This window comes from Clostridium sp. AF27-2AA (assembly GCF_003478505.1).
Classification (GTDB): domain Bacteria; phylum Bacillota; class Clostridia; order Lachnospirales; family Lachnospiraceae; genus Brotaphodocola.
In genome coordinates this window covers 1-41,110 of the sequence record NZ_QUFI01000027.1, presented here as the reverse complement: position 1 = coordinate 41,110, position 41,110 = coordinate 1, and the positions used below count along the sequence as shown (strand labels likewise).

The 41,110-nt window shown below is 40.2% G+C and carries 37 protein-coding genes and 4 pseudogenes; 1 reads left to right on the top strand and 40 read right to left on the bottom strand.

What is annotated here, in order from left to right; genetic code table 11:
• Positions 1–91: 91 nt before the first annotated feature.
• The 14 genes and pseudogenes from DWY84_RS13430 to DWY84_RS13360 all read right to left on the bottom strand — a co-directional run bounded on the left by DWY84_RS13430 (position 92) and on the right by DWY84_RS13360 (position 9,480).
• A complete protein-coding gene (locus DWY84_RS13430; protein ID WP_118533875.1) occupies positions 92–814 on the bottom strand; it encodes a hypothetical protein in 723 nt (240 codons plus the stop codon).
• Between the two features lie 81 nt (positions 815–895).
• Positions 896–1,777, bottom strand: a complete 882-nt coding sequence (locus DWY84_RS17585; protein ID WP_207665134.1) for a hypothetical protein — start codon at positions 1,775–1,777, stop codon at positions 896–898.
• 126 nt (positions 1,778–1,903) lie between these two features.
• On the bottom strand, positions 1,904–2,095 hold the full coding sequence (locus DWY84_RS13420; RefSeq protein ID WP_118533874.1) for a tyrosine-type recombinase/integrase: 192 nt from the start codon (positions 2,093–2,095) through the stop codon (positions 1,904–1,906).
• 151 nt (positions 2,096–2,246) lie between these two features.
• A complete protein-coding gene (locus tag DWY84_RS13410; protein ID WP_243024862.1) occupies positions 2,247–2,732 on the bottom strand; it encodes a winged helix-turn-helix transcriptional regulator in 486 nt (161 codons plus the stop codon).
• Positions 2,686–2,847, bottom strand: a complete 162-nt coding sequence (locus DWY84_RS17815) for a hypothetical protein (protein ID WP_243024861.1) — start codon at positions 2,845–2,847, stop codon at positions 2,686–2,688. Before DWY84_RS17815 ends, DWY84_RS13410 begins: the two co-directional genes overlap by 47 nt.
• Before the next feature lie 20 nt (positions 2,848–2,867).
• Positions 2,868–3,320, bottom strand: a pseudogene (locus DWY84_RS13405) (Fic family protein); the annotation flags it as partial.
• A gap of 165 nt (positions 3,321–3,485) precedes the next feature.
• Entirely contained in the window at positions 3,486–3,749 is a 264-nt protein-coding gene (locus DWY84_RS13400; protein ID WP_118533873.1) for a Txe/YoeB family addiction module toxin, read from the bottom strand.
• Positions 3,742–4,008, bottom strand: coding sequence for a type II toxin-antitoxin system prevent-host-death family antitoxin (locus DWY84_RS13395; protein WP_347560803.1), 267 nt, complete (start codon positions 4,006–4,008; stop codon positions 3,742–3,744). Before DWY84_RS13395 ends, DWY84_RS13400 begins: the two co-directional genes overlap by 8 nt.
• Before the next feature lie 259 nt (positions 4,009–4,267).
• Positions 4,268–5,815 carry a hypothetical protein gene (locus DWY84_RS13385; RefSeq protein WP_118533870.1) on the bottom strand — a complete coding sequence of 516 codons (1,548 nt, stop codon included), beginning with the start codon at positions 5,813–5,815 and terminating at the stop codon, positions 4,268–4,270.
• Between the two features lie 22 nt (positions 5,816–5,837).
• The gene (locus tag DWY84_RS13380; protein WP_118533869.1) at positions 5,838–6,866 is read right to left on the bottom strand and encodes a hypothetical protein; all 1,029 of its coding nucleotides are present in this window, start codon (positions 6,864–6,866) and stop codon (positions 5,838–5,840) included.
• Positions 6,867–6,924: 58 nt separating this feature from the next.
• Positions 6,925–7,128: pseudogene (locus DWY84_RS17810) on the bottom strand (DUF1016 N-terminal domain-containing protein); the annotation flags it as partial.
• A gap of 146 nt (positions 7,129–7,274) precedes the next feature.
• Positions 7,275–7,799 carry a flavodoxin family protein gene (locus DWY84_RS13370; RefSeq protein WP_055176454.1) on the bottom strand — a complete coding sequence of 175 codons (525 nt, stop codon included), beginning with the start codon at positions 7,797–7,799 and terminating at the stop codon, positions 7,275–7,277.
• A gap of 39 nt (positions 7,800–7,838) precedes the next feature.
• The gene (locus tag DWY84_RS13365) at positions 7,839–8,891 is read right to left on the bottom strand and encodes a restriction endonuclease (protein WP_182434961.1); all 1,053 of its coding nucleotides are present in this window, start codon (positions 8,889–8,891) and stop codon (positions 7,839–7,841) included.
• Complete coding sequence (locus DWY84_RS13360) at positions 8,884–9,480, bottom strand: nitroreductase family protein (protein WP_347560802.1); 597 nt, start codon at positions 9,478–9,480, stop codon at positions 8,884–8,886. Before DWY84_RS13360 ends, DWY84_RS13365 begins: the two co-directional genes overlap by 8 nt.
• A 551-nt stretch (positions 9,481–10,031) precedes the next feature.
• Between DWY84_RS13360 and DWY84_RS13355 the strand changes: the two genes are divergently transcribed.
• Positions 10,032–10,409 (top strand): type II secretion system protein, encoded by a 378-nt coding sequence (locus tag DWY84_RS13355; protein ID WP_118533867.1) that lies wholly within the window; start codon positions 10,032–10,034, stop codon positions 10,407–10,409.
• Positions 10,410–10,584: 175 nt separating this feature from the next.
• Here the strand turns inward: DWY84_RS13355 and DWY84_RS13350 are convergent, their stop codons facing one another.
• The 26 genes and pseudogenes from DWY84_RS13350 to DWY84_RS13215 form a co-directional block, all read right to left on the bottom strand.
• Entirely contained in the window at positions 10,585–12,015 is a 1,431-nt protein-coding gene (locus tag DWY84_RS13350) for a hypothetical protein (RefSeq protein ID WP_118533866.1), read from the bottom strand.
• Between the two features lie 140 nt (positions 12,016–12,155).
• A complete protein-coding gene (locus DWY84_RS13345) occupies positions 12,156–12,581 on the bottom strand; it encodes a GNAT family N-acetyltransferase (protein WP_118533865.1) in 426 nt (141 codons plus the stop codon).
• A 243-nt stretch (positions 12,582–12,824) separates the two neighbouring features.
• A complete protein-coding gene (locus DWY84_RS13335; protein ID WP_118533863.1) occupies positions 12,825–13,334 on the bottom strand; it encodes an isochorismatase family cysteine hydrolase in 510 nt (169 codons plus the stop codon).
• Between the two features lie 90 nt (positions 13,335–13,424).
• A complete protein-coding gene (locus tag DWY84_RS13330; protein WP_118533862.1) occupies positions 13,425–15,551 on the bottom strand; it encodes an ATP-dependent helicase in 2,127 nt (708 codons plus the stop codon).
• Between the two features lie 34 nt (positions 15,552–15,585).
• Positions 15,586–15,888, bottom strand: a complete 303-nt coding sequence (locus tag DWY84_RS13325; protein ID WP_118533861.1) for a hypothetical protein — start codon at positions 15,886–15,888, stop codon at positions 15,586–15,588.
• Between the two features lie 127 nt (positions 15,889–16,015).
• Positions 16,016–18,505, bottom strand: a complete 2,490-nt coding sequence (locus tag DWY84_RS13320; RefSeq protein ID WP_182434959.1) for an RNaseH domain-containing protein — start codon at positions 18,503–18,505, stop codon at positions 16,016–16,018.
• Positions 18,498–19,778: a hypothetical protein gene (locus DWY84_RS13315; RefSeq protein WP_118533859.1), complete on the bottom strand. Its 1,281-nt coding sequence runs from the start codon at positions 19,776–19,778 to the stop codon at positions 18,498–18,500. The genes DWY84_RS13320 and DWY84_RS13315 overlap by 8 nt, the downstream gene beginning before the upstream one ends.
• 8 nt (positions 19,779–19,786) lie before the next feature.
• Positions 19,787–21,511: a GTP-binding protein gene (locus DWY84_RS13310; RefSeq protein ID WP_118533858.1), complete on the bottom strand. Its 1,725-nt coding sequence runs from the start codon at positions 21,509–21,511 to the stop codon at positions 19,787–19,789.
• Complete coding sequence (locus DWY84_RS13305; RefSeq protein WP_118533857.1) at positions 21,511–22,620, bottom strand: hypothetical protein; 1,110 nt, start codon at positions 22,618–22,620, stop codon at positions 21,511–21,513. Before DWY84_RS13305 ends, DWY84_RS13310 begins: the two co-directional genes overlap by 1 nt.
• A 195-nt stretch (positions 22,621–22,815) precedes the next feature.
• Positions 22,816–24,462, bottom strand: a complete 1,647-nt coding sequence (locus DWY84_RS13300) for an FAD-dependent oxidoreductase (protein ID WP_118533856.1) — start codon at positions 24,460–24,462, stop codon at positions 22,816–22,818.
• Positions 24,462–25,025 (bottom strand): alkyl hydroperoxide reductase subunit C, encoded by a 564-nt coding sequence (gene ahpC / locus DWY84_RS13295; RefSeq protein WP_118533855.1) that lies wholly within the window; start codon positions 25,023–25,025, stop codon positions 24,462–24,464. The genes DWY84_RS13300 and ahpC overlap by 1 nt, the downstream gene beginning before the upstream one ends.
• Positions 25,026–25,185: 160 nt before the next feature.
• Complete coding sequence (locus DWY84_RS17805; protein WP_243024864.1) at positions 25,186–25,371, bottom strand: hypothetical protein; 186 nt, start codon at positions 25,369–25,371, stop codon at positions 25,186–25,188.
• 105 nt (positions 25,372–25,476) lie between these two features.
• A pseudogene (locus DWY84_RS13285) lies at positions 25,477–25,752 on the bottom strand (3'-5' exonuclease); the annotation flags it as partial.
• A 175-nt stretch (positions 25,753–25,927) separates the two neighbouring features.
• Positions 25,928–26,935, bottom strand: a pseudogene (locus DWY84_RS13275) (virulence RhuM family protein).
• 24 nt (positions 26,936–26,959) lie between these two features.
• Positions 26,960–29,440, bottom strand: a complete 2,481-nt coding sequence (locus DWY84_RS13270) for a DEAD/DEAH box helicase family protein (protein WP_118533853.1) — start codon at positions 29,438–29,440, stop codon at positions 26,960–26,962.
• The gene (locus DWY84_RS13265; protein ID WP_118533852.1) at positions 29,410–29,997 is read right to left on the bottom strand and encodes a class I SAM-dependent methyltransferase; all 588 of its coding nucleotides are present in this window, start codon (positions 29,995–29,997) and stop codon (positions 29,410–29,412) included. Before DWY84_RS13265 ends, DWY84_RS13270 begins: the two co-directional genes overlap by 31 nt.
• A 30-nt stretch (positions 29,998–30,027) precedes the next feature.
• Positions 30,028–31,338 (bottom strand): reverse transcriptase/maturase family protein, encoded by a 1,311-nt coding sequence (locus DWY84_RS13260; protein WP_118533851.1) that lies wholly within the window; start codon positions 31,336–31,338, stop codon positions 30,028–30,030.
• On the bottom strand, positions 31,339–31,914 hold the full coding sequence (locus DWY84_RS13255) for an SLATT domain-containing protein (protein ID WP_118533850.1): 576 nt from the start codon (positions 31,912–31,914) through the stop codon (positions 31,339–31,341).
• Between the two features lie 171 nt (positions 31,915–32,085).
• Positions 32,086–32,502, bottom strand: coding sequence for a (deoxy)nucleoside triphosphate pyrophosphohydrolase (locus DWY84_RS13250; protein WP_118533849.1), 417 nt, complete (start codon positions 32,500–32,502; stop codon positions 32,086–32,088).
• A gap of 37 nt (positions 32,503–32,539) precedes the next feature.
• Complete coding sequence (locus DWY84_RS13245; RefSeq protein ID WP_118533876.1) at positions 32,540–35,536, bottom strand: DEAD/DEAH box helicase; 2,997 nt, start codon at positions 35,534–35,536, stop codon at positions 32,540–32,542.
• 4 nt (positions 35,537–35,540) lie between these two features.
• Positions 35,541–36,212, bottom strand: coding sequence for a hypothetical protein (locus tag DWY84_RS13240; protein ID WP_118533848.1), 672 nt, complete (start codon positions 36,210–36,212; stop codon positions 35,541–35,543).
• Between the two features lie 21 nt (positions 36,213–36,233).
• Positions 36,234–36,440, bottom strand: coding sequence for a hypothetical protein (locus tag DWY84_RS13235; protein ID WP_118533847.1), 207 nt, complete (start codon positions 36,438–36,440; stop codon positions 36,234–36,236).
• A gap of 238 nt (positions 36,441–36,678) precedes the next feature.
• Positions 36,679–36,936, bottom strand: a complete 258-nt coding sequence (locus DWY84_RS13230) for a hypothetical protein (RefSeq protein WP_118533846.1) — start codon at positions 36,934–36,936, stop codon at positions 36,679–36,681.
• 2 nt (positions 36,937–36,938) lie between these two features.
• Entirely contained in the window at positions 36,939–37,301 is a 363-nt protein-coding gene (locus tag DWY84_RS13225; RefSeq protein ID WP_147354298.1) for a hypothetical protein, read from the bottom strand.
• A gap of 629 nt (positions 37,302–37,930) precedes the next feature.
• Positions 37,931–40,243: a DUF262 domain-containing protein gene (locus DWY84_RS13220; protein ID WP_118533844.1), complete on the bottom strand. Its 2,313-nt coding sequence runs from the start codon at positions 40,241–40,243 to the stop codon at positions 37,931–37,933.
• A gap of 19 nt (positions 40,244–40,262) precedes the next feature.
• Positions 40,263–40,937, bottom strand: coding sequence for a hypothetical protein (locus DWY84_RS13215; protein WP_147354297.1), 675 nt, complete (start codon positions 40,935–40,937; stop codon positions 40,263–40,265).
• Positions 40,938–41,110 lie beyond the last annotated feature (173 nt).

Below are 41,110 nucleotides of genomic sequence, written 5' to 3'. Positions count from 1 at the left end.
GAAGACGATAGCTAGTTACCCAGAATTTAAGCGCTTACGTTATTACTACCTGTTAGTAGTAAAATTAGTAGTAAAACGAAAATTCCTACTACTAAGGATTTTTAATTTCAATTTGTGGCTTACGCTCTTTATCTTGAATTTTTTGATGTGTTCCATCAATTATAATCTCAAATTCTTCCGACTGATTATAATGTGCTCTTTTTTCAACATCCCAATAATCCAATAACACATTAAAAGGAACCGATTTTTCATTACCCAGACTAATGAGCATATAAAGGTTAACTGTTTCATCTTTTGCAATTGTGATTTTTTCAGAAAAACCATTTACATTAACCTGCATATTTACAGCACTACCAGCGCCAATATTTCTGATTATATATTTAAGATATACAAAACTAGGTACTGTTTGTCTCATTTTTATATACTTCTCATCCATTGATGTCAAACCATATCGAACCTTATCCACTATACCATCCTTAATATCAAACACCCTATCATTAAGTCCAAATTCTGCATCTTCATTAAAGAAAATATAACGAGTATCAAGATATGGTTTTACTGCAGCTTTCTTTTCCTCTGCTATGCGTTCTTGCTCATATAATTTTTGTTCTTCTATTTTCTTATTGTTATCTGAAATAGTAATAAAAACTGCTACTAATGTTGCTATTCCACCAAGATAACTTCCCAAAAATCCTGCCCATGCTTGATTATCAATATTACTAGGAAACGCATTGCCAAATATAAACAAATCAATTAGCAATGGTACAACTATTATCAACGCTATAAATCCAATTATTTTCAAAACTTTTCTCAATTTATATCATCCTTCCTAATCATTTTGAAATACGTGAAATATATGTTTTCATTATTATTTTGCTTATATTAAATGCAATAATTACTCTCCGTAATAAATTGCAATCGGATGAATTACACAGAGGTTCTTTTCTTTTATAGGAAGCAATCCTCTTAATGCTTCGTGTGCTGAAAATTGAATTTTTTCAAAAACATAATCGTTATCTGTAGGGTTAAAATCTTCACCAATCAAATTAGTCACCATTCCAATGCATGTGATTGAACCTCCATACTTAAATCCCATACACTTTGAATCAATTCTAAAATATTTATCATCAACAGGTATAATATATCCATCTTTAGACAACAACAACCTTTTGTATGGAATCAGTCTCTTCAGCAAACGTATCATTGAATTGAGCATATCAATTTGCCCAGCACTCTTTTCAATTGTTTCATCCAACAATTGATTAAATTTATCTTTATTATTTCTTCGCTGTTTCCTGTTTGTTGATTCAGAAGCTTTCTTTTCTATTTGTTCTTTTGACAACTCCTTCATTAGTGTAGAATCTTCTCCAATCTGAAAAATATTCTCTAAGTAATCTAAGTCAACAAATGTAAACTCCCTCCATAATTTCAGATAATTGCCTTCTTCATCAAAATCCTGTATTCCTTCTTTAACATCATGAATTTTTATGTATTTGCATGCCTCATCAAATGCTGCGTCATGCAAAACTTTTTCTATTACATCTTTAGATGCATGTCCATTTGACATAACACCTTCAAATTCTCCCGACATTTCTAATTGAGCTTTTGCTTCTACAAATTTCCAGAAACCTCCAGAAGAAGATGCATTTACTTTAGGAGAAAACAATTTTCTTCGATTCTTATTTTTGGTTTCAGACGCCTCGATAGTTCTTTGAGTTATTATCCCCTTTTCCGCTTGAGCAATAATAGAATTTACTATATCTGTGTCTAAATACAAAAACTATTTCATTTGGTTTACCTCCAATACAACATTTCTCCAAAATATATTATATCAGTGGCTTAGTGTTTTTTCCACAAAAATAACGCCCCAGCCATAAAGCCAGAGCGTCACAAATCTTCTATATTATATTGCCTTAAACATTTTCTGCGACATCGGTTTCTCATTTTTCTTTTCAATCTCCGCCTGTGCTTTTCTAAACTCTTCCATCCGTTTCAATTCTTCCTCAGCATCATCGAATCCGATATGTGTGTACACATTCATTGTAACCGATATATCCGAATGCCCCATGAGGTACTGCAGTGTCTTTGGATTCATTCCCGATTTTACTTGCGGCGCTTGTAACACTCAACCGGAAGGTCTTTTGACCACGGCATGAGTGGTTCCAAATCTATTTCATCTATACTTCCATCGGCTCGAACCGCCTGCGTCAGTTCTGTCAGCAAATACTTCATGTAGTAGTAGACATTCAGGCCATTTGCCCGGGCGGTCTCCGTAACACTACGGTGCTAAGAGATCTTCCTGTCTCTGCAGCAAGCTCTTTTTGCTTAATGGACGGATTCTTGTAAATCAATCTCAAAACGGCCAGTTCTTCTAAAGTGCATTCCAAAGTGTCAAATTGAGACTTTGGAACTTTAGGGATGACACTTTGGGAATTATCATGCACACAGTCTATGTGCATATATCTGTTTTTCAGCTCATATTCCGTTCCCAAAATTAAATTGCTGAAGAACATTTCCAAGAACTTTGTTGTAGCATGAATACCATTTTGCAGATCGTTATAATTAGCTCTTACCAAAGCGTTGCGGAAATACCTAGAGTTCTTCTCAAAAGCATCGCTGTTTACTTTGAACCCGAAGGTCTTCATGTATTTGATCATAAAAACAGCCGTTGCTCTGGTGTTTCCTTCACAGAACGGATGAATCTGCCAAATATCCGAAGCAAACCCAACCATCCACCGCCTGCAAGCCGATTGCAGTCTGCCATGCTTCACTCTTTTCAATTTGACCAGGTTCACCCTGTTTGATATATTCTTCCAGTTCAAATTGCCAGTTCTTTTCTTCCGACATAGCTGCACCCCGTTTCCTGCTTAATGTGCAATTCTAAAATAATCTAAATACGCTTTATACTTGTACTGTGCAGTCAGGCAGATATCTGTCAGATATCCTTTTTTGTTGTCCCATTCTTTCAATCCACGGTAATAGAACATTTTCAGATTGTCCTCAATGATGAACGGAACGATATTGTATTTCAGACACTCCTTAAACATAATCAATCTGCCCACACGTCCGTTGCCGTCCTGGAACGGATGGATCCGCTCAAACTTCACATGGAAGTCCAGAATATCCTCAAAGGTCTTTTCTTCTTTGGCGTTATATTCTGTCAGCAAGGCCTTCATTTTATCGCCAACTTCTTCTGGAAGGGCTGTATCACTGCCGCCGACTTCATTCGGGAGTTTCTTATACGCGCCAATAGCAAACCAGTCTTTTCTGGAATCGCTGGTGCCGTTCTTCAAAACCAAGTGAAGTTCTTTGATGAACTTTTATGACGGTATTTGATACTCTGGTACGGCAACCGGCAGTAGGACAAACAAGAAATTATCTGAAAATATCTCACTGCTGAACGCCTATTGTGCTAAAAAGGCAAACAAAAAGCACCAACAGATTTTACTCTGCTGATGCTCTTTCTTCCTTATAAAATGTGCGGTTTAAGTATCTCCATAATGGAATCTGCAACCAATGATATAAACATTGGCATCATCTATTCTATATACCAATCTGTCTTTATCATTTATGCGGCGGCTCCAAAATCCGGCTAAATCACCTCTTAACGGCTCCGGCTTTCCTATGCCCTCATTACCATTACGGCAAATGTCTTCTATGAGCTGATTAATCTTTTTCAGTGTTTTCCTGTCCTCAGTCTGCCAATAAACATAATCTGCCCATCCATTATCAGTAAAAACTTTATTCATCGCCTACCTCAATCAAATCATGCTTTGCAAACTGTCCACGTTCCAACTGTACTTTGGATTCCATCAACCAGTCATAATTAGCCTTAGTCCCAAGGATATGCGCATTTTCCATCAGATTATTGTAGCTTTCCTCTGACAAAATTACCACGTTTCTATTATTCTTTCTGGTGACAATCATAGTTTCATAATCATCCGTTACCTGATCCATATAATTTTTCATGTTGTCCCGAAGATTTGAATAATTAACCGCTAACATCATATCACCTCATTTCGTACAATATTCGGTATCCTTATTATAACGTACAATATTTTGTACGTCAATATAGTGTATGCAATCCGAAGTAAAATATTACTGTTCAAAAATACGAACAACCACAGGCGCTGTTTCTTCGTCAACATCGAATGTATTCTTTTCCTGGTTTCGGATATAGCCATAAGGGATTTCCTTACAGAAAAAGTCCACCAGTACAATGCGCAGCGCATCATGACTGGCGGACTTTTTAGTTATTATCAGGAAGTCAAATAGGTTCATCGCCCGGAAGGTCAAAATCATCTTCCGTACATTTCCCGATAATATGTTTTGTTTTCTCCATCGGCAAAGGCACATTTTCCTCTGCAAAGTATTCTTTCTTTACGACTTCAACTACTGCTTCGTGATTATCTTTGCCAGCAGGAACGATCACGAAATCGCCCACCTGAATAGAATCGTCATCCGAAATATAGTAGTAGCTCTTACACCCATCTTCAAACTCTACGCTGCAATAGATAATATCATTGTCACAGCGCCGCACCTTTCCATACACAGACGGGTTCATAATTTCACCCCACCCGTAGAAAGACATAAATTCAAAGACGGACTCCATAAACTCCGCCCAATCATCCGGAAGCCCCTTTTTATCGTAGCTTCCTTGAATGAGCTTTTCATTGCCCTTTTGAGAAATAACCTTAATGGTGTAGTCTATGGTTTCAAGCGGATCAACCACTACATTCTCCGGATTTCCTTCTATATGGTCAAAGATGCTTTCCGCATCCATATCTTCAAGAAGGCTTTCAACCCCGCCCTCAACCTTGTATTTTCTGCTTACAGAACACCCAGAACCGATATTCTGAATGTGTTCAATACTTTCGCTCTCTCTGTCCATAATTAAAGACTCTGCATAATCCCAGACAGCGTATTCTGCGTGTTCTGAAATAGGAACCTTTGGCTTGATCTTTGTGATTCGATGATAGTTTACTTCGATTCGATTCACCATATCAGGCTTATTATTCCCATCAAAGGCATACAAATCAGGCATTTTCAAGCTGTCACGAAGCAGATCTGAAAGGTCAATTCCGTCCACTTCAAAAAACGAGCATAACGAACCGCTGAACTGATAGACCTTTCCTGCGGTATTGGTCAGCTCCATATTCCAGTTTCCAATATCAGTTGCAACGACTTCATCGTATCCATTGCTGAAATACTCTGTAAACGCAGAAATGATTCTGTCGGCAACCGCTTTATCAATTCGCAGATTCTGACTATGGGCTTTTTCATATCGACCATCTCTGCGCTGCCCGAAAACATACGAAGAAAACCATACTTGCCCTTCTGCATTAAGGGTTATGTGCTGTTCAACTTCTTCGTCCGGTTCCGGGCAAGGCCCATAACCAAGTCGATTGGAAACAAGCCGAATTTTTCTAAGCTCTCCTTTGAAGAGGAAGGGATTCTCGCCGGAAAGCAGGGCAAGGCGGCTCAATGCCAGAATAAACCACGAACGATTTTCGGGGTTCAAGATGGCTGCTGCATCGTATGCCCAATGATTAAAATATCGCCATTGGGAATAAATTGCCGAGCCAAGCAATTTAATGTCCGTGACCTCGTCAATGATACGATTTAGCGCATCACAACTGCTTGCTGCATCGCCATATTTTTCTGAAAAGGCATGGCCGCAATCCATCTGGAATCCCAATGCCTGACAATCATCGGCCAAGTAATGGTCAACCAGCTCTATGTAGCTGATTTTCTGATCTCTAAATTTCTCAATCCACTTTGTGGCGAATAAGTGTACTTGCTCTAAAAACTCCATTGCGGCCTCCTTCCGAATCAGGTTAAAACTCCTCCCAAGTCCGACCGTTCAGATCATTTGCGATTACATCGGTGTTAGGTATTGTTTTATATCCGAACATATCAGCAAGATTGAAGAATTTGCTTTTTTGAATCGGGTTTTTACTGCTTTTTCTAAAGTCCATCGGGTAGAACTTTTCAACGATGAAATATCTATGGCTAATCGTCTGAAGGTTATAGCCATAATGATCTGCACGACGGATTGCCTCGTTGATGCGTTCAATCTCATCTGCGGTAGGTTCGGCTCCGCTTTCGGCACGATAAGTCATGCTGCCGTTATTTTCAACTGCGATGATGGTCTTTTTCAGCTTACCAATGGCACGGATACTCTTGTCTTTATACAAGCCGATATATCCATGTTCTGAGAAGTTGCGGGATTCCTGGTCATAGAACAAATCCAAATCCATATTGTCCTGAAAAGTTGTACCGGCTACGATTGCTCTCATCCATTTATAGCCATCCGGTATCAGCTTTTCATCAAAGCAATACTTCTTGAAATCGTCTAAAACGGCAATGATTTCCGTATCTCTGTCGTCAACAATATCCTCCATAGCGTCCACAAGCTGCTCGAATGTCAAGTTGACGTGCTTGATCGGATGGATAAGTCTGGTTGCATTTTCGCTATTATACTTTTTCAGTTCAACCGCCAATTCATTAAACAGTTGCGGTTTCATCGGCTTGGGATCAAGGGTGAGTAAAACCTTTATATCCTCAGCACCGAACTGCTCCAGATGATTCACAAGCTGCTGCTTATAAAACTGATTGTAGAGCTTTGTTTCCACCACTATTTTGAAGCTCTTTTGGCTGATAATCGCATCCGGAACACTATCGTCACCAACAACCTGCAAATCAAAGGTGATCTCCGGGCTTTCGTCCTCTCCAAGAATAAGACTATTCAGCATAGAAAAGAACTTATCAGAGTTATAGTTATACAAACGAGAGAGCATCAGCATGGTGTTTGAAGTATCCACATTCTCTTTGGAGTGGTATCTCTGAAAATAATGTATCTGCATATCGCACCTCCCAAAACCCATCTGCCATTTCGTCTGCGTTACCGGGTCAGTTGATAACTCAATTCCAGCAAATGGTTATTTTATATTCGCTTACACCAATCGGCTCTGAAATATCCTTGAGGAAATATTCTGCAACCACATTGTTTTTGACCTTATCCATCAAAGCAATATTATGATACCAGGTAATTTGTGCAAGCACCTCTTGCACAATTTTTTTATCAGAAAAACAGGCGGAAAACTTTGCCATATACTTCAGGTTTCGGACGGAATACCCCTATCTCTCTGGAATAGCTATCTGAATATCATAAGAAAGATTATCAATAAATTTATTTCCCCATGTTTTGTATTCGTTAATAAGCGTTCCAATATCATAATATAGGAGTAGCAAATCCGAATTTGGTGTGTGCTTTATAAATTTTTTCCGATCCACTCAAGTTCGTTCATGGAATCCTTATTTTTTTCAAGTTCATCTCTGGCTGTTGCGTAATATGATTTTTTGAAAAGCATATCCCATGAAAGATATTTTGCCATACAGTCAAACTGCTTATCAATCAGCTCATACTGGATACTGCCTACGGGAGAACCACCTACAACAATTGTGCCAACTTTTTTGTTTTTTAACTGCAATCCACGGCAGTAGCACTTATCAATGATAAGTTTCAATTGTGCTGACATTCCCCACCAATAAACTGGTGTAGCAAACAGAATCATATCTGCGGCAGCAATTTTATCAATTGTAGAATTTGTATCATCCTTATCGACGCATCCCTTAGAGCATTGACAGACACCACATCCCTTGCATGGTGCAATGTTGAGTTTGTCGGGTTCAATGATTTCAATTTTATTCTTTTCTGACGCTCCTTTTATAAATGCATTGATTGCTGCCAGCGTATTTCCTTTTCTGGCACTTCCATTAATGATTACAATTTTCATGCGTGTATCCTCCAACTTCCGATTTACCGACCAGACATTTTATCGTATATCAACTTCGATTCCATACCTCACAAGAAGAGACGCAAATGTTAATCCGTTGATCAGAATGATTCCGTTTTCATCAGCTTTTTCTTTAGCTTCATCGGAGAACTCGTCCGTCAGATTGATCACCATCAGAATGGCGTTTTTCTCCGGAATCCGCTCCTCCATCTTCACAAGCTGATCTACACCTACGATATCGCCAATGTCTTTGCCGGTCTTCTTTTTTGCCTGAACATAAATATGCGGCATCTTTACATCGCAGATTTCATAGATGTTATACATCAGGGTGTTCCGGTTAAAGCATTCGAAGACCAGATCCACATCACCGCCTTCCCCGTCATACCAGTTGTTATCTGTCAGCGTGTAGCCGTTCTTTATAAACAGCTCTCCGATGATATCTTCAAATTTATGATTATCGATCTTCTGCAGCACGCTTTTGATCTGTTCGAGGTATTGATTTCTCGCTGATGCAGTCGCTCGGCCGATCATGGAAATCAGATCTGTGCTGTTCTTTGCAAATTCGTCCGGCTGCTCTGCATGCAAACGCACAAGCTCATCTACGGATTCCTTGAAGGATTCACTCCGTACATGATTCAACGGAGACTGATACGCTATAAACTTGCTCTTAATATTCTGAGCATGAAGATTCTTATCATAGCTGCAGCTGAAGACATCTTCGACCTCTATGATATGACCGAAATCCTCTGCTTCCGCAAGAACATCAAAATAATATTTCTTCTTACATTTTGCGATGACGAAGCTTCGGCACACATAATCCTCCTCCACGCTGACCTTCGGTACGATGATATAATCCCCCGGCTCGATTTTCAGCATGATGGAAAGATTATTGTACCGGGCGCGCATCATTTCGTCTGGAAGATCCTTTTCCCATTCAGACTGCCACCCTGCCTTAAAGGTATCATACGAGGAATCCAGAGCCATGCCATAGGTTCCCCAGCCCTGTCTCAACAGATGATGATTTACCAATTCTCTTCGAATCAGCTTAAAACGATCATCATAATTTATTCGGAAAACGTAGTAATTACTCATTCCACTTTCCCCTCCACTCGACCACACTCTCCATGTTCTTTCTCGGTCTAGCTTCCGGAGCTTCATCCGGATATCCCAGCGCCAGAATGGCGTACAGCTCGCCTCCGGCCCACTCGCTTAGTTCCTGCTGTGCAAAGAAAGAATTGCAGATCCAGAGACTTCCTAACCCCAGGTCCGTAGCTTCCAGCATCATGTTTTCGATGACGGCCCCGATAGACTGCGCATTGCAGATATCCGACACCCTTTCATCGTTTGATAGTGCCTTATCGAAGCCTGAAGCCAATGGATTCACCACAAAAATCAGGACTGGAGCCTGTTTCATGATTTGAACCGTATGCTCCGCGCCACCGATATGCTCACGTCTCTCCAGAATGAACGGAGCAGACCTTTCGCGGCTAATACCGTCTTCCATCACACGGCATGCTTCATCCTTCGCGCTTCCCGTAGCAACGATAAATTTCCACGGCTGCCAGTTTTTAGATGAAGGTGCCAGAATCCCCGCCTGTAGAATCTGATCGATCAGAGCTTTCCTGACAGGTTCACTTTTATATTTTCGTATACTTCTTCTATCCCTTATAGCATCAATCATATTTATTATCCTAAGTCGATCTGAAGTTTGAACGTTTTGTAGACAGCTGTTAACTTGCGATTTGTATCACCGCACGCATGATGGTGTGATTGTAGAAATCATCTGCCCGGCGGTTCTGCATGCAATTGCCTTCAGCGTAAATTTCCACAAATCTCATTTTATCACAAAATATCTTATTCTTCTACACATAGTAAACGCTCCATACAAGCACCTTGCCAGCTAAAAGCCGCTTTCGCGGCTTCGCTTAATTACTTCTTCGGTTTGCGGATACTCTCCCAGCAGACCTCGAAAGATCGAACGATCAATATGCTCTTCTGCCTTCGAATCCTTATAGATTCCATTTGTGTTTTTACGTTTTCAAGATATAATAGTTGAACGAAATCGGAGCTTCCTGTATAACAAAAAACGTGAATGTTGAAAATTGAAGCTATTACAGAAAAAACTTTGGTACTCGGAATTGATGCCGGAAGTGAAATGCACTACACCAGAGCGTTTGATTACAAAGGAATCTTCAATAGAAAACACTTGATTATATAAGGAGGTGAAGTGCTATGAAAAAGAAAAACGATGGATTCACGCTGTCAGAGCTCCTGGTCGTTGTTGCTATTATTGGAGTTCTTGTAGCGATCTCCGTTCCGATCTTCAGTCAGCAGCTTCATAAAGCCAGAGTTGCGACAGACTGGGCCAATGTAAGAAGCTACTATTCGCAGCTCCAGTATGATTTTATGGAAACAGAAACAGTCAAGGATGAATACTTGAATGAATGGGGAAAGCCAGGGCTCACTTCTTTTCAATTAACAGGACATACTGTAAAACTAAAAGCCGGATGTCTATGGGTTTCACCCGAAGACAATAATGGTGGATACAACCTGTTGTATACTTGCAATGCCTATCATGGCAAGTGTCAATTAATGCTTCCAGAAGACTAAGAATATAGTACCATGGGGAGCCTGTGGGAACGGAGTACTCCGTCCTATAGGCCTTTTTCTTATTTACCCTGGCCTTCCACCCAACACGGATGCAATCTGGCGTGGTTCCAAATCTTTTTCATCTATGCTTCGAACAGCCTGCGTCAGTTCTGTCAGCAAATGATTCCTGCGCCCTCTAAAACATCGTCCGGATCATCTCCGCCGCAATATTACTCCCCGACCGTCCATCGCTCGGTGTTTTCGCCAGGGTTGCCATGTAACGGCTGTCTCCGTAGTAGGTCAGCTTGCTGTGTTTTCCGTCATCGGTGATCTCAAATCCCATATTTTGCAGTTCCCGTTTCAGGGATCCGCTCAGGGACTTATAGCCTTTCAGCAGATTTTTCAGCTTCTCAGCCTTTTCTCCGGCTGTTTTCTTGCAGTCGTTCTCGCGGATCACGTCTTCAATTACCGTATGTCTGCGTGTCTTTTCCTCGTACTTGGGTAATTCTGCCTCCAGCGCGTCCAGAAGAATTGCCTTGATCTCATCCGGGAAAAGCTCTGTTTCCTCGCCCAGGTACAGAATCGGTGCGGCATCCGTACGGTTTAATTTGGAGCGCAGACCCTGGTTTTCATACTTTAAAGCTTCATTGGTTCTGGTGAGTTCCTCCACCTGTTTTCTTAAGCGGACCAGATCCTTATCTACAGAATCGAGAAGTTCATAGTTTTCCTCCCTCATACGCCTGGTTTCCAGTTCTGCTGTCTGAAATTCAAGAGTCCGAGCCTTCAGACGGTCTAATAGCAGCGCATTATTCACGCCCTGCCAGGTATAAAGCGGATCCGCCAGCTGCGCGTTACAATAGTCAATGACATTCCGCACCATGCGGTCTGCCAGCATTTTACCGCCATCTTCATATACGTGGTATGGAAATGTCCTGTTCTTTGCAGCCGTATTTGGATAATAGATTCCAACAGAACCATTCTTTTCATTCTGGTCCGCACACGCTGCACTGAGCAGCGTATCTATCTGTGAGTTTTCTGCCGCCAGGACATGTGCAACCCCTTTCAGACGGTATGCCATATCCCAGGTATTCACCATTGTCGTTCCTTCTGCGTTTTTTGATACATAAACAATCGGAAGGTCATGCTTCGCCTGCCCATTGATCACATCAGCCAGATTGGGGACTTCTGTTTCTGTTACCAGAACCGGTTTTTCCGTAATCTGCAGATCACCGTCCGCGCGCAGATATCCCTTCTCAATCAGAAGCCGGATAAAATACGGAGTAGAAAATGCAGGATCCATGATCAGCGCATCTTCCGTATAACTTCTGTCCAGCTGAATTGCCATTTTCATGGTATTAAAATTCATAATATAGTCGCTGTCCCAGATGGTACCGTTGGCCTCCACCTTCTCATAACGCACCGCTATAATGTTCTCATTCCGGTACTCCTCTAGCGCAAGCCACAGCTTGTCCGTCCCATATCGTGCGCTCCGCTCCCCGTTCCATGCGATTCCCGAAATCACATTCTCCGGATGCGGGCTGTTCTGGTTCCACTCAATCACAGTCTTTATAAAATCATCCTGGGTAAAATTCTTATTTAATCTTAAAACAGTCGAAAACAGAATCATGGGGTTCTCCTTTGTGTGATATGCTTTTCTTATTATGATAACATAAAATCACAAATAGAACAGTTTATTATTTACTTTCCCCATTTGTCAAACACCACTGCCTTCCCAAAGGCCATCATTTGTGGCATTCACAATGGCATCTATTTCCGTTGCCATGCCATTGCATAATCTCTTTCCCCGGTAGCTTCATCAATGCCATTGCACTGGATTTCAAACCCTTCTCTTTGATAAAAAGATATTGCCCGTGCATTTTTTTGATATACATTTAAAAGTAAATTGTTTCTTTTCCCCTTTACATAGTTTAACAAAATTTTGCCTATACCTTGAGACTGCATTTCGGCAGAAACAAAAATACCTTCAATGTATTCGTCACTCAGCCCTACAAACCCCTGTATTTCCTGCTTATCCTCGTAAACATAGACAGTGGCCTGTAATAGCAGTTCTTTTACTAAATCAAAATTTCTTTTCCAATATTGAGCAGGGATAAAATAATGGGCCTTTATATTAGTATCCAACCATATATCAGCAACTTTATTTATATCCGCTTTTCGTAATTTTCTAATCATAACGGTGATGCTCCTTCAACTTCCGATTTGCCGACCAGGCACTTTATCGTATATCAACCTCTATTCCATACCTCATAAGAAGAGACGCAAATGTTAATCCGTTGATCAGAATGATTCCGTTTTCATCTGCTTTTTCTTTGGCTTGATCAGAGAACTCGTCTGTCAGATTGATGACCAATATTTATTTTCCTAAGTCGATCTGAATTTTGAACGTTTTGTAGACAGCTGTTAACTTGCATTCTTCTACTCGCCCCACACATCAATCTGACAGCTCTTCATTGTCTCCAGCGCAGCCTCATGTTTTTCCGGCGTAACCCCGGCACAACAGCCTGCATCTACCGAAATCACAGCCTCTGGATACATGGCCTTCAAAATCAAAGCATTGGAAACCACGCAGATGTCGGTACATACACCCACAAGCTCTATTTCATCATGCTCACCAAATCCACCCCAGTTAAGCCATCCAAAGGTCGGTTTATCTATGTACTCACAGCCTTCCGCTTCCAGTTCCGGTATAATCTGCCAACCATCTGTGCCTTTGATACAATGTTTTACCGGAAGTTTTTTTCCTTCCGCAGTATCCAGATAGTTTTCCTGATGCGTGTCCCTGGTAAAAAATATCCGATCTCCGCGATCCGCATATTCTTTGATTTTAGCCTGCACATTGGGTACAATGGCCCGTGCTTCTTTGCTTCCAAGAGATCCTGTCACAAAATCATTCTGCATATCGATTACAATTAATACTCTGCTCATATTTTTTCCTCCAATTTATTATATTGAGAACTTCGTGAAAATTTCTTTTCTATGGTGATGATATTCGTCTGAAATAGATAGCGTATCTGATCACAGCTTCAGCATTCCGCTTTCAGCCAGTGCCCTGGCCTGAAATGACTTTGTTCCTTCTTCAAAAGCAATCCTGATTTTTCCTTTTGGCATTCCTGTGATCACGCCTTCTCCAAAGCGTTTATGCTCCACGACCATACCAACTCCAAGCTGCTCAAGAAATGCCTGATACGCTGTATCGGAAATTGTTTTCGGCTGCTCACGTTTTATTTTGAGCTGGTTCACTACAGCTGCTTTCTTTGGTATTTCCATTGGCTTTTTTAGAACCTTCCGACCAAATAATTCATCACAAAAATCCGAACTTTGCGGCTTCATGGTAAATACATTCAGCTGATTTTTTGCTCTCGTAATCCCTACATAAAATAAACGTCGTTCTTCCTCATAGCTTTCCAATTCTTCTTTGGATGCCGTTCTGGGATTTTGTAAAACCTGATCCGGCAAAATTCCATCAATCACATCAAGCAGATACACCGTATCGTACTCCAGTCCCTTGCTGGCATGAATCGTTGACAAAATAAACGGGCAGCTGTAATCCGGCGGCTTCTCCTTTATGATCTGCTGCAGCTCACTCAGACGCTCCACCAGACGGATTGGTGACTCCTCCAATGCCGCAAGAATCCTTAAGGTATCCAGTTTGTTATCCTTAATCTCACTTCTGGTCAGGTAATCCTGATATCCCATGTACTGAACAATCCGGTAAATTGCCTTGCCTGCCGGTTCCTCCAGCAAATGCTTCATATGTGTCTGGATTGCGCTGATGCTGCCTTTTACATAACCATCCAGATCTCCGTACTGAAGGGCTGCCTCCCAGACAGACAATTTCTGTTTTCTGCTGATATCCGCGATTTTATGGGCATCCTGTTTGCGCAGATATGTGCCAAGCTTATAATAAACCTGCAAAAACAAATCCGTATTCTGCGGATCAGCCGCCAGCTTTATGATATTGCTGATATCCATCACAACCCGGTTCGTAAAAAATGTCATGTCCGCATTGCGCATCCGATATGGAATTCCGTTTCGTTCCAGAAGATCAATCAACGGAAGAGCGCATTCATGATCCCGGTAAAGAACTGCAGTCTGATTTGTGCACCCCGCTGCCACCTTCAAAAGATAAGAATACTGCGCGTTTCTGTTCGCAACCGAAATCTCCCTCAGTTCCCTCTGCTTTGGCCTTGACGGACGCATATGTTTTTCATGACGCAACGTATTTTTCTGGATAAAGGAATCCGCGGCCTGAACAATGTTCGCATCGGAGCGGAAATTTTCCTCCATCAGAAGAACCTTTGCCCCAGGATGATGCTGCTCAAACTCAAGCAGCGCCTCCGGATAAGCTGCACGGAATCCGTAAATACTCTGGTCCTCATCTCCTACCATAAAAAGATTTTCCGTTCTGGATGCCAGCAGCGCAATGATCGCATGCTGGATTTTGGAAGTGTCCTGGGCCTCATCCACACAGATATATGGATACTGATCCTGAAAATACTCTAACAACCAAGGAATTTTCCGCAGCATGTTGTAGGCATAAACCATCTGATCATCGTAATCCATCAGCTGGTTTTCCCGCAAATGCTTGCAGTATTCTTTATAAATCTCGGAAATCTGAATCTCGGCTGTTTCATCTAACGCCTCAATTTCTTTCTCATTCAGCATCCGATTTTTTATGTACGTGATCAGGGTTCGGACATTCTTCAGATCGCCCTGCGTCGGATAAACCCGCTCCGTTTTCTGATAGATTGCAGACAAAATCGCGGAAATCCGTTTCTCATCCGTGAGAAGCGAAAAAGCAGTCCGTGCCGTTTTCCGTCCATAATACTGAATCACCCTGGCGCAGATTCCATTAATGGTACGAAACTCCAGGCGGTCTGCCAGATCCTGCCCAAACCGACTCGCAAAACGCTCCGACATATCTTTTGTCGCCGCCACCGTGTACGTTACCGTCAGAATTTTCTCCGGAGCAATCCCCCTGCAAAAGATCATATAACCAAGGCGTGTAACCAGTATCGTCGTTTTTCCTGAGCCCGGAACCGCAAGAAGAAGCACCGGGCCAGTCACGCTCTGCACGGCACTTTGCTGCTGTTCATTCAGTTGTAAGGAAAATTGATTGTAAAATTCTGACCAGGTTAACATGATTTTAATGCTCTTTCCTGAAGGGGCAGCACAACTAAAATTTGTCAAAATCAAATTCAAGAAAACGGCAGGTTCCATCCGGAAGCAATGGATAGACACCAATCACATCGGTTCCATCTTCTTTGTAACCAGCTAAATGATCTACGATCTTCTCCACCGTAAGTTTTGTCCATTTTGTATACTCACAGTCTCCACACCGAATCTTCTCTCCCCTTTGTCTGGGACAAATTCTGTCATTCCAGCGATGATCACACTGGGGAAAATAACCGCCATTCCTTCCCCGCTTCGCATATACATCCGTTCGGCCCCAGAACATCGCAAAATACTGCTTCGCCATCTCTTCTGTAATAAACCTGCTAGCTATCCGCGCCCCTGGTCAGAATCATATTCGGAAGTATCCTCGATTTTATCTTCGAACACGTTATTTTCAGGAAAGACAATGTTTGCCTTTTTCAATGGATTTCCTATACCTCCAGCAAATACTCCTGCAACTTTGCCGCCATGTGCATCGGAATCGGCAAAGCCGTTGCTTCATCGTACTGAATCGCTCCGGTGCGCAGGGAATTCGTGTAAATCACCCATTCATCCGGATCGTCATCCTTTTGCAGCTGAATCGGATATATCTCAATCATGTCTCTCTCTGCAAATTTCTGGTGCGGCAGGTCATACGTTGTTTTTTTATAGCTTGAAGTATAGGACTTATCATTCGGTCTGCCCGCAATTGCCCAATAATCCTGCCCATACCGGAATACACCGCTGGTTGCCGAATAACCATCTGTTGAAGAAATTTCCGTATAGTAATCCGGGATTTCTCCGTTCCGTCTAATCCGAATCAGACGGACTCCTGAATGATTTAAATCCTGCAAATAACTGTTTTCCTTCGTACCAGTCTCAATCTGCTCCGGGCAATATGGTGCCAGATAACGATACTTCTGTATCTGACTGTCTGTAATTCCGTTACAGATTGCCCGAGTATTCCCATTTGCTTCAATCAGGACCAGAAGATTCTTGTCACGATACAGATTTTTCCACATGATCATTTTCTGCTTCCATGTTCCACGCGCGGCATTTTCACATTTTTTCTCAAAATTTTTATCCAGGCTCAGATGTGCCAGTTCAAAGGCTGCCTCCCGGTAAAGAACCCTGGTTTGCTCAAATGCGTCGCACTCTGCATACACTTTCCCAGAAACATAATCCATTTCCACATACAATGGTAAAAATCTCGCTTTCCCATACGGAGTACAGATCTGTGTCATAACCTGCATCCCAATCACGGGTGTATGATGCAGTAACTCTTTCTTTTCTATTGCGCTTTCATCTAACTCCCTGACATAGCCCAGCTGTCTGCAAAGATCCTCAACTGCGCTGGTGATTTTACTTTCTATAACGTTCTCTTTTACCGTTTCATCCCACGGTGTCACAAACTGTGTAAGACGGTTTGTTAACGCCATGCCGCAGCGAATTGATGCCTTCGGATCCCCTAGCTTATGAAAGCATTCCTTTCCAGGCAGCACTACGATACATGCAGTAAGCTCTGTGGCTGGACTGAGTTCTTTTTCTATTTCATGGATTCGTTTTAAAGCATCCGCGCTCTTAGAAGATTTCATTGGTTCTCCCATACTGCCCAGCCTGCACCGTTTTATGGTAAATGTCATTTCCTCACAAGACACAAATACGGACTCTAGTTTTTCCATGATTTTTTCTGCGCATTCCAACGTATCATCTGTCGCATACACCTCAAATGTCAGATGATCCGATTCCGTACAGGTTTTCATTCTCCTTGCCAGAAGAAGGCGCTGATCCTTCGTCAGTTCTCTGTTCAGATTCAACGTATCCAGTTTCAGTTTTTTCACTGCCCGCTTCGTGCTTCCCACACGGCTGATTCCCTCTGTTTCCCGCACGATGTCAGCTATGTAAGAAAATACGCCATCATAGATATCTTTCTTTTCCAAAACGCTTACACCGGTTCCGATCACATTCTTTTTGAATCCGCAGCCATCCATTCCATTTTTATACAGACACGTAATTTTCTGTTTTCCAGTCATCGAGTCTACGATGGAACGAATCACTTCTCCTGCTGCCGGCAGCGCCCGGAACTGATACAAATTATAATATGTTTTTTCCGGTTCTTTCCAAGAATATTCCTCTTCCGTTTTATATTTCTGAAAAATCGGAAGTTTATATATTCTGTTGTTTTCCATCCAGATATGCGCAGTCAGATTATCACCATTCAGATAAGGTTTCTCACTCCACCGATCCGGAATCCATCTGTGAATACAGCAATCACACAAGAGCAATGCTTTCCGTTCCGGCGGAACTGTCTGCAAAGAAAATGAAATTCCATAAGAATAGCTGTGGTCTCCCTCTCCCTGTATATCAGAAATCAGTTGATTTTTTCCGGCATAATTCAGCTTTACACGGTGGCCATCTATCTGGATTTCTTTTCCGGTCAAAGCGTTTGTCACCATCAGGGAAAAGGCAGCATAAGAATAATTTTCTGTTGGGATGCCATCTGCATCAAACAGCCTGACATTCTTACTCCCGGCCAGCTCATTCAAGTCCTCAACCTTCATTTCCTGAAGCAGCTTCTGAATTTCCACTGCCGCGGGACGGTATTTATAATTGTTCCCATACTGAACCTGAATCCATGCCTTCATATGCTCCAGCAGCTGCTCTGTATTGATTTCCTGTTCACAGGAAATTGCCCACATTTCATCTTTCGAATCCAGTCTGAGTGGAGCCAGCTCTACAATTCCGTCCATCCAGGTTCCAAGGCTTTTGCCCAAAGCGTAGGTCGGAAGCGCATACACGCCGCTCCACTTGGGATTCGCTGCCTTTTCTGCCCTGATCAGACTGTCCTTCCATTTTTTCGGAAAACCAACGTAATAAAGCCTGCATTCCGCATCCGGATTCGGAACAAAAGCCATTGGATAAATCTTAGTCGCCTTACTCATGTCGGATACCTCCTTCGTATGCTGTAAAGAATGGTTCATACAAGGTTCTGGCAATTTCCCCGTGTTCTTCATCTGACAGCATGTCTTTTAAATAATCATACATTTCATTTAACGCATCAAATCCATCTTCTGCATCTATCTTTTTTCGAAATGCCCCATCTGCAAAATAAACGGTGGGTGTTTCTTTCGATGCGTCTGTAACTCTGCATAGGCGCCCAAATATCTGCAGAATGAGAACAAACATGGTAGAAACCAGATCTCTTTTTATTTCCTTATCACACAGATAATCCAGCCTTCTTTTCGCGGAATAATTCATGCGGTTCCAGAATTTCGTAGCTTCCTGACGGACATAAAGATTCTTCTGATACAGATCATTTTCTTTGTATTCGAATAATTTCGATGCCATATAACCATTCATCTTAATGCTCCGTTCTTTCACATCATCTGGAACACCCATAGGGCGAATCAGGAAGAACACGCTGCTCAGAGAGGAATGGCCCTGCTCATCCACAATGTTATGTCCTCGTTCAATTGCCAACGCCGGAGCCACCAGAATTCTCGCTTTTTTCTGGTCAAATTTATAAACCTCCCCACGGCGTATATACTGACTGAAATCTTTCTTTTCTATATTTTTGTCAGAAATCAGCGCGCAAACTTCTTCCCTGCACCCACGTTTGACAAAATTAGCCCGCAAACGATCCGCCACAGTCTCTGCCTGGGAAAAACTATTCACTACCAAAAGAATCTTGCCCTTTTTGTCGGACAATTCAGAAATGATATATGCAGTACAACGATCTACTACATCTCTTAAAACCGCATCCCGGTTTTCAAGAGGACTTCCGGATACACGCTCCGCTAAACCAAGCTCCATAAACTGTGTATTTCCAATAAATTCCCGCACAGATCTGTCCGCTTCAACAATATAATTTACATCCGCATTGACATGATATTCATAGGAGCCCTTGGCATAGCTGGACCCTGACAGCAGCACCACATGCGGCCCGATCGGCACGCCTTCTTTATTGACCCGCAAATAAGGCAGATCTGTCAGTAACGCTCTGCCATACGCATATTGCCGAAACAGCAGAATATCATCTTCGCTGGTTAATTTTATTCCAAACAGATTGCCCATTAACGCAGAGGGCAGGTAGTCCTGCTGTGCGGTAAAACGCGTCCGGATGAAACCAACCAGTTCATTATATCCCATCGTGACATCCTGGGAATCCTCATACGCTGTTCCAATCTCCATGACAAACCGGTCAAAGAAAATCAAGGTAATGATCAGCTGTATTTTTTTCCTGACCGCAATCTTTTTTCATTATTTTTAAGCTGCGGTTCCCTTCGATCCAGCCATTCTGCCAGCAGCTGCTCAAAACGGTCTGACCGGATACTTTCACAGGAACGACTCATAATATCAAACAGCGAACTCATTTCTGCTGTCTGAAAATCCATCAGACGATAGATTTCTTTTACCGTAGCTTCAGATATTTCATCCACAATGCTGTCTAACAACGTATAAGCAGAAAATGTATTGGCCAGCACACTGCCGTTTTCACTGTTTTTCGCCGCTTTCACCGCATTGGAAACACATTGCAGTACCGTGGGGGATTTCGCCTGCAGTTCCGCATAATAGGCACTCGCAAGATTACCCAGACGCCGCGTATTCGTCTCCAGCATAAACTGGCTGACCGGCTCTGCACACTCATTGATAAACATATTAAATTCCGTTGCAGGAGTAAACAGATCATCCAGGTTTTTCTGTACCCGGTCACATTCATCGTAAAACACAACATCTGCTGCTGCGACTGCCTCTTCCAGAAAAACCCTCTGCAGCTTTCCCACTCTGCCCATAACCAGGCCCGCGACGGTGGTAATCACCAGATTGCCAGTTAATGCCTCACGCTGCATGGCCGTGGCCGGACACTGTTCAAAATAAGGGCAGACATACCGCCGGTTTCCCTGTTCCAACTTCGTACAAGGTTCCTCGCCAAAGGATACCGCATTTTCATTTTTTGTATCCAGGCCGTCAATCAGACAGTTTGTCGTCAGATATCCTGATATTTCTTCATCCAGATAATCTTCCTCTTCTCCTATCAACTGGTTAATATATTTTACCCGTTCCGCCTTGCCGATCAGCGGGCTGCACTGGCAGCCCAAAGACCGAAAATACTGATACAACTGAAATACCTCTGCAACGGTATCCGTGACAATCACTGCCCGTTTTTTACGCTGATCCAGAATATATGCCAGAACCTTTAACAATGTGGTCTTACCGGCGCCAACCATGCCCACAATGTTCACTACACGATCCAATTCCAGCTGTTCTGCCATGCTTACGCTTCCATTTTTCACTGCCTTGATCACATTGGTTTTCAGAATCCTGGCACAGGGATCGCCCGGGCGTTTCTCCTGTATTTCTTCTGCGGCATCCAGGAGTTCTTCCATTGTAATTACAATCCTCTTCCGAGGTTCTCCTCCCCGCTTCACGTCACAGATCATTTCATCCAGTTCTTCATTCAGCGTAATATAGATCTGTTTTTCTTCATTATTTTTATTAAAATACCGGTATGTACCATGGGTTGCATACCGCTTATCCCTACTGCGGGAATATGACAGAATATAGCACAGATAATCCTTTTTACGTGCCGCATAGACAAGATTTCCCGTGTTCTTCTCGACAATCCGGTCCTCTGTGATGTCATATAACCGTATGCCCGCATACTCATCCTTTTTGTATTCTTTCAGCGTATCCTTCCACATCTTTTCAGAACGGAATTTTCTAAGACAGACACTGGCATTCTGGATGATATAATCCTCTGGAACATACTGCTTCTTTCCGATATTCTGGTACTTAGTAAATACAATATAGCCTTTATTGGCGTCCGCATCCTGTTTCCAGCGATTCACGATCATAAGCGCCATCTCAAATAAGACAAACTGTTCCAGTCTCAAAAAATGCTTCTTTTCATCGTAATATGGCTTCCATCTTTTTTTGATATCCTGCATCAGCGTTTCCCCCTTTCCCTGATTTCTTTTTTCAAATCATAAAGCCGGATACAGCGGGTCTGACGATCTCCCAGACGTGCCAGTTCCTGGTTAATGATCATCCTATAATCTGTTCTTGCCGCCGCATACTCATCCGGAATCACATAAAAACTCCGGTCATAAGTCCCGGATGGAAAACCACCATCCCGCGCCACATTCTCTTTCAGAAAATGCGGTTCTTTTACCGCTTTCGCGTCAATTGCCCACACCGTTCCGTCCGGAAACGTGATTTCAATATCATACCGGTCCATCTGCGGCCACAACACACTCTGAACCCCATGCTTCTCACAATACGCATAAATTTCCAGTTCCAGCTTTCCCGGAACCGCGATGTACTTCATCACACCACGCTTTAACCGCAGCATCCCGGCATTGCCGGAAATCACTTTCAGTTCCCCCGGAATATAAACTGCTTCACTGCAGGTACGGCTCTGGCACCGCATCCCGATCTTTTCTTTCTGCAGAGTCCAGCCGCACCTTGGGCAGACAAAACAATCTTTCTGAATCTCTTCATAGGCATTTTCAATTGCCTGCAGCGCAATGCTGTTCTTGGCATATCCCAGTTTTAATCCCCTCAGATCTTTTGCCGGAATAACCGGATGCTCAATCAAAAACTTTCTCAGATTCACATACGCATTCTGATCCAGTGACTTCAAACAGTCATAAACCGCTCTTTGCTCAATCCCGGCAATCACATCCTTTTCCACATACTCGATGTAATCCTCGCAATTGTCATTTACATGAAACGTATGAAAACCACTGTCCCCCACCAGTGCATCCATATAATAAAAACTCTGGTCTTCCAGCTTCAGGCTCTCCTTATTTTTCCATCCCTGAAACCATTCTGCCACCGGCCGCATGGCATACTCCGTAATAAAACTCTGCTCATGCATCTTTCCAAAATCAAACCCTTCCGGGTTGTACTTATAATTTAAACTCTGAAACAGATTAATTCCATGAATAAGACGCTTGCTGTAAAAATACTCCCCCTTCTTTTTCTGGCGTTCCTTCTCATATAAACCTGTAACAATCAGATCCATCGCTGTTTTCAATTTGATTAAATCTTCCATGTTTCCCCCAATTAATTTTCTATGAAATGAAAAAAAGTTCCCTGACACAAAGTCAAAGAACTTATACTAAAATGATATACGAAACCAGAGCATTGTAAAATGAATGCACCAATTCCGTTCAATCCATCGTATTCTATTACTCGTGTACATAAATCATCATAGACAATGTACGAGGGAAAGTCAATAGGGAATCTGTTATATTTCGTTGCTATTACCAGTGCCAATCACTTCCAGCAACTGCTGGATATTCTTTTTCCCGAATGTTACTTTGTCCTGATTGATAACCAGACACGGAACACTCATAACATTATATTTTTCTTTTAATTCCGGGAAATGTGCGATGTCATATACATCTGCGGTTACCAATGGATTCAGCGACGCAATTCTCTGGGCTGCCACGACAAGATCCGGGCACATGGTACAGGACAAGGATACCAGAATCTGCATTTGGACCTTATGACTGATTGCCTGGATTTTCTCTCTGATTTCAGGGGCAAGCGGCTGTCCCGATCCGGCCGCATTGTAGAGCCCCAGGATAAACGAAGTAAACTCATGGCCTCCGGGCACTCCATGAAAAGCCAGTCCGCAGCTTTGCCCGGACACATTCTTCACTTCCACATATGGAAGGAAGGAGGATGCATCCTCCGAAGCTTCTCTCTCACGCACAGTCAGCTTGTCCGTATATTTTGCCAGCTCCAGCATATAGCTTTTTAATTCCTGGCTTACCGGACGGGAATCCAGATGCAGGTCAAGCTGCAGCTTCCCGTCCATCCTGGAAAATACCACATTTAACTGATTTACAATGTCCTGTGAGAAGACACCCGCCAAAGCCTTTCCCGGCTTTTCTGGTTCTTTTTTCACCGGTTTTTCCGGATGAATCCCTGTTTTTTCCTGCATGGCTGCCGCATATTTTTCAAGGGCTGTGGCTGCTGTTGCTCCATCTCCAACTGCTGTTACGACCTGACGCAGGCTCTTCTGGCATACATCGCCCGCTGCATAAATTCCCGTACAGCTGGTCTGCTGATTTCGGTCAGTCTCCACATACCCGCCAGCGTCCAGACTTACCATATCTTTTACCAGGCCGGTATTGGGTGCGTAACCCGCAAACACAAATACGCCAAATGTGTCATTTTCCTTATGGAAAATACTAGTTTCTCCGGTTTGATTATTTCTGTAAGAGATTTTGCGCAGCAGGTGGTCACCTTCCACGCAGACAACCTCCGTATTAGTTAAAACCGTAATTTTCGGATGCTTTCTGGCTGTTTCCGCAACAGCCTCGGCGCAGGAAAAGTCATTTCCACGAACCAGTATGGTCACATGGCTTGCATACTTTGTCAGAAATACAGATTCCTCCGCAGCTGCAAAGCCACCTCCCACTACAAAAATTTCTTTCCCGCAGAAAAACTCTCCGTCACAGGTCGCGCAATAAGCAACTCCATGTCCTCGGAATTCTGCCTCTCCCGGAAAGCCTACCATTCTCGGATGGGCTCCCGTTGCAAGAAGTACTCCGAAGCACTGATACCGTCCCTTATCCGTCGTAATTTCCCATATCTGCGTTTCCGGCATCTCTTCCGCTTTTTTCAGTGTCAAAACCTCACCAAGCAAAAACTCTGCTCCGAAATTTTCAGCCTGTTCGCGCATGGTTTCTGTCAATTCTTTTCCGCTGGCTTTCTCAACCCCCGGATAATTTACAACTTCATCGGTGATTGTAATCTGGCCACCAAACTTTTCTTTTTCTACCACAAGAACACGATAGCACGCCCGCGCCAGATATAATGCAGCCGTCAATCCCGCCGGACCTCCGCCAACTACAATCACATCATAAAATTTTTCTTTTTCCATTAAAGCATACCAACCAGATCAAGGCTTGGTTTCAGGGTTTCTTCGCCCGGATGCCATTTTGCAGGACATACCTGATCTCCATGTTCCGCTACAAACTGGCTTGCCTGCAGACGGCGGAAAAGTTCATCCGCATTGCGTCCAACATTCCCCGCATTGACTTCATATACTACAATCTTTCCTTCCGGATTCACAATGAAGCTTCCTCTTTCTGCCATTCCGTCCGCTTCAATCAGCACTTCGAAATCCTTACACAGTGCATGGGTCGGGTCCGCAAGCATAGGATAGATAATCTTACCAATTCGCTCCGAAGAATCATGCCATGCCTTATGAACGAAATGAGAGTCCGTAGATACGGAAAAGATTTCGCATCCTGCTGCCTGAAACTCAGCGTATTTGTTCTGAAGATCTTCCAGCTCGGTAGGACATATAAAGGTAAAATCCGCCGGATAGAAGAAAAATACACTCCATTTCCCCAGAATATCTTCTTTGGTTACCGTTTTAAACTCCCCATTCTGATAAGCCTGAACCGAAAAATCACTTACTTCTTTGTTGATCATTGACATGTTAAAATCCCTCCTTCTGCAATAGCATTCCCTGGAATGCTATCATTTATATTGGTTAGCTATTGCTAACTCGAATATATCATGAACCCTTCCTCATGTCAACGGAACTTCTTATCATTTAGTGGAACTTTAGCATTCCACTTCCCGCCAGTGCCCTGGCCTAGAATGACTTCGTGCCTTCTTCAAAAGCAATCCAGATTTTTCCTTTTTCCATCTCTGCGATCACACCTTCTCCAAACTTCTTATGCTCCACGACCGTGCCAACTCCAAGCTGATCCAGGAAGTACTGATACGCTACATCGGAAATGGTTTTCGGCTGCTCCCGCTTTGCTTTGAGCTGGTTCACTGCGGTTGCTCTCTTTGGTATTTCCATTGGCTTTTTAGGAACCTTTCGCCCAAATAATTCATCGCAAAAATCCGAACTTTGCGGCTTCATGGTAAATACATTCAGCTGATTTTTTGCTCTTGTGATTCCTACGTAAAATAATCTCCGTTCTTCATCATAAGTTTCCAGTTCTTCTTTGGACGCCGACTTTGAATTCTGTAGAACCTAAGCCGGTAAAATCCCATCGATCACATCCAGCAGATATACTGCATCGTACTCCAGTCCTTTGCTGGCATGAATCGTAGACAAAACAAACGGACAACTGTAATCCTGCGGCTTTTCCTTTATGATCTGCTGAAGTTCACCCAGACGCTCCACCAGCCGGATCGGTGACTCCTCCATTGCGGCAAGCATCCTTAAGGTATCCAATTTCCTGGTCCGGTCAATATTGTTACATACTCCTGGTTTAATTTTTCCATGTAAGCTTCCTGCCAGTCGACAATCTTGCTTCGAAACAGCTTCCAATCCTTCTCTGAAAATCGATTCATTTTCTACAATACCTCTATCTTTTCATACTTCACTTTTGTATATGATTCTCTAATTCCAACATATACCTATCAAAATCCGACATAAATAATCTGTCCTGCACAATACGATATTTTTCAAATTCTGTTTCTGCCTTCGCTTTTGCGATCTCAGCAGTAATTTTTCCTGCGTCCTAAAGAATTTCTCTATCGTCTGCCATCAAAAATAAATCTAGACGTTTTGACCAGTCTTCCATTGTCATTGGAATATGTCGTTCTGCTCGATCCTCCGCTAAATCCAAATAAGCCGACACAATGCGTTCCAATGAACGCATTGTGACATCACTTTTTACAATTTTTCCTTCTGGTGCTGCCGCCCATGTTGTAAGGCCCATATGCGGCTTTTCTGCATCGGCCCGTTCGTAAATCAATTCTGCTGCCGTATGCCCATGTACTGCATAATGCATCTTATTCTGTACCTTTGCAAAAAACTGCTTTGTCGTTTTTGCGGTGCGATCATAATCAAGGGCTGTAGCATATATATCTGTTATCTTCTGGTAAAATCTGCGCTCGGACAAGCGGATTTCCCGAATCTGCTCAAGTAAACGATCAAAATACTCTGTCGTAAGCACGGAACCACCATTTTTCAGGCGTTCATCATCCATAACCCATCCTTTGATGGTGTAATCCTTTGCAATCTGGTTTACCCACTTTCGGAACTGTACAGCTCGCTCAGAATTCACCTTGAATCCAACTGCTATAATCATTTCCAATGAATAATGATTCGTACTGTAGCTTTTTCCATCCGCAGCAGTTATTCGAAATTTTCGAATAACTGAATTTTCCTGTAGCTCACTATCACCAAACACTTTTTTTATATGATAATTTATAGTATTTGTACCCACATTATATAATAGAGCCATCATCTTCTGTGTCAGCCAGATGTTCTCATCCTCATAACGCATTTCAATACTATCCTGCTGCTCTCCAACTGATGCAACATAAGTAAGATATTCTGCCGCACTGGAACGGATAGTGATTTCATTTTTCTTCTTTGTCAATCTAAATACCTCCTGCCAACAAGCCTATCTCGTCTCCCGATACCTCCTCCGATAATAATCCATCGCGCGATATTCAATAATATCCTTCATCTGCTCTTTCAACGCTTCATTCTCAACCCAGCTCTGCAATTCACTTCTCAGGGAAATCACATAGCCGCTCTTCTCCTCAAAAAATCCTTTTCCTGATTCCAGAAGGAAATGAACCGGCATCGAAATGATTTTCTTTAAATGGTCTTTATCCGACATTGCTTTATATTTTTCATAGGTTATCTGCTTGTCCAGATCTTTCCAGTTCCGGTTCTGATCGAAGAACTGTTTCCAGGCCTGCAGCAATTGCGGGGCCGTCAGATCGGTCTGGATATCACCGTCATTGTAAAATGCCATCAAGACAGGCATTTTATAGACCTTGGTCATGCTCGTTGTCTCCAGAACATTTAAGAATTCTTTTGCAATGCCCTGCAGCAACTCATTTTCTATTTCCGTAATCTCACCCAATGCATGCAAGAAACCGAGATAATCCCTGAAAATATTGTCTTTCGTATGCGACATGGCAAGCTGATAGACATCATCATCCATGTAGGTAAATAAATCCATGCGGGAAGGTCTTCTTCCCAGCTTTTCTTTTACCCGAAAATATTCCGCCTGAATCTGATCCCGGATTCTCAGCTGTCTTTTGTCCATCTCCGCAAACAGATCAATCAGCCGCATATCGAAATCGATCAGACAGTCATCTGGAATTCCTTCCCGGTCCGACGGGCGGTATGATATTGCCGTGGAACCAGCATTTCCAGTCAGGAATCTTCTCACATTTCCTGCCTTCTCATAGTTCCCGATAAAATCCAGCACGGTCAGATATTCCTTGCCGGCGCTGCGTCTTAAGCCCCGGCCAAGCTGCTGCAGAAATACAACCGGCGATTCCGTTGGCCGCAAAAACAGGACCATGTCCACGGATGGAATGTCCACGCCTTCATTAAACATATCCACCGAAAAAATCACCCGGATTTCGCCGGACTTCAGCTTTTCAATTGCGGCATTTCGCTCCTCTACATACGCTCCGGGCGCACCGCTGTAAACCGCAGCCGATGGGATTCCTCTTCTGCTGAATTCCATTGCCATTTCTTCCGCGTGCTCCCTGGTGGAGCAAAAGCCCAATGCTCTTTTCGATCCGTACTTATTGTAATATTTGTAAATCAGTTCATGCCGATGGACATTTCCCAGATACGTTTCATTCAATTCCTTTTCCGTATAATGGCCCTTTACCACATGCAATTTGGAATAATCAGTGTCATCGTAAATGCCGTAATAGCGGAACGGCACCAGTATGCCCTTGTTAATTGCCTCTCCCAATGAAATTTCATAGGGCACATTATAATCGCATATTTCGTATATATTGCGGCCATCCATCCGCTCCGGCGTGGCAGTCAGGCCCAACAGGAACTTCGGCTTAAAATAATTGACGATCTGAAGATACTGATTGTTTACTGCGTGATGAAATTCATCAATGACGATATAATCGAAATAATCTTTCGGAAAATACTTTTCTGTCAAATATTCTCTCTGCCCCAGTGTAGAAACAGACGCAAATATCACCGACTTGCCGGTCGTTTTTTCTTTTCCATGGAAAAATCCATAATCATTCGAATTTCTGACATTCCGGAAAGAAATCGCTGCCTGATTCAGAATCTCCTCCCGGTGCGCCACAAACAACACTCTCCGGTAATTCCTGGAATCAAAAGCGGCCAGATATGTCTTTCCAACCCCCGTAGCCGCCTGGACAATTCCCCGCAAAGCACCCTCTGCCCTGCTGTTTTCCAGCGCACAAAGCGCTTCAATCTGCGCTCCCCGCGGCTCAAACAGAAGTCTAACCTTTGTATCTTCCTCTTCTTCCACATTGTCATAACGATCCAGATCTTTGGAAGCCGCAGGCCTGTGCCAGGTTTTCGAATACCGCTTTAATTCTTTATCATCAATCACAATGGAATGATTCTGGAACAAATCTTCAAATGTACGATAAAATTTCTCGTAATTTTCAGGATCCCGGTGGCTGCTGAACCGGTAATTCCACTCAATCCCGGACGTCAGCGCACTGCGGGAAATATTGGAAGAACCTATGTAAATCTCGCTGTGATCTGCATAATGAAAGATATAAGATTTTGGATGAAAAGACCGATTCCTTTCATTATAAAATCGAAGATCCACAAGCTCTCCCAGCTCATGTTTAATCAGATACAATGCCGATGGCTGCGTAATGCCAAGATAATTTCCAGTCAGAATGCGGACCTTCGCTCCGCGCTTCATAGCCTTTTTCAGTTCTTCCAAAAGCATTTTCACACCGGATTCCATCAAAAAAGAGACAATGATATCGATGCGATCCGCCTTGCGCATGCTGTGGATCAGCTGATAATACAAATACCTTCTTTTGTCCCGGTCACCCGTCATGACATCGGTGTCATATCCTTCTAAAACCGCGTTGTCTAATGTTTTCGCAGCATTACATTCAGCCATTTTTCCTCGCCTCTTCCAGGTCTTACATCCGTTGTAATCCAGTATGTTTCCATCCTGATTTTCTCCAGATCCTTTATGAAATCCGTAAATGTTTCTATTGTAAAATCAGTAAAATATCTTCCGTTGCGCTCGCCCTCAAAATCTCCATATTTGAACGATGTGTAGATAATTCCATCATCACGCAGCGCATCCGCCATCTTCGATAATACCATATGCAATTCACTCTTCGGAAGATGTAAAATCGAAGAACAGGCCCAGATTCCATCATACTGATTCTGTGCATCCAAATCCTGAAACAGCATATTTTGAACCTGGATACCGGTAAATTCACTGGCATATCGGCACATCGTTTCCGATCCATCCACCGCAGTCACCTGAAGACCGGATTCTAAGAAATACTTTGTATCCCGGCCAGAGCCACAGCCAAAATCAAGGACTTTAGGACCATTCAGAGCGTGGATGAACTTGTCCTGGACGGGTTTGAAATTTACGGATACGGTGGTGGAGATGAAGGATTGGGCATGGTGGTTGTAGTAGTTGAGGGTTTTGTTTTTCATATTATACTTTTTTATAGTTTCCTTTCAATATCATGAAATGCTTTCAATGTCTCTTTCAATATCTCTTATTTCCCGTTTCATTATTTTCCTAAATTGAATTTCTACAAAACGTTCGTCTTTTCCTGTCAAATCCATTTGATATATGTCCGATAATATTTTTCTTCGCTCTTCTAATTTCAAATTATCCAAATTGGGAATATATTTAGTCGTATGTAAAGCTTTTTTTATCTCCCAATATACTCTTACAAATTTTTTTAAATGTAACTCTCCATCTAATTTATATCGTTTTAAAAGTTTCTGTACAACATCATCCAAATGAAACAATAAATTTACATCTGTAATTTGAGAATAGAAAAACATCCAACCGTATTTTTGCTTTTCAAGAATAAAACCTGTAATTTTTAAATTAAGTTTCCACTTCAAATATTCAATATTTTCTTTTTTTACTTCTCCAAACAAATCCTCCATGGACTGCTCAAGCTTTAATATGCTACTTTTCCGTACCGAAACCTTATCATGGCTAAGAGTGTATCCCAAGTATTCAAACGAGTCAAATATTTTTCCTTCATCCTTTTTTTCATTCAATTCCAAACCAAGTTCATCAATATCTTTAGCAATTTCTTTTTTTATTTCAAAAAACTTTTCCTCGTTTACCAAAATCAGAATATCATCTACGTATCTATAATAAGATATGCCATCCATATTCTGATACTTTTTATCGATACCTGACATATAAATATTAGCCAATGCATTAGAAATCGGCAAACCTTCCGGAATTCCTCTTAGTCTTTGTGTTTTTTCTATTTTTTCTTTTACGGGATATGATAAAGATTCTGTTTTTATAGCATTCCATATTAAAAGAAGTATTTCCTGCTTTCGTATCTTCTTTTTTAATATAGACATCAGTTTTTCCTGATCAATAGACGCATAAAATGACTTAATATCTAATTTTATAAAACAATCATAGAATGGCATCATTCGCACGATGTCATCTATGACCAATTGTGGCAATCTCGTTATGCACGAATTTGCATATACCCCTACCAACAACTCATTTAATACAGATGTCGCCAACTTATCCCTCATCGTTGGAACACATATTACTCTTGGGAATTTTGCTGGGCCTTTTGTAAACAACAGCTGTTTATACCTTGTAAATTGATAAGATCCATTTAAAGCTTTACGTATGATAATTTCAAAATTTTCATCTAAAGTCTCTTCAAATTTCTTTGGCGAAACTTTATCCAATCCTATCGAAGGCTTATTCTTTATTTTTTCCTCATACCGCGCTTTAAGATGTTTCTTTGTAAATAACTTTTTCCACAAGTACGATGCTTGCATTTATATCTCCTCACATATCATGTATAAGGCTAATGGCAAAATTATAATGCAACTTTTTAATAAAAACCTCCATAACACATTCCAATAGTATTTACAACAAACGCTATGCCATCTTTTCTCGTGATACTCGCCCGAACTTCCATGAACTGTTGCATAATAATCAAAAGATATATGGTTGCTACTTGAATCCAATAAGTCGCAATACTTCATATATATTTTTCTAATTGACTCCTGATCATTTTCATCTACATGTTCTAAATCAAATTCTAACCGTTGTAATTCCGTATAATTTTTCCTATACTCTCGAGCATGTTCCAAATATTTTTGTCCATTTAAATACAAAATAACAATAAGTAATGATATTGACATAAGAACCGTCAAAAGACTTAATTTCTCATCACCATTTTTCTCATTACCATTTAACAATGTAAGTATAGAAAATATAATCGTCAAACATGAATAATAAATATTGATTGCTTGAAAAAATGATTCTTTATTTATCAATCTTTTTTCAGCATTAACCCTTGATACTCTAGTTGTCCATATCTGATTTGCCAATGTTTTATTTTTTTCCATTTTATCCTCACGTATGTATTAGGGCCTGAATACTCAACACATAACCTTCATTAGAAAGCCTATAGAAATAAATTCCTACGAATTATTAATTACATTATCTCCATACCGGAAATCATAACTTACGTTATAGGCCCTAATACAAATATATTTTACCACAGTTCTGTCGGCTTCTCAATTATTCGAATATGATATTGCCCTTCGCACCTTTTCCACCACAATCACATCCGCCGGCAACCACTCCACAGAGTCCAGTTCTTCCTTCGTCAACCACTTCGCAGCCTCATGCTCCCGAAGCACCAAATCTCCAGAAACCACATCAGCCCAAAAGCAATCCATAGAAAGATGGAATGTGGGATAATCATATTCCACTGTGACAATTGGCTCTCCCACTGAAATCTCTGTATCCAACTCTTCGCGGATTTCACGTTTCAATGCTTCCTGCGGTGTCTCTTCGGCCTCAATCTTTCCTCCGGGAAATTCCCAACCATCTTTGAATTCACCGTACCCACGCTGAGTTGCAAAAATAATTGGCTCTCCATTTTCTTTTTCCGCTTTGATTACTGCCGCTACTACTCTTACTGTCTTCATTTTGTTCCTCGATTTTCTATATTGCTAAATATAAGCCTTATTCATTTACAATGTATTCATACAAATCTTCGCGTACTGGAACATCCAGCAGCCATTCGATTTCTACCGCTGTCTTATCTGTGTTTGGCATCGTAAATTCCTTTGTTCGGCCGCTTGCTTTCATATATCCCAGATAGTAGAATTCCTTGGAAATTTTATCGTCCTTATTCTTTCTCACAAATAAATGGACCTGAATTCCGCGTTCCTCTGCATGCAGGAAGTTCTGTACATCTTCTGATGATACGCTTCTGCCTGATTTTGAAATTGCTATCAAGCTGCTACTACTGGTGAAATGATCCTCATACTTTGTGGTATCGCTGATATCCTCCGATTTATCATAGTTTATGAATACCGGAAATGTTTTCGTTTTCTTGTCGTACTTATAACCACCAATATTTAATGGTACTTCATTGTTTTCCCAATTCAAAAGGCGGCAAACATCCTCATAGGTATATTTCTGATACAGCACAAAGTCTGTTTTTCGATATGTATTGGAATAATCCCGTTCATTTCGGCTTATTCCAAAATCCACCAGCTCTCTCATGATTTCATAAAAATCCTGATTTTTCAGCATTCTGGTAAATGATTCTGAAACATGATAATCAGCTTCTGCTCCATCTTCTTTTTCAATCAGCACACATTCTGCATAAGTTTTCTTGCTGGCACCAGCCGGAAATTCATTTGTCATAATGTTGATGATATTCTTTTTCTGATCTTCACTAAGCTGAATGCCATATTCCTTCTGCAGTTCCTGCCGTAATCCTGAAAACAAATGGTAGCCCTGAACATAAGTCAGCATTCGTTTTAACAACTTTAATTCCTGAATTCGCTTTCCGCTTGCCAGCTTTTTAGAAACAAACTCCACTACTTTTTCCTCTTCCGCCGACAAACGCACCTTATATTCTTTTTCATATTTCACCAGGAATTTATAATAAGAACCCAAACTGCCATTATCAAAAATTCGCAGGACATCCATTTCTCCGTAATCATCGAAATCACGCAACCTCGGAATACGCCCAAGCTTATTTTTCAGGTTCGTATAATTTTCTTTGATTAATTTAATATCGCTGAAATTAGCATTATCCACTGCTGCAAAAATCCGTTTTCTACTGATTTCATCAAAATGAATGGTACTGGCCCCTGGAATCACCCGACCGCCTTCCATCAAATATCTGCGAATGTTGTCTTTGTTGTAACTGCGATCTCCAGAAAGGGCAATCGGAATCATGAAGTTATTTTTATAATTTCCAATAAAATCCAAAATCACCACATATTCTTTTCCTTCTGCTTTACGCACTCCGCGCCCCAACTGCTGGATAAATACAATCGGAGACTGCGTCGGACGCAACATGATCACCTGATTCACCTCGACAATATCCGTACCTTCAGAGAAAATATCGACCGTCAATATGTAATCCAAATAATCATCCTCAGATGATTGTACATCCATGGTTAATCGTTCAATAGCCTCTGCGCGAGCTTCTTCCGAATCAGCTCCACTTAAAGCAATGGTTCGAAGCCCCTGCTCATTAAACTTTGCAGATAACTCTCTTGCTTCCTCAATTCTGCTACAAAAGATCAATCCCTTTACCCGATCACCAGAATAGCCAAAATAAGATGCCTGCTGCATCAAATATTTCACACGTTCATCGCTGGTCAGATAACGGAACTGTTCCAACTGCTCCTCTTTCGCTCCACCTTCATCCGTAATCATAGACAGGTCCGTGATTCCGAAATAATGGAATGGACATAACAAGTCCTCTTCCATCGCCTGCTGCAATCGAATTTCATAGGCAATATTATGATCAAAAATCTCATAAATATTGCGACCCTCAATATTATCATCACGCTTGTCCGGCGTTGCCGTCATGCCCAAAGTAAACTGAGGTGTGAAATAATCCATCACCTTCTTATAGCTTCCAGCACTGGTATGGTGCGCCTCATCATAAATACACGCATCAAAATAATCTTTCGCAAAACGCTGCAAATTTTCCTGTTTACTCAATGTCTGCACCGTTGCGAATACAAAATCTGCGTTATAATCACGATTATTTCCAGAAACCAAACCAGTTTTTACACGACTTCCAAAAACACGTTCGAAAGATGCCTTCGCCTGACGCGCAATCTGATTGCGATGCACCAAAAACAGGACTCTCTTAAATCCCAATTCACGCATCGCAAATGCAGAAGCATACGTCTTACCAGTTCCTGTTGCAGAAATCAAAAGAGCCTTGTCCATACCTCGTTTCCGCAATTCCAACAAATTATAAATAAACGCTCTCTGCATAGAATTCGGCTGTAATGTATATGCCTCAACCGATGGAATAGCCTCCTGCTTTGCAATCCGTTTCTGCTCCGCAACCAGCTTTTGGAATAGCTGCTTTTCCTCGTATTGTTTACGATACTCCTCAATGAAGTCTGAATAACATTTCGTATATTTTTTCTCATTCCACAGCCGTTCAAATTCACCCAATACAGACTGAATCATTTCTCCCTGCTTCGTAGAAACGAGTTTCGTATTCCATTCCATATTTCTGGTCAGCGCGTCCTGGGTTAAATTAGAACTTCCAATAATAAATCGATATTCCTCAGATTTCTGGAAAATATATCCCTTCGTATGAAATCCGTTTCCAGCACACTCCGTCTGGTACATACGCAACTCAATATTAGAAAGGCTCGCTAACGTATCCAATGCTTCCGGATCGCTGAAGCATAAATAATCCGTGGTTAAAATCCGCCCGGGAATGTGTTTCCGTTCCAGTTCATTAAATGTCTGCAATAACGGTGTAATACCGCTCCGCGTGATGAAGGCCACGCTGATGGCAAAGCTGTCGCAACGGAGTAGCTCTTCTTCGATGGAAGAAAAAACTTTCTGGCCGTTTTTGTTGTCGTTGTAGATGAATTGTGGACGGTAGGCTAGGTTGGATTGAAATGTTTGATTTATAAACGCGGTACTAAAACCATTTTGTAAATCTATGATTCTATCATCTGCCATGCAATTACCTTTCTCTTTCAATAGAAGCTTCCTTTTCTTTGTAATAAATCTTAACTCTAAAATTCTCAAGGCTTTCTTCTATATCATCAAATTGCTTCTGATAGACGCGTATACTATCAAAAACATCTTGTTTCGTTTTTTCTTCCATAAACAAAGATTTGCTAACTTCCAGTGCTTTTTGGGCACACACAGCAAAGTTTCCCTTACCATTTTTGTAAAGATTAAAATGATAAGCTTCTTCAAGTATTTTTTGTTTTAATAAACGCAACTTATTAAATATTTCGTTATATGCTTTTGATCGAATACTATTATTTGCAAATATAAAATTCATATTTCCATAAGCACTGTCCAATTCAGACAAACTAACTTTAGAAAGTTCTATGTAATTATCAATTGCTCCATTAATCATCTTTTCATAATTATCCATTCTTGAAATATACGTTTTATTTAAAATCTCATTAATATCATCTTTATCAGCAAACATCCTAAATTCATGTACTTTCATCCATTCGATATATTCTGTCTGATGATCATGTGATTCCTCTGGTCTAAATAAAATAGACATTCCCTGTGGCAGTTGCTCCGTAATCTTATTATAATGATATTCAATAATACATTTCATTGCAAGTTCCTGTGGTTCATCAAAATGAATACATTTAGCCTCTCGAAATTGCATAAGAACACGTCCGGCCTCTAATCAAAATTGCTCCATTGCATTTTTCCGTTCCGAAAAATATTCAACTAATGACATTACAAATCCTAACAAGGCACTACCAAAAACTGCAAGCGCAATGTCATATCCAATATTATTTTCAAGACAGTACAATTTAAATATGACTATAAAAATAATTACTTCTATCGTACAAACAAAAGTTACAATGGTAACCCATTTCTTTGCTGCCATCCTTAAAGCATCCTTTCTATACAAATACTGTTTCAACACAATCTCTGTTCAAATCCTGTTTATATATTCTTGCAAACCGTATAACTTGCAATCTTTCCCCAATTTCAAGCATTTCGAATGCAGGCCCTTCGCCTGCTCAATTTCTGAATTTAACATTCTAGTCTTGTTTGATCAATTCATTTTTCCGGTTTGGAGGATTAGAAAAAGAACTCTTTGAATGACTTTTTTAGTAATTCATCTATATTTTTCTCATATCTATGATATCAATTACCATGATATCTTCTTCCTCAACCTTGTATATAAGTCTCAAATATCTATTAACTCTATATGAAAAAACATTATTTTCCCCAGCAATTTTCTGAATTTTTCCGCTTAAAGAAAGCCATATTAAATTTCCTTCTTCTAGTCTTTGCAAAGCATCATACAAACTTTTTGCTTCTGTTTTATTAAATTTTTTTACTTTCTGTGACAATCCATTTATAGTCTTTATCTGCATAGTTATTCCCCATTCTTCAACTTCCGTAACTCTCTAATTAATTTCGTTGTTTCATTTACAGAACTAAAATCATGATTCTTTGCATCTTTTTCCACTAATTCCAGAAGATTTATCTCACTTTTTTCATATGCTTTTTTAATATTTTCGCTTTCCTCTTTTCCTTTCTCGCTGTAGAAGATTAAAATATTATATCCTATAAATACAAATGCCCAAATTTTAAAACCTTTATTGTGAAATAATAATCTCCAATCAAACATATTATTTTCTGTCGTTTCATAAACCATTATATTTCCAACAAATAGATTGCAAAACTGAATAACAAGCAAAATAGCATCAACCAAGACCTTATTTTTCAAGATTTTCATCTGTACATTATTCTCCAACATTTTTCTTTTATCCTATCATGAAAGCCAATAAAAAGAAAGCACTCAACTTACAAGAGGTGCTTCCTAAAAAGATTATAATATATCAACTTCAGTCAGTATAATCATACGCATTTTATTTCCGATCAACTAGCTATCATCTACCAAATACATCTTAATGATAGTACGTAAATTTTTACTCCACTTTTTATGCTGGAAAGTAGAAATTTACTCTACATGAAGGATTCATTATGAGTTGTAAACGTGCTTCAAAACATTCCCCTAATGAATAGATGGAACATAAAAGCAGTGTTTTCTCTTGTATTTTCGACGTCTTCAAACCTGCTGAAATCACCATTTTTCTGGGTTTTTCAACTGCTTTGATATAATAAAGGTACCAAAAACAGGATGAAAAAACTGTGGCAGACAATTCCAAGAATCTCCTGCTTCGTAGTCTGAAAGATATAATCACTAATTTGAAACAGATGATAAAAACGCTTAAGGCAACTGTCGATGCTGCCAATAAACGGGAAGCCTCAAGGAAATCCGGCCACCGAGAGGTGACCGGTTTTTTATATCAATAACAAAATTTAAAGCGTTTACCAATTATCTCGACCTACACTGCGTCCTTTTTACATTAAATATTTTAAGAATTGTTCTGTTGTCATTTTTGTTGGCATTTTTTGAATAAGAGAAAAAATTTTTGTAATCCGGTTAAATTCTTCACTTCTCGCTTTCTGAATTCTATCCAAAGGCACTTTTAATAGAATCGCCCATATAAAATAGTAATTTTGGTCTGACTTATATTGTGTACCTTTTCTTGAATGATTAAATAAATCACGTAGTTTCTCCGTATCATTATCTATCAACATTAAAATTTTTTCAGCAAACAATTCAACATTATCAAGTGATCTAAGGAATGCACTAGGATTATTATTTGATAATTCACTCAACGTCTTTGTAACATTGTCTTTACTCATAATCCTTGCACACATTCTGTCATTGCGCTTATAAATATTCAAAACATTTACTATTTCTGTTTGCGGTTGCCCCATTCTGTAATCAAGATATGCTAATGAAGTTATTAGTTCTTCTAATTTCATTCGCGTATCTCTAGCTTTAAAAACTCTTTTTTCATATTTTTCTGCTATACTTTTTACCTTAATAACTATATCTTTATCAATATATGCATTCCACATTTCAAAAGTATTCTCTTTGATTGGATACGGTTTTGTATTTAATCTTAAGAACAGATCAATTTGACTAAAATCTGGATTCTGTTCTGCATCAATTTCTATTATGTCCATAGGAAATTCTAAAATCTTTTCTTCAAATTTATCCCCCACTGTATCTATCGTTTTTCCATCTAATTCAGAAAGTATTTTTAATTTAGAAAGTTTAAATTTATCTTTATCAGAACATGCTACATTTCCCCGCTCATCTATATATGTCTTTCCTAAAAAACCTAAAATTGCTAATAGACGCTGTTGTCCATCCACTACTTCTTTTATTTTTTCTTTACGTTTATAGATAAAAAGCGGTGGTATATTGATACCAAGCAAAATACTTTCTAATAAATACGACGCTTTTTGAATATTTTTTACTTCGGATCTCTGATAATCCGGTCTTAACATAAACCTAGATTTCTTCATATCTAAAATGATATCTTCAATTGTTAATGTTTCAGGTAACGGTTTATTTATCTTATAATGAGCTATTTCTTCCCTTTCATTGCTTGACTCCATCATATGAGAAAAAGCCTCTGAGTCCTTCATGTATTTTTCAAAATCAATTTTAAAAACAAGATTAAAAATATTAGCAATAAAATTATACCTATTATTAATTGCAGAATAATAATGGCTTCCTGTTGCTTCAAAAATATTTTCCACATTCTTCTGTGGATTATTTATTACATGTTCCCATAACTTTTTGCACTTTGACGCATTAGAAATATAAGAAAAAATGGACGTAATATTATTGTCATTAATAGATTGACCGTTCTTTAACGTAATATCAATTGCCCAATATAATACCTCATAAAATAATTTATTATTGCACAGACTACTTTCTTTTTCTTTTCCAATTGCATTAAATTTCACTAATAATTTTATTACAGTGTCAAAGTTGTTTATTATTTCTTTTTCATCTTTATTTACAACAATTGAATAGTAATATTTACATACAATATCCTCTTTGGAACTCCCTTTTGCATAACTATATATAGGAATCAAAGGTAATGTAATTAATGTCCTCACACGAGATACAATTATATTAACTTTATCACGTTTATTTGATTTTTTCTTGCTTTTAGGAAGAACAATTTCACATAAAAAATCATACAATTTTTTATCTACATATATTTTATCATATAATATATTTGTTAAATGATCTTTTATATACATTGCTCTGGAAATATCATATTTTTGTAATGGTGTAATTCCCGAATTATATCTCCTAAAAATCTCCTTTTTTATTTTTTCCTCCTTTTCTTCATCTAATTTAGGTTCGTCAACCACACTAAATTGTAAAATTCTGATTCTTGTATTCTCAAATAGCTCTCTGGTTTCCTCATCTAACTGACTATACTTTTTACCAGAAAGTATTTTCAAACTATGTAAACCTTTTTCTTTCAAGACAAGCTTATCACCTAAAAAACGTTCTATTGTTTCATAACGCTGTCTACCATCTATAACTTCATTTTTATCTTTGGTTTGGAATAATACAAGCGGCGGTATTTCAGTTCCAAGTAAAATACTTTCTATAAAGTACGTGGCTTTTTCTTCGTCCCATACGTAATTTCTTTGAAAATAAGGCTTATAATTTATCTTCCCTGCATATCGCTGATTTAAAAAAATGGAAGATACTTTTTTTACAATATTATCAATTTTTAATTTTTCTCTAAAAATATCCGTAATATCCGAATAATCCAATTGTATATTAGACATCTGTTTTCCTCCTAAAATATTAGTCTAAATTTATTCGTTCTTCTAATTTTTTGCTTTCAAACCCTTCTACAGAACTAGAAACTATCGATCCTTGGAAGAAAAACTCGTTATTATAATTTTGCCGCATTTTTATCAATCCATCCAACGCAAATCTAAATACATATTGCCATGACAAATTCTCAAATGAAGAAACTATTTGATGTAAACCCGGAAGCCATTCATAAATATATCTGCATTCATCATATACCGTCACATCGGTATACATTTTTGTTGTTTTTGCTGTATATGAATAACGGAAATTACATTTCACATTACTATGCATAGGATATGCCAATTGATTTATAATAACATCAAAAAATAAATTACTATGAGGTTTATCTAAAAATCGATATAAGTTTTTGTCAAAATAACTCTTTATATTTCGTACGTCGTCTTTCAAAGTTATGTTACCACTTCTTAACAGCAAAGTTATTTTAACACCCTTAATTAAACCATCATAATCTGTTAATTCACCTAAAAAACATTTACTTTTCTCTCCCAGCAACCCCTTTTTATTGTACATATCTATCATTATAAAGTATCTTGCCAAAGAATTTCCTTTTGCCATTTCGAAATATTCAGCATTAGAATGCTGATCAATGTTAGATAAATCAAATAATTGACTTATGTAAGAATTTTTTGCAATGCGTTCCAATGGTACAATAACCGCTGGAATATCCCGTAAAACCGCCGATATAAACTCTCCATAATATAACTCAAAACGCTTTTTTACATCATCTAAAATAATATTATAATTTTTATTTTCTATCTTGTTACTTTCAAATTTAACGTAAGCGCTTAAATTTCAGCCGTTGATATAAAAATTCC

Bases quoted from the DNA above. Each gene is read 5' to 3' on its own strand.
- DWY84_RS13420 (WP_118533874.1), bottom strand. From the start codon at position 2,095: ATGAATCCAAAGACACTGCAGTACCTCATGGGGCATTCGGATATATCG.
- DWY84_RS13410 (WP_243024862.1), bottom strand. From the start codon at position 2,732: ATGGTTGGGTTTGCTTCGGATATTTGGCAGATTCATCCGTTCTGTGAA.
- DWY84_RS17815 (WP_243024861.1), bottom strand. From the start codon at position 2,847: ATGTCGGAAGAAAAGAACTGGCAATTTGAACTGGAAGAATATATCAAA.
- DWY84_RS13400 (WP_118533873.1), bottom strand. From the start codon at position 3,749: ATGAATAAAGTTTTTACTGATAATGGATGGGCAGATTATGTTTATTGG.
- DWY84_RS13395 (WP_347560803.1), bottom strand. From the start codon at position 4,008: ATGATGTTAGCGGTTAATTATTCAAATCTTCGGGACAACATGAAAAAT.
- DWY84_RS13385 (WP_118533870.1), bottom strand. From the start codon at position 5,815: ATGGAGTTTTTAGAGCAAGTACACTTATTCGCCACAAAGTGGATTGAG.
- DWY84_RS13380 (WP_118533869.1), bottom strand. From the start codon at position 6,866: ATGCAGATACATTATTTTCAGAGATACCACTCCAAAGAGAATGTGGAT.
- DWY84_RS13370 (WP_055176454.1), bottom strand. From the start codon at position 7,799: ATGAAAATTGTAATCATTAATGGAAGTGCCAGAAAAGGAAATACGCTG.
- DWY84_RS13365 (WP_182434961.1), bottom strand. From the start codon at position 8,891: ATGAGTAATTACTACGTTTTCCGAATAAATTATGATGATCGTTTTAAG.
- DWY84_RS13360 (WP_347560802.1), bottom strand. From the start codon at position 9,480: ATGATTGATGCTATAAGGGATAGAAGAAGTATACGAAAATATAAAAGT.
- DWY84_RS13355 (WP_118533867.1), top strand. From the start codon at position 10,032: ATGAAAAAGAAAAACGATGGATTCACGCTGTCAGAGCTCCTGGTCGTT.
- DWY84_RS13350 (WP_118533866.1), bottom strand. From the start codon at position 12,015: ATGATTCTGTTTTCGACTGTTTTAAGATTAAATAAGAATTTTACCCAG.
- DWY84_RS13345 (WP_118533865.1), bottom strand. From the start codon at position 12,581: ATGATTAGAAAATTACGAAAAGCGGATATAAATAAAGTTGCTGATATA.
- DWY84_RS13335 (WP_118533863.1), bottom strand. From the start codon at position 13,334: ATGAGCAGAGTATTAATTGTAATCGATATGCAGAATGATTTTGTGACA.
- DWY84_RS13330 (WP_118533862.1), bottom strand. From the start codon at position 15,551: ATGTTAACCTGGTCAGAATTTTACAATCAATTTTCCTTACAACTGAAT.
- DWY84_RS13325 (WP_118533861.1), bottom strand. From the start codon at position 15,888: ATGGCGAAGCAGTATTTTGCGATGTTCTGGGGCCGAACGGATGTATAT.
- DWY84_RS13320 (WP_182434959.1), bottom strand. From the start codon at position 18,505: ATGAGTAAGGCGACTAAGATTTATCCAATGGCTTTTGTTCCGAATCCG.
- DWY84_RS13310 (WP_118533858.1), bottom strand. From the start codon at position 21,511: ATGCAGGATATCAAAAAAAGATGGAAGCCATATTACGATGAAAAGAAG.
- DWY84_RS13305 (WP_118533857.1), bottom strand. From the start codon at position 22,620: ATGGAAGATTTAATCAAATTGAAAACAGCGATGGATCTGATTGTTACA.
- DWY84_RS13300 (WP_118533856.1), bottom strand. From the start codon at position 24,462: ATGGAAAAAGAAAAATTTTATGATGTGATTGTAGTTGGCGGAGGTCCG.
- ahpC (WP_118533855.1), bottom strand. From the start codon at position 25,025: ATGTCAATGATCAACAAAGAAGTAAGTGATTTTTCGGTTCAGGCTTAT.
- DWY84_RS13270 (WP_118533853.1), bottom strand. From the start codon at position 29,440: ATGGCTGAATGTAATGCTGCGAAAACATTAGACAACGCGGTTTTAGAA.
- DWY84_RS13265 (WP_118533852.1), bottom strand. From the start codon at position 29,997: ATGAAAAACAAAACCCTCAACTACTACAACCACCATGCCCAATCCTTC.
- DWY84_RS13260 (WP_118533851.1), bottom strand. From the start codon at position 31,338: ATGCAAGCATCGTACTTGTGGAAAAAGTTATTTACAAAGAAACATCTT.
- DWY84_RS13255 (WP_118533850.1), bottom strand. From the start codon at position 31,914: ATGGAAAAAAATAAAACATTGGCAAATCAGATATGGACAACTAGAGTA.
- DWY84_RS13250 (WP_118533849.1), bottom strand. From the start codon at position 32,502: ATGAAGACAGTAAGAGTAGTAGCGGCAGTAATCAAAGCGGAAAAAGAA.
- DWY84_RS13245 (WP_118533876.1), bottom strand. From the start codon at position 35,536: ATGGCAGATGATAGAATCATAGATTTACAAAATGGTTTTAGTACCGCG.
- DWY84_RS13240 (WP_118533848.1), bottom strand. From the start codon at position 36,212: ATGCAATTTCGAGAGGCTAAATGTATTCATTTTGATGAACCACAGGAA.
- DWY84_RS13235 (WP_118533847.1), bottom strand. From the start codon at position 36,440: ATGGCAGCAAAGAAATGGGTTACCATTGTAACTTTTGTTTGTACGATA.
- DWY84_RS13230 (WP_118533846.1), bottom strand. From the start codon at position 36,936: ATGCAGATAAAGACTATAAATGGATTGTCACAGAAAGTAAAAAAATTT.
- DWY84_RS13225 (WP_147354298.1), bottom strand. From the start codon at position 37,301: ATGAAAATCTTGAAAAATAAGGTCTTGGTTGATGCTATTTTGCTTGTT.
- DWY84_RS13220 (WP_118533844.1), bottom strand. From the start codon at position 40,243: ATGTCTAATATACAATTGGATTATTCGGATATTACGGATATTTTTAGA.